This window comes from Pseudoalteromonas luteoviolacea S2607, assembly GCF_001625575.1.
GTDB lineage: Bacteria > Pseudomonadota > Gammaproteobacteria > Enterobacterales > Alteromonadaceae > Pseudoalteromonas > Pseudoalteromonas luteoviolacea_E.
In genome coordinates, this window is sequence record NZ_AUXV01000020.1 from 1 (window position 1) to 57,671 (window position 57,671).

Consider the following 57,671-nt stretch of genomic DNA (forward strand, 5'->3'; position numbering starts at 1 on the left):
TCTTTGCCAGTGCGCATAATCTACGTATTGAACCCGCAATTCTTGTAAAGGATTGCCGCCTCCTTTACGAAATGCGTCATAAAGAATAAAAAATTCTTTCGCCAACACTTCGATTGACCATCCATCTGACGCAATATGGTGCATACTAAAGACCAATACAGCTTTATTTTGATTAGACACAACATAACTCACTCTAATCATTAAATCATGCGCTAGATCAAACGCTTTGTTACGTTCAGCTATGATTGTGTTACTGATGGCTTGTTGTTTTTCCTCGTATTCACTGAGATCTTGAAATGTAATTTCAAAGTTAACCTCTGACATCGGCCGGATATACTGATTTACCTCTCCATCGTTTTCTACATAAACAGTTCGTAAAACTTCATGTCGCTTGATGATCGTATTGAACACCTGTTTCATTAAATCAATATCTAAGCCAGGTTTAATCTCATAAGCGACCGACATATTATACTCTGCAGAACCGCCATGTAGTTTATCAATAAACCATAGGCTCTGTTGGGTAAAAGATAAAGGATATAATCTTTCGGTATTGTTAGATCTATCAATTCTCTTAACCTTCTTGTCCACAGTTTTACTAGTTAGGTACTCGATTAGTTCTTCTTTATTATTCTTAATTAGCTGAATGGCATCTGGACAAATTTTTCCTTTTGGCGCTTTTGCTTTTAAAACTCCCTCCTCTAGGTATACTTTAACGCCCAACGCTGTAATCTTTGAATATACTTCTTTCACTTTGACCTCAAAATTTTTTATACCAACTTAGTGAAGCTTCATCTATCTGGTGATATGGGTCTATCACGCAAAATTATCGCTCATTTAGCTCAGCTCTACTTATTAGGAGGGAAATTTGAGTCCATGTTTTTACTTAGTGATTATTAAATTTCACTTCGTTTTTCTATTCACTAACTGGCAGATTTTCCAAAAAACATATCGCTTAAATACCATTGACTCATATTCCTTATAAGCACCCCATTAACTAAGCATCATATACAAACGAAAAACATCGAAAGTTAACTATCACCGTTCTTGGTAACCTCTAAAAAACTGCCACACTTATTTTCAACTTTATAAAAAATGAAATAATATCAACATCATTTTATATGATAACTAAGGACGGTCAACAAATTCCGATAAATTCAACAAATACAACAGAAATTGAATTCACCTTCCAAATTGATACATTACCATATTAAAACAATTTAATTTTAAATATAGCAACAATTAAAACACCTATCAATTTGCACCTTGATATGAAAACCCATAAAAACAAACCACAAACAACATTAAAGTTAAGTAAATCACAGTTGCTGCGCAATATTTTTATCGCGCAATTCGCAATAAAAAGCATTCTAAATCTCTAATAGATACTACTGCTATAATTACACCAATGTGAACATAGGTTAAACAATAAATAAAAACCCACTCCCTCCAAAAATTTCATAAAGATTATATTCAATATCGCGCACTCAAATTTTCCTGGCCTATGCACTCAAGTCATTAGGTACGTTTATTGGTTATTTAAATTGAACATAGTGCTCCACATGAAAGTAAAAATAAATCTCTGGTTGATTTCCTTTATTTAATAAAATATTCCTGAAGTAAGCATCAAATCCCTACTAGGGCTAGATAAAATAGAGTGCCTAAAAATAAATATTGGAGATATTTCTATAATTTAAAACAAAGCCCGCCCCTATGAAAATCAAGCCCATTGGCTGCATGCAAAGTTTTAACGAGTAGTGATTGTGCGACTCACTCATTTAAATACGCAAAATGAAAAGAAATGTTATGTGCTGGATGAATTGGATGCCAAAATAAATGAAAACTGAATCAAGCTATCACCTTCGACGATCACTAATTGGGGAGGCATTGCACATCTTGAGCGGTTAGTGCACCTGAACATTGAAGTACTCCGCTTGACAAGCAACAAGAGTAATTAAAACTTCTGTGTTTTTGTTCTGATTCGATAAATGCCAATATCAAGCCAAAACTTGCTTTTCAGAAATTAAAACACCATATACAAAAACTTATCTAATAACCATAATTGATGTTGAGCAACCCAATATTATCGAAAGACTAATCATTTGATCAATGTGCAAGCGTCTATAATATTTTCGAGCTGAGCCAGTACATTTTCACGATATTGATTAATGAAAAAATGACCACCTGGTATTTCCGCTTTTTTAAAGCCAATCGAAGTTAAATCTGCCCATTTATTAACCCCCTCGTCAGTAACACCTTTATCTTCTTTGCCATAAAGAGCAAGTATAGGAAAAGGCATTTTTATTTCATCAGCTACAAATGTACCTGCAATCGAAAAGTCAGCCCTCAATACTGGTAGCACTAACTCCATCAATTCAGCATTGGACAGCACTTCTTTAGGCACATTTTTTATTCCAACTATATTCGCTATGAAATCCCTGTCGCTGTATCTATCGATTGCTTTTCCATTTATGGGTAAATAAGCTGCTCGACTTGCAGAAGCCACCAGGTAATTAGGTAATTTCCTACCTTTGGCTTTAAAGCTACAACACAATGCAAACGCGACCCTACTGCCAAAACTATGCCCAAAGAGTATATAGGGTAACTCAGTAATAAAATCAGCATGCAAGTCAAGTTCAGCCATCATTGAAGCCATTGTTGTGTGTGGCTTCTCCTTTATTCTAGAACCCCTGCCTGGAAATTGGATTATAACCACCTCAACTTTCTCACTAAGAAGGTGAGGCCATGAAGTAAACGGTGTTACCGTCCCCCCTGCAAAAGTAAAGCAAAATAAGCGAATTTTAGGATTTTTTATAGGCTTTGGTATTACAAAAAGTTTATTTTTATCCAATATTATATTTCCGTGTTGTTATAAGCAGCCAAAACTTAATATTTATAATTTTACTGCTGCTCCAAGTACCCAGAAAGGGAATTGCGAGCGGCATTCTAACTCTGGATATACCATTTAACAACTATTGATATAAGTTGAAGTAAATTCGCAAATGCATACGACTAGGAACTTTATATTTCGGTCAGTGACATACCTTTTGATTGTCACCCTTTTCATTGCAGGGGTATCTCGTTAGCAGCATACCGAGTATGGATCTTCACAATAACCTTGTTGAGTGAGCGTTTCAACCTGTCAATTTGTTATACTCTTGTAGATTGGATATAACCTATTTTTACATTAAGTACGTCACTTTTTCCCTTGAGAAATCATTTGCTTTAAAATGTTCATAGATAAGGCGGAAACAATCGCGTTTTTATTAACTCTATCTATCGCACCTTTGTTACTTAAAAAATTGAATAAGCAATAAATTAAACAGCAAGGTCAGTTTACTTGATACAAATCTCTGGTGCCTCATAGTCCAAATTCATCAGGTCAAAGTAGTTTTGGCCAAGGGCAATATTGCGAAATGCGTTATTGTCTAAAAATTGGTTGATGTAACTTGTGAGCTCGACTTCTTTGGCATAGTGTTTAAAGCGTTTGGTATCAGTTGCTACAAAGTCGGATCCGGGCAGAATTCGGGTGGAGTATTGATTTAAAAAGGCCACATAGTGGTCACGTATTGCTTCGTGTTTAAAGTACTCGTCGTATAAAACACGCCATGAAATATCCAGCATCAGTTTAGGGTATTGATCAAGTAGTCGAGATAAAATCTCGGTATGGCGCTTAGGGTCAAGGTTGGTAAGCTCTCTTGATAGCCCCATATGCACCCAAACTATGGGGTTATCGGGGTATTGTTTTAGTACTGCTTCCATTAAATACAGGAACTTTTCAGGCTCTTTATTGGAACCGATATCAGCATGAATAGAAATAGGAATTGGCGTACTGCCTGGGCCCCGAGGGCTTCTTAGCTTGGCCATAAACTCATTCCACTTGGCAATGTTCTCAATCGCGGTCGTCCGATGGCGATTAATAAACAACGCCTGTTTGACCAAGTTTACCTCTCCCATCCACGTAAATGTATTTGGATATTCATGCTCCAGCAGATCCATTTTGTACGCGATATCTTGCGGTGCATTAAGGTCAGGAAAACTCATTGACAAGGTTAAATGAGTGCCTTGCGGTGCGTGTTCGTAATAGTTTGCGGCGTTGCTAAAGTCATTTTTAATACTGGGCTTTACCTGTGCGGTCGGGCAATTATAAAAGTAGTCACAGTCCAAAGGTACCATCTGACCAATACCAAACACGTTAACAAACAAAATGCCTAGACGCTCAAAGTAGGTATTTAGCTCGTTGATGGGCAGTGCATTCCCCCCAAACGGACGAAAGTGATTGTGGGCATCCACTACAAAAGTATGTGGCATCGTGGCACGGTTATAACACTGTGCACTGTCTTTTTTAAACATTTCCATGGTGCGTGCATTTTGTGTTTGCACACAGCCACTGAGTAACATTACTGCTGCACTTATTGCTCCCAGTTGCTTTATCACCGCTACCTCCGCGTACATCCTTGGGATTAAACTCATTAGATAATGACACGCTAAAAAGAAATCTAAAGAGAAACACGATAACTTGCATGCAGAGGAAGTGGCGCCCTTCGCCAATAGAAAAGCGCGGTTGTAAATCCCCTTTACGCCACTTGCACTTCCTGCGCTTTCCAGAGACTCGTATAATGTCCACCGAGCGACACCAAACAACGGTGACTGCCAGACTCTACGACTTTGCCTTGCTCAAGTACGATAATATTGTCGGCATCCACAATACTAGAAAGGCGGTGAGCAATGGTGATCACGGTGCGATTCTTTAACAGGTTCCCCATTGCATTGACCACCTCAGCCTGGGTGATGGGGTCAAGCGATGACGTTGCCTCGTCGAGCAGTACTATAGGTGCATCTTTCAATAAAGCTCTGGCAATGGCAATACGCTGTCTTTGCCCTCCAGACAACAATAATCCACTATCACCAACACGGGTATTCATTCCCTCTGGCAACTTGTTGATAAACTCTAAACAATTGGATAAGCGGCACGCATCCATTACTTCTTCGTCGCTGGCATCTGGTCGACCAATGCGAATATTTTCAACTATACTCGCATCCACCAGCTGTATATCCTGAAATACCATGCTAACCACTTGATGTATGCCATGAGAGCCAATGTCTCTGAGGTCTGACGCGCCTATTCTCACACAGCCTGAGCTCGGGTCAAAAAAACGGGCACACAAGTTTAACAGCGTCGATTTACCACTGCCTGACTCACCAACAATTGCGGTTGTTGTCCCTTGTTTAACTCGAAAGCTCACCCCATCAATGACCTTTTTATTGCCATACTTAAATGACACACGGTCGAGTTCAATATCAAAATACTCAGGCCGCTGCGGGTTATCCGGCTCCACCAACACAGGCTCATTTAGAATGGACTCGATTTTGTGTTCAGACTGCACAGCCAAGCGTAGTATTGTCAAATACTCCCCCACTTCATAAAGTGGCTCGAGTAGCTTCACCAGTAATAGAGCAAACAAAACTGTCGTAAAGTCTATGCCAGTAAAGCGATGTTCAGGTAAAGTCATCGCCAATATAATGACAAACACTGTGAGCACCATATTGAGCATCACTCGGTAGGTTAAAACCGGCCCAGCCCCCCACATCTCAACTTGCAAACTATGCTGTTTCGTGCGCTCTAACTGTTTAGCCACTCGCGTTAGCCAAGTCTCTGTTTGACCGTATAATTTGAGGGTTTTTAACGCCTCAACATAGTCTGTGATCATACTGCTACTTTGGCGATATGATTGCTGCTTGGCGCTGGCTACTTGTGCAAATTTTTGCTTTGACACCTGCATTATCCAAAATGCAAATGGCAGCGATATTAAAGCGCTTAGTGCATACAGAGGATTTACAAAAAGTAAAATCGCCATGCCAATCACAGGGGCCACCAACGCCGAAATCAAGTCAGGGGCAATATGCGAAAATATGCTTTCTATTTTTTTAATATCTTCTGTGAGCAACTCTAAAAATTCACTGCTGTGAGTGCGGCGCATGCGTCCAAGGGGCAGCTGCCTCACGTGGTTAATCAACTTTATTCGATAAGCATGTACAACTCGATAACTGCCCACAAAGCTCTGGTATTGGCCGATATAGGCACATACCAGTTGCATTAAAAAGAAGCCACCCAAAACCATCAAATAGTCCGTTGGCGTTGACAGCCATGGGGCACTTTGTGCCGTTGCCGAAAACTGTTGTTGCAACCAATAAAAACATAACAATAGCGGCGCAATCGCGACACAACGTTCCAATACACGAAAAGCGACGCCCGTATAAAAACTCCATTTTCCTGCGCCGGCATGGGCGATTATTCGACCAATACTCAATGATGCTTGTTTATCCATTTATATCTCGTAACTTATCTGTTGGAAATCTAGCGGATGCCCTTTGGTACTCGGTTGTGCACTGTCACTTTCTTGTAACTGCCAACATTCACGATAGTAGTCACATCGTGCAAGCAAAGCTTCATGAGTGCCTTGCGAGGCAATTTGGCCATCTTTTAAAACAAAGATCTGTCCGGTGTTTTCTAGCCCTAAATATTTATGGGTAATAATCAAAAATGTCGTATTCGGATAATGGCCTTGAATGGCCTGATAAAGCTTAGATTGCGTGACATTATCCATGGCAGCAGCAGGTTCATCTAAAATTACCAAGGGTGTTTCACTCACCAGCGCGCGAGCGATAGCGATACGCTGTTTTTCGCCACCCGATAAGTTTTGTCCTCGCACTTGCACAGGTGTGTCTAACCCGTCAGGTAATTGCGTGACCCATGGCTTTAACTGAGCTGCAACAATAGCGTGTTCGAGCACTTCAGAACTAACTCCACTACGGCCAAACAAAATATTCTCGCGCAGCGAGCCCTCAAACAAATAACACTCCTGTGTCACCACGCTCATAAACTGGGCACGTGCATTGTCGGTTAACATTGAAACATCTTGCCCATATATTTGGACTCGCCCCGACGAAGGAGAGAGCAAACCACATGCCAGCATCGCCAGCGTCGATTTACCGTTACCAGATGCCCCCACTATCACATTCAATGAGTTGGGTAACAGTTTAAAATGCACACTTTGCAAAATTTTATGAGACTGGTATGCGAAATCTACACTATAAAACTGCATCAGAGGATGCTTCTTTTCAGCTTGAATTTGCGTGTTATTGAGTGCTGGGCTTTGCGATAAGTAGATGGGCATGATGCGCTTAACACCTGCAAGTAACTCATTGGCATCCATAAAAAATCGACTGACTTTAATGATAGGGTTAAGCATACCCACCGCTAACAACATACTTAAAATAACCTGCTCAGTGCTGACAGACTGCGTACTGTGCAACCCAATTGCAGCGGGTAGTAAACAGACAAATGAAGCGCCTAACAGTGCAGTGTACAGCGTCCAGCCAGGTACGGTTTGGCCTGTGAGCTCTAAAACGAGCTTGTGGTAGCTACCTAATTTGCGGTTTAAAACAGCAAAGCGTTTGCTATCCAAGTTGTATAACTTCATCAGTGGAATGTTTTTAACGTAGTCACTTAACGTTGCGGTTAAATCCTCCGATACGCCGCTAAATCGTTCATATTGCGCTGCTGTTTTATGCATAAATAAGCCACTCGCTAAAAAAGCCAGCGGCACAACAGCAACAGCACTGAGCGCAAGTCGCCAGTCAATAAATGCAATCACCGTAAATACCACAATTGGTGTCAACAATGCGTTGAACAACTCCACACTTTGATGCGCGATAAAGTTTTCAATATGCTCAACATCTTGCAGAATATTTTGCTTAAGCACCGCTGGGTTTTGAGCAGTTAACCAAGTGAGTGGTAAGTTTGCCAACTGCGTAGCCAGTTTCATTCTAACGTCAGTTAAAGCGTTAAAGGCAACTTGGTGACTGAAGAAGTAGGCGCCCATAGAACACCCTGACTTAAGTATAATCGCACCACAAATACCAGCGGCTATCCACAATAACTGCTCAGCAGATGCGGTCAACGGGGTTAGCAACTCTTGAATAGCAAGAAACAATAAATATACCGGTAAAAGCTCAAAGACAGTAACAAACGCCATCAAGCTTAAAGCCATAAACATCTTGCCTTTATGAGGTGTACAGATCGCAAATATAATAGACCAAGGGCTTTGATTTTCCTCGGTTTCATGCGACTCAACACGCATATACCTACTCCTTTAAATGCGGTTAAAAATCGGCTGAATAAACCAACTCACATAGTTATTAAAATCGCCCAGCAATGCAAATATGACTCTGTCGACAACTCTGTTTGTTGACATATCATTGTTTTATATCAAACAAACGTCCCAGTTTTACCAACAAAATCAATTATAAAGGACTAGTTTAGACTACAATTTTATTCATTTTTATCAATGTAAAATTGCTCATTTTCACAACAAACCTGTAGCACACTTCCCTACCTAGGCCATCACCTCAAGCGCTTATCTGGTTTTTTCAGCAACTTTCACCACACAGTGATTTATCTAATCGCAATAAAAAATAGCCGCAAGCCTACTGGAGTAAACTTAATAGCTCTCCCCGCATCCGTTAACTAATCCCCAGATCGGAAATAAGTGTGGACCCCCTATAAACCTTGGCAAATTCCCCCGAAAAAATTACCGATAGGGGCATACAACAACTTTTAGGGGTGGGAACAAATTGCTCGAGCACCTATTTTTTGAGGCCGTGAAAACTTCATAAAAAAATAACACTCGCAGTTGTCGCTAACCAGAACACGCACCGCGATCGTGCCTCATAATCGGAGAACTATTGTGAAAACAACACCAGATACCCCAGTCCGGCCAAAGGCTGAGCAAGACCTATATATTGAAAAAAATATATGGCAACAACAAAGCCTTGGAACCCTCGTTTCAGATTGGCGCGCTCAATTTTCAGATAACGTCGCCTTAATTGAGGATGATACAACGCTCACTTACACGCAGTTTGAGCAGCATGTATTAGCGCGCAGTGCCGGATTTTACAATTTAGGATTAAAAGCAGGTGACCATGTGATGGTACAACTGCCAAATAGCTTAGATTTTGTGATTAGTTGTTTTGCTATGTTCCGCTTGGGCATCATTCCGATTTTAGCGATGCCCGCGCAGCGAGAGTCCGATATCGCAGCGCTTTGTGAACTGAGCAACCCTATTGCGTATATAGTACCTAACAGCTATTTAGGCCACGATTACATTGCCATGGCCGAGCGTATTGTGTCTGCATGTCCAACCATTCAACATGTTTTGGTATCTGGTATTGCCCCAAAAGCAGCTTTTACTTCTCTGTCTCAATTAGACAGCACTAACGCTATAACGGCTGCACATATAGATCCTGCCTCTACGGCATTAATGTTACTTTCTGGTGGCACCACAGGCACGCCCAAACTAATTCCACGTAGTCATAACGATTATCACTACAATGCCAAAGCCTCCGCTGAGCTATGTCGACTTGATCAACAGACCACGTATCTGGCTGTTTTACCCATCGCACACAATTTTCCTCTGGCTTGCCCGGGAATTATCGGCACACTGTCACAAGGCGGTAAAGTTGTGCTTTGCCCAGCACCGGGGCCAGACGAAGCCTTTCCATTGATTGAGCAACACCAAGTAACGCACACGGCCCTTGTACCCGCGTTAACCAAGCTTTGGCTTGAAGCAAAACAATGGGATGACACCGACATAAGTAGCCTACAACTCTTGCAAGTAGGTGGTGCGAAATTCTCATCTGAGCACGCCTTGCAAGTACCCGAAGTGCTTGGCTGTCAACTACAACAAGTGTTTGGGATGGCTGAGGGGTTGTTGTGTTTTACTCGTCTAGATGATCCACAAAATGAAGTGACGCATACCCAAGGACGCCCGCTTTGCAACCTAGACCAAATTCGAGTTGTTGACGAGCATGACAACCCTATTGCACAAGGTGAGATTGGTGAGCTACAAACCAAAGGCCCATACACCATTGCGGGTTACTACAAAGCGCAGGCACATAACCAAACAGCCTTCACCTCTGATGGGTTTTATCGCACGGGTGACTTGGTACGCATGGATCAGTCCGGCAATTTGATTGTTGAAGGACGAATAAAAGAGCAGATTAACCGAGCAGGCGAAAAAATCGCTGTTGCCGAAATAGAGCAGCGTTTACTTGCTCACCCCAATATCGATGAAGCCATCCTAGTACCCGTGCCAGATGCGCATTTGGGTGAGCGCAGTTGTGCATGTGTTATCTCAAACCAGCCCGTTTCTCTCAGTGATGTTCATACGCTGCTCAAAGAGCAGCAAGTTGCGCGCTTTAAGTATCCGGATCAAATAATCTCGCTCAGTTTTTGGCCACTCACCGCAGTCGGAAAAATCAATAAAACAGCACTGGCAAAACGTGCTGAGGAAGAATATGTAGAAACCACTATGAATCACGCACAGTCAACACCCTATTTTGAAAAAGTCATTTCAATTCAGTCTGCTCCAGCGCAGTTAGCCCCGACTGTTTCTGAGCTTAGCAACAACCCATTTAAAGCCGTATACGAGAGCAAGTCAGCGTGGTCAGTCGGTATTGGTAAAGTAGCTGAACTATACTCGAACGGTTGCGAAATTACGCTACAGCAAGGTGAAAAAACAACATCATTTAGTGGTGAGTCATTCCCTGAGTTGATGGCACAAGCGCTACAAAGTCTCGAATTCGAAAACTGGCGGTTATATGGCGTCGCCAAGTTTGAGCTGGCCAGTGTATTTCATGGGATCCAATCACGGACAGAGCATGACAAAGCACTCCAGTTATTTGTGCCAGCACAAGAGGTGCGCCTAGAAGCAAACCAAGCCACATTGCGCGCTTTAAATGAAGCCGACCTCAATCTCCTTGAAACCTTGGTTTTACAAGCAGATACATCATGCGTGCACGCTGAAAGTATCGCTGACTTTGAGCCTTTGCAAACCCCGCAGATCAACACCCAATACAAAGACGAATACAAAACATCTGTCGCCAAAGCCATTGAAGAGATCTGCAATAAGCAATATCAAAAGGTCATACTATCTCGTCGTATTCACGTACCTGACAGTGTATGCCTGAACAAGAGCTTCCGCTTTGGTCGCTTAAACAATTCGCCCGCACGCTCATTCTTATATCAATTAAATGACTTTTCAGTCGCCGGTTTTAGCCCAGAAACTTTGCTTGAGGCCAGCAACAAAGGCTATATCAGTACACAACCACTGGCTGGCACCCGTGCTTTAGGTAGTTCGCCACAAGAAGAGCAACAACTGCGTGAAGAACTGCTCAACGACACCAAAGAAATCGCAGAACACGCCGTATCGGTAAAACTCGCCCAAGAAGAGTTAGAACAGATCTGTGAGCCCAGCTCAATTTCAGTCAGTGAATTTATGGCTGTGCGTCGCCGTGGCAGTGTGCAACACCTTGCATCACGGGTGTGTGGCCAACTGAGTAAAAACAAAAACCCTTGGCACGCTTTTCAAGCGTTATTCCCTGCCGTTACAGCATCTGGTATCCCAAAACGCGAGGCCATTGAAGCCATATTACGCCTAGAACCAAACCGCAGAGATTGGTACAGCGGTTGTGTAATGATTGTTGATAGCGATGGGTTTATGGACTCTGCCTTGGTACTGCGTTCAATTTATCGTGCTAACAACCGTACTTGGTTGCAAGCGGGCGCTGGCGTAATTGACCAATCAAAACCTGAAAGAGAGTTAACTGAAACCATCGAAAAACTGAGCTGTATTGCCAACTACCTCATTGATGAAAAAGCGTTAGAAGAGGCGGAGAGCTAACCAATGGCATTGACAAAGAACACACCATTAAATCAACAGCAACTGTTAGAACATGTGCAAGCATTTGTGCAAGTGCCACTTGAAGACAAGCTTGATGCCAACCTTATCGAACTTGGTTTAGATTCAATGCACATGATGCGTTTGGTCAATCAATGGCGAAAACAAGGCGCAAAGGTGACCTTTTCCAAACTGATTGAGCAACCCGTACTCAGCCACTGGATAACCCTTTTGTGCTCGCAAGCAAGCGCTGTGGCTCAAATTACTCAAGCACCGCAACTGCCCAATATCGACCCATACGCCGAGTTTGAACTCACCGACGTGCAATACGCCTATTGGATTGGTCGTCAAGACGACCAAGAACTCGGTGGCGTCGGGTGTCATGCCTACTTAGAGGTAGATAATCTAGACATCGATCCACTCAAACTTGAGCAAGCTTGGCATGCCCTTTATCAGTATCATCCGATGCTACGTGCGCAGTTTACTGAATCAGGAACCCAGCAGGTGCACTCGCCACTGCCGACACCTGGGCTGGCAGTCAATGACTTTAGGTCGCTAACGCTTGATGAATCCACGCAAGCGGTAGAACAAGTTCGTAGCCGCTTGTCACACCGAAAATTGGGCATAGAGCATAGCCAAACCATGGGGTTGGAGCTGAGTTTGTTGCCAGAGGGAAGATGTCGAATTCACTTTGACGTAGACCTCCTAATAGCCGATGTACAGAGCTTAAACATCTTACTTAAAGATTTAGCCGTGCTTTATCATGGCGGTACACTTGAGACCGACCCAAATTGGAGCTTTGCCAAATACTTAGCCTATGAAAAAGCACAAAATAAAACCAAGCTCAAAGAAGACAAAGCCTACTGGCAAACCCGTTTAGCTACGCTGCCTTCTGGCCCACAGCTACCACTATGTTGCGATCCACAAACCGTGACAAAACCGATGTTTGCTCGTCGCTTACATACCTTAACGAAAACCCAGTGGCAAACACTTAAAAACACCGCGCAACAACACCAAGTCACGCCAGCCATGTTGCTTGTCACAAGTTATGCGTCTGTGCTTGCAAAATACAGCGCTGAGCAAAAGTTCACCCTGAACTTACCGCTGTTTGATCGTAAAACTCAGCATCCGGGCATTGAAAATGTGGTTGCGGATTTCACCAACTTATTACTATTGGATTGCGATTTTAGTGACGCAAAAAGCTTTATTGATCACGCAAAAGCAATACAAAACCAATTTCACCAAAATGTTGCCCACAGTGATTACTCTGCCGTTCAGATCCAACGCGATCTGGTCAAACACGGGTTTGCGCAGGGAGTGAGCGCACCGGTGGTCTTTGCGTGTAATTTGGGCACCCCGCTGCTGTCGCAACAGGACACCGTGCTGGGTCAATTTAACTATATGATTTCACAAACCCCACAGGTTTGGTTAGATCATCAAGTCTATGAAGTCGATGAAGGGTTAATGTTGGCATGGGATGCAGTAGACGAGATCTTCCCTGAGGCGTTGATTGATACCATGTTTGCAAGCTATGTCGCATTGCTTGAAAAACTGGCAGCACACAACGATGCATGGCACGCGCAGCACCTTGCTGAATTGCCTCACCATCAACAAACACAGCGAGCAGCCGTAAATGACACCGCAGCACCGTACACACCTCATACACTGCATGAAGCGTTCTTTAAAGCTGCGCAAACACACCCAGACAAAACCGCTTTAGTATTTAACAACCAGGCGCTGAGCTATCGCTCCGTTGCCGACAAAGCCTTGCGCGTGGCAGCCTATTTGCAACAACACGGATTACGCGAGTCAGAGCCCGTCGCCGTGACATTGCCCAGAGGCGCTGAGCAGATCATTGCTGTGCTCGGCGTACTGGCAGCCGGTGGCTGTTATGTGCCCATTGGCACCCACCAGCCTCAATCGAGGCGCGCGAAGATCCATCGCACTGCCGAGATCACACTGGTAATCGCAAAGCAGAACGACCCAGAACATGACCCTGCGGCTAAGTGCATTGACATTCAACAAGCACTGCAAGCCGAGCCACAGGCATCTGCTGTCATCACCAACCCAGCGAGCCCGGCATACATCATTTTTACCTCTGGATCGACCGGAGAACCTAAAGGGGTTGAAATGAGTCATCAGGCTACCGCCAATACGATTTACCAGCTCAATAAAGACTATCAAATCGGCCAAAATAGCTGCGCGCTGGCAGTATCCGCGTTGGACTTTGACTTATCTGTGTATGATATTTTTGGCTTGCTGGGTGCTGGCGGGAAATTGGTGCTTGTTGATGAGCACAAGCGCCGTGACGCACAGGCGTGGCTAGAGCTGGTGCATCAGCACAATGTCACTGTATGGAATACCGTACCGGTATTGCTAGATATGCTTTTGACCGCCGCAGAGCAAGACAGTCGCCCATTAAACTTTGAACAGGTAATGTTATCTGGCGATTGGATAGGCCTAGATCTACCCCCTCGATTACAGCATATCAGCGCTTCCAATCCGCCTATCATTGCGATGGGCGGCGCAACCGAGGCCGCCATTTGGTCAAACTACTGTGAAGTGCGAGCGCCACTGCCACTACATTGGCATTCAATCCCTTATGGTAAACCACTGCCAAACCAAAAGTACCGAGTTGTTGATAATCATGGCCATGACTGTCCAGATTGGGTGCCGGGAGAGCTGTGGATTGGTGGCATAGGTTTGGCGACTTGCTATCGTGGTGACCTTGCACAAACCACCGCGCGTTTTGTTGAGCAAGATGGCGAGCGCTGGTACCGCACTGGCGATCAAGGTCGATACTGGCCTGACGGCAATCTGGAGTTTTTAGGGCGCATCGATCATCAAGTGAAGGTACGCGGGCATCGTATTGAGCTGGGTGAAATTGATACCGCACTAGCTAACATCGAAGGTGTTCAGCGCGCCGTAACAGTTACCATTGGCGAACCCAAAAGCCTCGCGAGTGTTGTGGTCTTGGCACCTCAAAGTGCGCTAGACAGCATGGCAATTCAACGTCAATTACATACCCTACTGCCAGATTATATGGTGCCAAACCATATTGAGTTTGCACAACAGATACCACTTAGTGCCAATGGTAAAGTAGACCGAAAAGCACTGACCAATCAGCTAGCAGCCACACAGCAACAATCAGCTGAGCGCTTAACTGCCCCGCAAACAGACAACGAAAAACGCCTCGCTAAAATCTGGCAATCATTACTGGGAATTGAGCAAATTGGTCAGCAAAGCCACTTCTTTGAACTAGGTGGAGACAGCTTGATCGCCACTCAGCTTATCGCAAAGCTCAAGCAACAAGGTTTGGCCTCTCCCAAACCACTGCGCGACCTATTCTCAGCTCCGCAATTAAGTGCTTATGCCGCGCGCTTAGACAGCATCGTGTCGACCCCCAAACTTGAAGTTGTACCAGATCTAGATAATCGTTTTGCACCTTTCCCACTCACCGAAGTGCAGCGCGCGTATTGGATGGGCCAAACACCGGGCTTGCCGCTCAACTGTAGCACCTTGTATTTACTTGAGTTAGAGGGTGAAAACGTCGATCTGCAACGCATGGCAAAGGCTTGGGATCAACTCGTTGAGCATCACGAGATGCTGCGCGCCGTGATCACCCCTGAGGGTCAACAACAACTACTCTCACATCTACCTGCGATGTCTATTGCACAAGTAAGTTTGAATTCAGAAACAAACAATCATAGTGATGCGGCACGAGATCATCTCCATCAATTTTGGCGTAAGATCTGCCAACAAGCACAGCAAAGTCACGACCAAAGTGAGTCGGTGACGTTACCTAATCATCGTATTTGTGCAGTGCATTATGGGGGGAATAAGACCCGTTTAGGGATCATTTTTGACTATCTAACACTCGATGGATTTAGTATTAAATTGCTGTTAGATCAGCTTGCAAACCTGTATAACGATCCCGCTTATTACCTACCTGAGATCAATGTTTCGTTTAGAGACTACGTGCTCCAAGTGCAACACGATGATGCTGAGTATGCAGCCGCGCAAGCATACTGGCGTGAACAGATAAAAACCCTCCCACCTGCGCCACAATTACCTTTGGCACAAGACCCACAAAGTATTACCACGCCTGAATTTGTGCGCCGTGAAGCCCAACTAGATGCCGATACTTGGCAAGCTCTCAAGCATAAAGCACGCTCTTATGGCATCACGCCCTCAGTTTTATTATTAACGGCCTATAGCAATGTACTGAGACGTTGGAGCGAAGACGACCACACGCTCAATTTAACCTTGTTCGATCGCCAAGACGTTCATAACGATATCAACAAAGTATTTGGTGACTTTACCACATTGGCACCCATTGCATTTCGTGCCAATGCGGGCAACTCGATACTGGCGCAAGCGCAAGAAGCCCAACTTCAAATCGCACAGGCCATTGAGCACAAAGCGATTTCATCGATTTGGATCCAGCGTGAACAAGCACGCCATGGCACCCTCACATCGGCGGCGCTACCCGTCGTATTTACCAGTACCTTGGGTCTTGGCGGTGGTTTGTTTGAAAATTCCACCGGCAATTTCCCTCAGATTGTACCTGGCGGTTTGTCGCAAACACCACAGGTTTGGTTAGACCACCAATTGTATGAATTTGACGGGGCACTGATTTTATCTTGGGATGCAGTGGATGCACTCTTCCCTACGGATATGATTGATGACATGTTCATCAGCTATGTGAGCGCACTCAATGCGCTGTGCCACAGCAGCTGGGAGCAAGCACTGTCTTTACCGTTACCTAATGCACAAGCACATACCCGCATAGCAGTAAATAACACCGAACGTCCACAAACACCGCGCACTTTGCATCATGCTATTTTTGCCCACGCTCAACAGCACCCTGACGATACTGCATTGATATTTGAAAACACGGCTGTCAATTATGCACAGTTATGTGAGCAGGCATTAAGCATCGCAGCCCTATTACAGCAACACCAGCTCAAGTTGGCTGAACCGGTTGCTGTTACTTTGCCACGCGGCATTAATCAAATTGCAGCCGTATTGGGCGTCATGGCTGCGGGTGGTTGTTATGTACCAATCGGGATACATCAGCCAGCCAACCGTCAAGCAAAAATTCATCGTACAGCAGGGATTCGACTCGCTCTGACCAACAGCGAGCACTTGGACGTCGAATCCATCGACTCGGTGACAAGACTGGATATTGCTACTGCGCGTGCGCCGCTTTGCAAGCCTGTGGAGGTGTCTCCTGATCAACCTGCGTATATCATTTTTACTTCGGGTTCTACTGGTGAGCCTAAAGGCGTAGAAATGTGCCATCAAGCAACCGTAAACACCATAGATCAGCTCAATCAAGCCTATAACATTGACAATCACAGCTGCGTGTTAGCGGTGTCGGCATTGGATTTCGACTTGTCTGTATACGACATTTTTGGCTTACTCGGAGCGGGTGGGCAGGTTGTGTTGCTGAGCGATGAAAACCGCCGCGATGCCAGCGCGTGGTTACAGCTCGTTCACCAGCACAATGTCAATGTCTGGAACTCTGTCCCTGTCCTGCTCGACATGTTGCTTGTTGTTGCAGAGCAAGATGACAGGCAGCTGCCTTTCAATCAAGTTATGCTGTCGGGTGATTGGATTGGCCTAGATATCCCGCCGCGTTTACAGGCCAAAAGCAAAGCTGGCATCCCCCTTATAGCCATGGGCGGCGCAACAGAAGCGGCCATTTGGTCCAATTTCTGTGAAGTACGAGGTGATATTCCTGCCCATTGGAACTCTATTCCCTACGGTAAACCACTGCCAAACCAAACTTACCGCGTGGCCGATGCACAAGGGCGCGATTGCCCAGACTGGGTTGCCGGTGAGCTATGGATAGGCGGCGTTGGTCTTGCCAGCGCTTATCGCGGCGATGACAAACTCACCGCTGAGCGTTTTGTCCATTATGAGGGCAAACGCTGGTATCGTACTGGCGACCGAGGTCGATACTGGCCAGATGGCAACCTCGAGTTTTTAGGGCGAATTGACCACCAAGTAAAGGTGCGCGGTCACCGTATTGAACTGGGAGAAATTGATACCGCTTTGGGCCGCATTGAGGGCATTGCTCGTGGTGTTGCCTTAACTCTCGGTGAGCCAAAAATGTTGGTGGCGGCCTTAGTCATGGACGAAAACATGGCGCTAGACACTGATGCGGTGCACAGCGCTCTTAACCTTGCCTTACCGGATTATATGGTTCCGAGTCATTTACTGGCTGTGGATGTACTGCCACTGAGCGCCAATGGGAAGGTAGATAGAAAACAACTTGCCGCGCAGTTTGACGGTCAGCTTAGTGCCGTTGATGTGGCTATAACGCCACCGCAAACAGATAACGAAATGCAAGTCGCCCAGCTTTGGACTGACTTGCTGGGCGTGACGGAAATGGGTCTAGAAAGCAGCTTTTTTGCGCTCGGTGGCGACTCTCTGCTTGCGACTCAATTTCTAACTCAGCTCGCCCAGCAAGGGTTGTCGACTAAGCAGCCTTTGCGTACTTTGTTTGCCAACCCAACTTTAGGCGCATTTGCAGCCACGCTAGAGGCGCATCAAGCCGCTCACAGCCAACAAATTGTGGCCAAACCCGAACAACAGTTTGAACCATTCGCGCTCACTGAAGTACAAAGTGCATATTGGTTAGGACAAACACCAGGCTTCCCGCTTAATTGTGGCACCCACTACTTGCTCGAACTCGATAGCTTAACGCTTGATATCGAGAAAATGATGAACGCGTGGCAAACACTATACGCGCGTCACGACATGTTGCGCGCTCAAGTGAGCGACGATAATCAACAGGTTGTGTTACAGCAAAGCCTAGTGCCAAAACTGGATATCGACTCGTCGACTTACACCAGTTTGGACCAAGCGCGCGCGCAAATTAACATTTGGTGGCAAGCCCAAAATAGCCAGCATGTACATGATGCAATAACAATGAAGGTTGCCCGTTATCAAACCGAAGGCACTGAACGTTCGCGCCTTGCGTTAATGTTTAACTACATGACTTTAGACGGCTATAGCATCATGTTGCTATTGCGCGAATTTGCGGCTTTATACCAAGTGCCAGATACAGAGCTGCCACCACTTTCTTTGACCTTTAGAGACTATGTCACGCAAGTGCAAGACAGTCAGCAAGCAATCGATGAAGCACAAGCATACTGGCAAGAACGTTTAGCGACGCTGCCAGATGCCGCAGCGCTGCCATTGGCACAAGATCCATTGCATATTGAACACAGTGAATTCTCACGTCGCAGCGCTCGGTTACCAAAAGCTAAGTGGCAAGCCATTAAGCAAGCGGCTCGTTCGCATAACGTGACCCCGAGTATATTAGTCCTGAGCGCCTATGCGGAAGTACTGAGTCAGTACAGTGGTGGCCATGCGCATACGTTAAATTTGACCCTATTTGACCGCCAAAATGTACACCCAGAAGTGGGCAGTATTGTGGGCGACTTTACCTCGCTAGCGCCACTGGCCTATTACCCTGATGAGCAAAATTCCATTGCGCATCAGGCAAAGCAGCTGCAAAACCAGCTTGCGGATGTACTTGAGCATCGTGCGGTTTCCTCTGTGTGGGTGCAAAGAGAGCGTAGCCGAACCATGGGACGCACCGCAGCCGCACTACCCATTGTCTTTACCAGTACTTTAGGGATGGCTGACGATTTACTTGCAGATTCATTCAATGAAGACTTACCACAATTTACCGATGGCGGGTTATCGGCAACACCGCAGGTTTGGCTAGACCATCAAATGTATGAGTTCAGAGGCGAGTTAATATTGTCTTGGGATGCCGTAGACGCCCTATTCCCAGCTGACTTGCTAGACAATATGTTTGCTCGCTTTTTAACCCTACTTGACGAGTTAGCGGTATCAACGGACGCACCATTTAGTCATGCATTACCAAAAGCTCAGCAAGTGGTACGAGACCGTGTAAACAACACCGACGTGGAACAAACGCCTCGTACACTACATCAGGCTATGTTTGACTATGCCCGTCAGCACCCAGACGCCGTAGCACTGATTACAGATACGCAAACAGTCACCTATGGCCAATTGGCAGATAAAGCACTGCGCATCGCTCACTTACTGACTCAACACGCATTATTGCTGGGAGAGCCAGTGGCCGTAAGCTTGCCAAGAGGAGTCGAACAGGTAGCAGCCGTATTTGGCATTATGGCTGCGAGAGGCTGCTATGTGCCAATTGGTGTACACCAACCCACCAGCCGCCAAGCGAAAATTCATCGCACCGCGGGAATTCGTTGGGTACTGACGGATGAGGCACACATCAACCAAGATGTTGAACAGGGTGTGACTCGCATTAATGTGGCAGATGCTGCGGACTTATCGCCACTGGCAACCCCCTTGACAGTGGCCAGCGATGCACCTGCCTATGTGATCTTCACCTCTGGCTCAACCGGTGAGCCAAAAGGGGTAGAAATGTGTCATCAAGCGACAGCTAACACCATTGACCAGCTAAATCAGCACTACGCCATTGACAGTAGCAGCCGAGTACTCGCCGTGTCGGCACTCGACTTTGACCTGTCTGTTTACGATTTATTTGGCTTGCTTAGTGTCGGTGGCAGTGTGGTGTTGCTCAATGAGGAAAACCGCAGAGATGCGACCACTTGGCTCGAACTGGTACACAAGCATCGCGTCACAATCTGGAACTCAGTACCAGTGTTGCTCGACATGTTATTGGTAGTCGCCGAAAACGATACACGTTCGCTGCCATTCGAAAAAGTGATGTTATCGGGTGATTGGATTGGTCTAGATTTACCACCCAGATTACAGGCCAAAACGTACTCAGAGATCCCATTAATTGCCATGGGCGGCGCCACAGAAGCGGCAATTTGGTCAAACAGCTGTGAAGTCAAAGGTGATCTTCCTGCCCATTGGGCATCGATCCCTTATGGCAAGCCTCTGCCCAATCAAACGTATCGTGTGGTAGACCCATTTGGCCGTGATTGCCCAGACTGGGTGGCGGGTGAACTCTGGATTGGCGGTGTTGGCCTTGCCAGTGCCTATCGAGGCGATGAAACACTCACCGCACAGCGGTTTGTCATGGCAAACGGCAAGCGCTGGTACCGCACAGGTGACCTTGGCCGCTACTGGCCGGATGGCAACCTCGAGTTTTTGGGTCGAATTGATCATCAAGTCAAGGTGCGCGGGCACCGAATTGAGCTAGGTGAAATTGATGCGGCTATGGCTCAGGTTGAAGGTTTAAGCCGTGGTGTGGCCCTGACAATTGGCGAGCCGAAAAAGCTTGTTGCCGCTTTTGTTAAAACACCCCATGCCATACTGGATGCACAGACAATTACCGCACAGCTTGAGCAGCAATTGCCTGAATACATGGTGCCTAGCCATTTATTAGAACTCACAGCATTGCCACTTAGCGCCAACGGTAAAATAGACCGCAAGCAGTTGGCCAATGAATTTATTGAATTAGAGCTGGAGCAAGCCCAGTTTGAAGCGCCAGAAGGCGAACTTGAGCAACAACTTGCCGAGATCTGGCAAACACTATTAAAACGCGACCAGATCTCACGCCATGACGACTTTTTTGCCATTGGTGGTGACAGTTTAAGCGCAACACAGCTAATCCAAACACTGCAACAACAACACATTATTCCTACATCTTTGTCACTCACAACGCTATTTAGCGCCCCAAGCATTGCCAGCTTGGCTACCGCCATAACACACGCGTGGCGCGAGCTCGGTGGCACAACTTGTGACACGGATGAATTATTTGAAGAGGGTACAATATGACCATCGCCAGTATTATCGCTGATTTTGAAAGTCGCGGCGTTTACCTATGGGCCGAGCAAGGTAACTTAAAATTTAAGGCCCCTGCTGGGGTCATGACGCCAGCACTTAAAACACAATTAAAAGACAACAAGGCGGCGCTTATCGACTATTTAAGCGACCCAGTTATGGCGGCCATCGAACCGAATCACGCCGATCGCCATCAGCCGTTTCCGTTGACAGATTTACAGGTCGCTTACTTAGTTGGCCGCAATAATGCCGTCGAGTACGGTGGCGTTGGCTGTCACAGTTACATTGAATTGGACCTGCCGAATATTGATGCAAAACGTCTGCAAACAGCATGGCACAAGTTGGTTGAACGCCATGATATGCTGCGCGCCATCATCAACCTTGATGGCACCCAGCAAATTGTCGCACAGGTGACACCAAAGGCTATCCGTATCCATGAGTTTGCAGAGTGTGACCCACAGACTCGCCAAGATAAGCTCTTAGATCTTCGCGAACAACTGGCGCACCGCCACTATCAACCGGATAAATGGCCACAGTATGACTTACACCTGAGCCAAACTGGTGAAGGGTCTATACTGCATTTTTCTATCGATTTGCTTATTGCTGACTTTGCCAGCATTCAAATTATGCTCGCCGAACTCGGTGAGTTATACAACCATCCAGAGCGCACACTTGCGCCTCTGGGTGTGTCTTACCGCGACATTGTGATCGCACGCAAAGCCCTGTTAGAACACCCAAAAACAGCACAGCGCTATGAGCAGCACAAAGCCTATTGGTTAGAGCGTATTAAAACACTACCTGCACCACCCGAGTTACCGCGTGCAAAGAACACGGGTAATGACGAAAACGTGTCATTTTCTCGCTTGCATTTTAATCTAGCGTCTGACCTGTGGCAGCGCCTTAGTGAGCGCGCAAAAAGTCATAAATTAACGCCTTCTAGCCTTGTGCTGGCGGCATTTACAGAGGTGATTGGCCGCTGGTCACGTCGCCCAGATTTTTGTTTGAACCTCACCATGCTTAACCGTGCCAATGTGCACCCTGATGTGCGTGGTGTGGTCGGTGACTTTATTGCTGTTAATGTGTTGGGTGTGTCGCCTGATCCACAAGCAGGCTTTGCGCAGCGCGCAAGTCAGTTGCAGCAGCAACTTTGGCGCGACTTAGAACACAGCGACTTTACAGGCGTTGAAGTACTGCGTGCGATGAACCAAAACCAGCAAAGCAACACCATAGTGCCGATTGTTTACACCAGTACCCTAGGTTTATCTGGTGATGAACTAGATAGCAACCAATTTATGCACGACGCGCAGCTTCGCTACGGTATAACTCAAACACCTCAAGTGTGGTTAGATTGCCAAGCAACAGAGCGTGCTGGTGAACTGGTTGTGGACTGGGACATCCGCCAAGGCATTTTCCAAGATGGTGTTATAGAGCAAGCACATCAAGCATTTTGTGAGCTACTGCGTGCACTGGCGAATAACGATGCCCTGTGGCAGTCCACTAGCCCAGTGAGTTTGCCAGCGCAAACACAAGCGCATATTGCAGCGCTAAACGATACCAAGACAGAGCAGGCTAAAGGGTATTTGCATTCTGGCTTTGCTCAGCATGCTCTACATTCTCCAGACCAAGTCGCGGTAGTGGATCAAAATGGTGGCATGAGTTACCAACAACTTGCAGAGTTAGCACTGCAGATCCGACACACCTTTGTCGACGCTGTTAAACCAGGCGACCATATCGCCATCGTATCTGACAAAAGTACTCAGCAAATTGCAGCGGTGTTGGCTGTCTTGTTTGCCGATTGTGTATATGTGCCCATTGAAGCGCAGCACCCTCTGGCACGTCAGCAATCGATTATCGCTAACTCTGGTGCGAAGGTCGTGCTGACGGAATCAGTTTATTTAGGCCAAGACTTTGGCCCAGATGTTTCTGTTATACCATTTGATCAGGTGCTACCGACTATGCCTGCTCACGATTGTAAACAGTTACTGGATGCATTTGGTCAGCGCAGACAGCAACAAACGTTTGTCGATACTCCGGCTTATGTGATTTATACCTCGGGGACGACAGGTCAGCCCAAAGGCGTTCAGCTGTCGCACGGTGCGGCATTGAATACCGTGCTAGAGGTTAACCGCTTGTACGATGTCAGTCCTCAAGACAAAACCTTAGGTTTGGTAAGCTACGGGTTTGACCTTTCAGTTTGGGATATCTTCGGAACGCTCTCGGCGGGCGCAACACTGGTATTGCCAGATCAAGATTTGCGAGGCGATCCAAACCATTGGCATCAAGTGATTGCCAAGCATAAAGTGAGCCTTTGGAACTCGGTCCCCGCACAAATGCAGATGCTGATTACCAGCTTACCGTGGGCGGAAGATCAAAACCTCAGCACACTCAGGTTAGCCATGCTCTCTGGCGATTGGATCCCCGTCCAACTCGCACAACAAGTAGTCCAACAGCTACCACACATTCGATTAATCAGCCAAGGCGGTCCAACAGAAACCGCAATTTGGTGCGTACAACACACCGTAACAGAAGTTGCTTCTGATGCCGTCTCGGTGCCCTATGGCAAGCCCTTAGCGAACCATCAGATCCACATTTTAAATGACCGTTTCGAGCCCTGCCCCACTTGGGTTACTGGTGAGATGTATATTGCCGGTGATGGCTTGGCAATAGGGTATTTAAACGATGCACAAAAGACAGCAGAGCTATTCATTATGCACCCACAGACAGGTGAAAGACTCTATCGCTCCGGCGATTTGGGCTGCATCATGGACGATGGCATTATTGCCATTCAAGGTCGCGAAGATGGTCAGATCAAAATAAATGGCCACCGCATAGAGCTCGGAGAGATTGAATCAACTATTGCAACCCATCCAGCCGTTAAGAGTGTTGCAGTGGTCAATCTATCTCGCGATGGCAACTTGGCAGCGGCACTGGTGCTCGAAGGCGCGGCTGACACCGAAATGGCGATCAGTGATTTAGGTAACTTACTCAATGAAAAGCTGCCTAAATATATGCTGCCTGCACATTACTTTGCTTTAGACTCATTACCTCTGAGCCAAAACAGTAAGGTTGATAGAAAGCAACTTAAGGTACAGCTCGCGCAATTACAGCAACAGCTGACTACCCAATTTGAAGCACCGCTCGACAATCATGTTGAGCAAACCGTTGCCCAAATCTGGTGTGATTTGCTCGGAGTGAGTGACGTATCTCGTCATGATGACTTTTTCCAGCTTGGCGGCACCAGTTTAAATGCCATCAACCTGTTAAGCGCATTTTTAGCGGCAGGCTTTGACGCGGATATTGACCTCATTTTTAACCATGCCGTATTCAGTGAAATGTCCGATGCACTGGCCAAGGCAAACGAGGCAAAACAAGCGTGGCTAGATAGCATTGATTTAAACGATATGGCCACCAAGGCGTTAAGCGGCCTTGCAGACGCCCTACCATATACGCCAAATTCTGAACCAAAAACCGTGCTTTTAACTGGCAGCACAGGTTATTTGGGCAGCTATGTACTGCGCGAGATGTTAGATAATAGTGATTATCACATCGTATGCTTGATGCGCTGCGATGATGTGCAACATGGCTTTTCGCGCTTAACACAGGCCGCAGCAGAAAAAGGCTTACCGACCGATATTCCGCAGGAGCGTATTAAGGTGATAAGCGGCAGTATGTCCGATGTCAACTTTGGACTCAGTGACGCTGAATATCAAGCCCTCAGCGCACAAGTCGATGTGATAGTGCACAACGCGTCAATCATTAACTTGATGGACCCACTGTCAGCGCTCTACCCGACTAACGTGGAGGGGGCGCGCGAAATCATCCGTTTGGCAAGTTCACACCAAGTGAAACCGGTGCATTATATTTCGACTATTGGTGTGCACCATGCGCTGCCTGCCGATGTACCACAACCTGTGATTGAGCAAACCCAGGTCGTGCCATGGCGAGAAGTGGACTTGACTTACGAGCAGTCAAAAATCATGGCCGAGACGTTGTTCACAGAAGCGAGAAGACACGGCGTGCCAGTAAATATTTTGCGCCCGGGCACCATCACATGGGCAACCACAGAGGCCCCCTTTATTAACGACGATGCGTTCTTAAAGTTTTATCGTGCCTGTTTGAATATTCACGCCTACCCAGCGTCTGAATTAGCCGTCAATATTGTGCCTGTTGACTATGTGGCAACCTGTATCACAGCCATTGTCAAAGGTGCCACAGGACAAGATAGTAACTTCCACTTAGTGTCAGACCAAAGTACCGATGTTGTCCAGATCTACAATTGGTTCAACGAGCTTGGCTGTGATATTCAACCCCTTGATTTTACGGACTGGAAAGACACACTGAACGACAGCTTTGTTCGCAGTTTTGTAGAGTTGTATTTCAAACAAGGAATGGATTCTGGAGGCCACCACCAATACGCCACAGACAATCTCAAAGCCATACTAGCCCAGTTCGACCTACCAAACTTTGCAGTCGACCGAAATTACCTAAAACCGCTTACGGAGAAATACAATAATGCTTAATGCTCCACAGACCAACAATGGCGCGTGTTACCGAATTTTCAAAGCACGTCCGAATGCCACTAAGCGTTTGATTATTTTGCCTCATGCGGGCGGTTCTGCGAGCTACTTTCGCCAGTGGGCCAATATGGCAGACCCTGACTTGGAAGTTGTGGTTGTACAATATCCCGGTCGCGAAAATCGCATAGCAGAGCCCTTAGTGCCAGACATGAATCGGCTTGTTAGCACCTTGACTACTGGCTTGAAGCCTCTACTCAATAAACCCTATATTTTGTTTGGTCACAGCATGGGCGGCGGTATTGCTTACGAATTGGCCATGCGTATTCAAGCTTACCGCTATCGGGCACCGACCCAACTGGTGGTTTCCGCGGTTGAAGGTCCAAGTTGCCACCATGCAACTGACGTGCATAAAGCCAGTGATGAGGTGATGCTGGGTGAACTCAAGCGCCTCAACGGGACAGGCGTCGATCTCAATGCCTTTCCGGAGCTACTAGAGATGATGCTGCCGCTGCTGCGCAATGACTATCAGTTGATAGAAACCTATCAGCCGAATATCAACGCGCCAAAGTTACAACATCCACTCACGGTGATGCTCGGCTCAACCGATACCGAGCTGACCTACGAAGAGGCCGAAGCTTGGCAGCAAGTGAGTACTCAGCCCATCAACATTGAGACTTTCCAAGGTGGTCATTTCTACTTGGCCGACCATATTGAGGCTATCCTGTCCCACTTAAACACGCTGTTCCCAGCACCAAAAGCTTGGGTATGCGCGCCATAGCCCCAGCCACCTACCACAATTAATATTTATCCATACTAGGAGCTGTCGTTGCAGCTCCTTTTTCTCATCCACCTTATAAAATTTATCTCTTATGGGGAAAAGAAACCCGATATGGGTAGTGTTTAATAAATAGCCACTGCAAAATAAGCCAATTTACTTCCATAAATTTTCGCAAGGAATCGCTAATGCGCCGCTTTATTCTGCTGTTTTGTGTGCTTTTCTTCACATGGTTATCTCACAGCGCTAATGCCCAATTCCCCGTCACAGTGAAAGATGACCGCAACAAGCTGGTCACCATTAAATCCGCGCCTAACAAGGTTGCTGCGGTTTCAGTATTTGGTGCTGACTTACTCAATGCTCTCGGTATGCAAGCCGCTGGGATTTCTACACTGAATCACCAGCTGTCACCTTATCTTGGTAATCAGACCAAACACATGGTCGACCTTGGAGAAATTCACGAAACAAATTTAGAAGTACTCACCGCACTCAAACCCGATCTTACCATCGGGCTACGTACTTATACCGAGCCCTTTGCCACAAAATTTGAAGAAATCGGGCATTTTTTGGCATACGATTTAGTCACCAAAGCAGATTCTGACCGCGCGATACGCTCTGCCGCAAAAGCCTTGGGTAAACCAGCACAAGGAGTGGAACTAAATCAGGCATTTAATGGCCTGCTAAAACGCTATTCGTCGGCACCGCTCAAACAACAGTCAGTGGTGTTTTTATGGCATTGGTCAGATGTACCCTATGCCTTTTTTGACCACCATTTCACGATTGAGATGATGCATGTCCTAAACGCTAAAAATAGTGTCGGTATCTCACCACAACCAAATTTAAAGAAGTTTGATTCAGCGCCTATTTCGATGGAATCTTTACTAAAGCTCAACCCTGATGTGATCATTTCCTTTAAAGGTGAACCGGGGCCATTCAAAGCGCACCCTGTTTGGCAGCAATTAAAAGCCGTTAAAACTGGCCGCGCCTATCGTGTTGCCGATCATTACGTTATGCCGCATGGTCCTGTTGCGCGGCGTTTAGTATTGCAAGAATTGGCGCACCTATTCCACCCCAATAAATTTGCAGCGCCTCACGCTTTAGTAAAAGAAGCGCGGGCTACAACAATGCAATTTGGTGATTTATAACGCTGACGTAGACTCACTATGACAAATTTTGTTGTTTCACGCTCAGCCATTTCACCGATTGGATTGTCTTTAGTTGGCTTAGGGATTTTATTGCTCAGCCTGCTTTTTTCGGTGTCCATCGGCGACTATCAAGTCTCATTAAGCGAAGTCTGGTCGGTGCTGATCGCGCCATCAGACTCCCTAGCTAGTTTCGTCGTTTGGGAGTTGAGAATGCCACGCTTGATTTTGGCAGTCCTTGCTGGCGCAACACTTGGGACGTCCGGCGCCATTATTCAAGCTGTAACCCAAAATGAACTTGCTTCGCCAAGTTTGGTCGGGGTTTCGTCCGGTGCTGCGCTGGCGATTGTCATGGTCATCGTGTTCACTGATTTGAGCACACGCTATCACTTTCTTGCCGGTATCCTAGGCGGTGCAACCGCTATGGCAATCACACTGTGGCTTTCGTGGAAGCAAACACTGGAGCCAGTCAACCTTATATTATCTGGTTTGTGCATTTCACTATTTTGCGCAGCGGCTACGACGTTGCTGTTGATTTCAGTGAGCACCGATACGCGGGGCTTGTTTTATTGGCTACTGGGTAGTGTCGCCAACCGAACTTGGCAGCATGTGGTGTTATTGGCTCCTATCGCCTTAATCGGCTTTGCGTTTTGTGTTTTTTTAGCAAGGCCTTTGACCGTGTTGCAGCTTGATTCTGCGGTGGTAAAAAGCATCGGCGGGCAAGTAAAGCGTTGGCGTATTCAAGCCTTGGTAATTGCGGTTGTACTCACTTCAGCCACAGTTTCGGTCACAGGCCCAATTGCCTTTGTTGGATTGGTTGCGCCGCACCTATGTCGAATGTTGCTACCAAAGCATCTTGCTTATGATTATCGCTGTGTTTTATTTGGTAGTGCAATGAGTGGCGCGGTGCTTGTGAGTGTCTCTGACTTATTGGCAAACTATCAAGAGATCCCTGTCGGCATTCTGTGCGTGCTGTTTGGTGGTCCAAGTCTCGTCTGCTTGATACGTTCTCGATTTCAAAAGGCATCATTATGAATCAAGCATTTGCAACACATACACCACTGACTGCAAAAGCTTGGCCTTTTTACGGCCTAACCATGGCTTTAACAGTGCTGCTTATCAGCCTATTTATTGCGGCTCTGTGCATTGGGTCAGTTCCGCTTTCATTAAATGACGTGTGGCAATCACTTAATACCTCAGCCGCCCTTACTAGTGAATCCGAAATACTCTGGCAGTTACGATTACCACGCTCTGTGCTGGCAATGGTTGTCGGTGTTCATTTTGCACTCGCGGGGCTAGTTTTACAGGCCGTTATTCGCAATCCACTGGCAGATCCAAGCATTTTAGGGGTAAATGGCGGAGCTAGCTTAGCCATTGTATTGTGCTTGCTGGCAGTTGATTATATACAGCTGCATTTGCTCAATTTAGCTAACGCACACTTTGACTTTGTGTGGCTACCCACCATTGCCCTACTCGGCGGTGTTTTGGCAACTGGTTTGGTATTAAAGCTCAGCTGGCGGCAGCAACTACAACCCAATCAACTTGCACTCAACGGCGTAGCGATTGGCGCAGTGCTTAATGCACTCGTTATGTGGGCAATTTTAGCCTGGGGAGGCAACCGCACAGAGACCAGCCTTATATGGTTAGCAGGCAGTTTATATGGCAGAGACTTTAGCCAATTGTTTTTGCTCTTACCTTGGACATTTATTGGCGTGGTTGGGTGCTTTTTGCTGTTAAAACATCTCGCAATACTGCAACTTGATAGCGAGGCTGCTCAAACCTTAGGGCTCAATGTAAAACGCTGGCGATTAGTGAGTTTATTTGTCGCAGTCGCACTGGCTGCAAGCGCCACGGCTGTCACGGGGCCACTCGGATTCGTAGGCTTGATAGTACCTCATTTTGCCAAGGCACTACTGGTCCGCTTTGGTCTCGGTGCAAGCCTACCGCATCTTATGACAATGTGTATTTTATCCGGTGCAGCGCTTACACTCGCAGCCGACATCGCCAGTCGCACACTCATCTCGCCTTTGGAGATCCCAACAGGCACGCTCACTACCTTGATGGGCATCCCCATCTTGCTCCTGTTGATCCGCCGTCAAAGTTAGGGTACGCCATGCTACAAGCAGATAAACTTTCCTTAAATTATCAACATAAACCTATCATACAAGATTTATCGGTCACCATTGCACATCATCAAATCACTGCAATAGTTGGCCCCAATGGCAGTGGTAAATCAACACTGTTAAAGTTGCTTGGCGGTCTCTCTAAACCAAGTGAAGGCGCTGTCACGCTAGAGCAAAAGCCGCTACATAAATGGCGTCCAAAAGCCTTAGCCAAAAAGCTCGCATTGCTTGGCCAAAATCCACAAGCGCCCGGTGGTATGCTTGTCAGGCAACTCGTGGGACATGGCCGATTTCCATACTTAGGGTTGTTCAACACATTATCGCACATCGATCAGCATGCAATCACATGGGCACTGCGCAAAACACAGCTTGAACACTTGCAAAATCAGCCGCTGGAGCACCTTTCTGGTGGCGAACGACAGCGTGCTTGGTTAGCCATGGCACTGGCACAACAATCAGAAATTTTACTCTTAGACGAGCCCACAACTTATCTCGATTTGGGGCACCAATTTCAACTCTTGGACCTGTTAAAGCAGCTTCAAATACATGAGCGAAAAACCATCGTGATGGTGCTGCATGACATTAACCAGGCCAGTCAGTTTAGTGACCGCATTATCGCGCTTAAAAATGGCGAAATTGTAGCTGACGGTTCACCGCATCAAGTGGTCACAGAGCAAATCATCAAACAGTTGTTCAATATTGACGTCTCCATCGTGCCTCAACGTTACGGTAGAACAACGAAGCCGCTGTGTTTACCAATTGACAGCCACAACCAGATAACCCCTAACTCAGCGGTGCCATTGCGCAGCGCAGCAATCTAAAATCAACAACAGAAGCTAGTGAGATGGAATTAGAAATTCGCGACGTATCAAAAACATATTCAAATGGTGTACATGCACTGAAAGCCGTCAATCTAACCATAGGTAAAGGCATGTTTGGCCTACTTGGTCCAAACGGCGCAGGTAAAAGCAGCATAATGCGCACCATAGCAACACTGCAAACGCCGGATAGTGGCGAAATACGCTTTGATGGGCAAAACATCTTTGCAAACCCAACTGAGTTTCGCCGCCAATTAGGTTACTTGCCTCAAGACTTTGGCGTTTATGCAAATGCATCTGCTACAGATATGTTGGATTACTTTGCCCGTTTAAAAGGCATAAAAAACACCAAAGCGCGAAACAACAGAATAAGTGAACTGTTAGAGCTCGTAAACCTCACAGAGCACAGTCATAAAGCGGTAGACACCTACTCTGGCGGGATGCGCCAGCGCTTTGGCATCGCGCAAGTATTGCTCTCAAACCCAAAAGTGATAATTGTTGATGAACCGACCGCAGGCTTAGACCCTGCTGAGCGCAATCGCTTTTACAGTATTTTGCATCAACTGACTGACAGCGCCATTGTGATCCTATCAACACATATTGTTGGCGACGTAACGAACCTGTGCAGCGACATGGGCATTCTCAACCGAGGAAGTATACTTGCACGTGGTAAACCAGATGAACTCGTCGCATCTATTGAGCGGCAAATTTGGCACAAGTCAGTCTCCCGCGAAGAGTTGACTCAGCTTAGACTCAACCACAAAGTGATTTCAACACGTATTGTTAAAGGTGATATACAAGCCACGATTCAAAGTGAGACTGCACCCGCAGCAAGCTTTACACAAAGCACTCCTGATCTAGAAGACTTTTACTTCAGCTACGTCCCTGAGCTGGCGGTTTAAGGAGCGCACATGTTTTTAACTAGTTTTTTATTTGAGCTGAAATATCGAATGCGCTCCGTCGCCACATGGGGTTGTTTAATCGCGATGGTCATCATGGGATACCGTGAAATGCTTGGTGGTGAATGGGACGCGCTGATGCAAAGTGGCCGAGTTGCCCGTAACTCCCCATATGCTATTTACTATTTGTTTATGTATTACACGTTTTGGGCAGCCACCGTAGGCAGCGCTTTGGTGATCCCCACACTACTGAGAGATCTGAACTCAAAAACCGCGGATTACTTGTATAGTTTTGACATTAATAGCAAGCACTACTTCATAGGTAAATATTTGGCTTGCTTGGTAATTGTGCTCATGGTGATGAGTTCAGTTGCCATCGCGATGGTGACGCTACCCATCGTATCAAACCTTTTTGGGCTTTACCCTACCAGTGATTTCATTGCCACTTCATGGCCACATATAACGCATGCCATGCTGTTGTGGGTAGTGCCCGCATGTATCGTTTATACAGCTATTCCGTTTGCCCTCACCGCACTCACAGGACGTGCAACGCCAGCATATGCCTCAATGATGATGGCGGTTGGTATGTTCGTATTGATCACCGCCTTGTTTGGCGACGGTGCGCCACAGGCTCCTTGGCTACAAATTGTTGACCCTTTGGGTAAGGTCACCGTTGAAGGGCAAATATTTTACTGGACGGCAGAGCAAAGAATGAGCCAGTTTTTGAGCTTAGATGGTGCGCTGCTTTACAATCGCCTGCTCTATTTAGGAGTAGCATTGGCGCTATTGGCATTCGCCTGGTGGCGCTTCGATTTAGCCACATTCAGGACGAACAACAGTCAAAAAACAGCGACTAAACAGCGTGCCCAAATACAATCGCAAAATCCAAGTAAAGGGAAACTAAGCATGACTCCCTTAGCATTGGTTGCTGGCGATGCAATCTCCTATTGGATAAAATTCAGTGCGCACGCAGGCTATCAACAAGCACGGCAAATTATCACTAATAAAGCGTTTTATTTTTCGATGCTCACGCTATCTCTGATGTTAATAATCGCTGGATTAAGCTACCGATTACCTGGTATTGAAGGCAGTGCGGCCATCCTGCCAAAAACTCATACACTCTTGCCGGTCTTAATTTACCCAAGTTTAATCTTCACTATGCTCGCCGCTTCGTTTTTTGTGGTTGACCAATGCCACAAGGATCATCAGCTCAATACTGCTCAACTCGTCGCTGTTTGTCCTGCACCTGACTGGCAAGCACCGTTAAGCCATATTTTTGGTGCTGTGCTCGTAGCAAGCGTACTCACTCTGGTTCCGGTGTCAGGGTTACTGGGCTCACAACTCCTACAAGGCTATATAGATCCTGACTGGCAAAGTTTGCTGCACTTAAGCTTTTTGGTCTTGCTGCCTTTGATGCTCGCATATGTGTTTATTGCCATTATCAGTTACGGGTTGGTGCAATCAAAAATAGCAGCACAGGTAATCGCGGTCATGCTATGTATTTCGCCAGCCATTTTTAATGAAACTCACGCAGTTGAAAACTTCATGTTTTTATGGGCTTGGCCATCAATAGCACAGTTGTCAGAACTCGCATCAACTGAGCAGTTTGTCATAAGAGATTTAAACATCATGGTTTATTGGCTCAGTTTTTACTGTGTGTTGTTAGTACTGGTCAGTTGGCTGTGGCCAAGAGGTATGATCGCACCATTTATGGAGAGGGTGAGGTCATTACCGCAAAAAGTCGCGCCGCGCTCAATGTCTATTATGGCTCTAGCGAGCTTGGTATTTACCTATCAGGCATACTCAGTTTACAACGAGATGATTGTACATGGTCAGTTTAAAACCAAGGCACAAGGGTATGTGCAACAAACAAACTATGAAAATCTGTATCGCCAATATGAGACACAACCACAGCCAAAAATTAAGCATGCGGACATAACCCTATCACTCAACCCAGATACACGCGCGCTAAATTACACCGCACATTTGTCTCTCACAAATCCGTATCAGTCTGACATCCAACACCTATTCATTAACACCGATGAGTCCGTATTTATTGATGGCGTCAGTGCCAACGGGCACACTTTAACCCCTTTGATTAACGACCACACACATCAGGTCGCAATATGGTCACTGGGTGCACCTCAAGCCCCCAACCAACAAAGTGAAATTACACTGTCGGCATCGGTGAAGTATCGCGGCTACCAAAATGTAGCCACGCAATACCAAGGAAACATAACGAGCAATGCAAGCTACATCAACACAGATTTCTGGCCCACAATAGGTTTTGAACGCAACAAAATAATCAAAGACAATGCGCTGCGAGAAAAATACCAGCTGCCTATATTAGCAGATGATTATTTCAGCCAATCCAGTACACCCGACGTTTATCAGAGCAATGATGCAGATCTGATAACTTATAAACTGGCGATAGATGCGCCTGTTGATCAGGTGGTTGTAGCGCCGGGAGAGTTAATAAGCCATGAAGTAAACGATACTCATCACACTTTTAAATACGAAATGAATACAGCCAGTCATTGGCAACCCGCCATTGTCAGTGCGCAGTACAAGACTAAACAAGCCAAATGGATTAGCACACAGCATAACAAAGAAGTTACGATAGAACTGTTCTATGTAACTGCTGAAGACACCGTGCTCGACACTATGCTGCAAAGTGCAAAGCATGCGCTTGAACAAGGCGAAGCGGTTTTTGGCGCTTACCCTTATGACAGTCTAAAAGTAGCCGCAATACCACAAGGTATGGGGGAGCAAACGGTCAATGCAAACTTAATTCTCATTCCTGAAATGTCGGCTTGGCAACACAACTATCAATCTTTACCTAAAGTTGATTGGTTAGGGTACAGTCTGCACCGTTCAGTAGCGAAAGTTTGGTGGCAAGCTATCGCAATAGCCAATGAAGAGGGTTACCCGTTGCTTAGCGAGGGAATTCCAACTTGGTTTGCGCTGACAAAAGCGCAGCTCAGCAGCGATGCAAAGCAACAACTACTGTCCGCCATCACTGATGAGTATTTGCTTGAACGCACCAAAGAATCCAGCACGGAGAAAAGTGCGCTGGCTTTAACTCAGCAACCCTATGCCATCAGCAAGTCTCAGCTTGCGGTGTTCGCAGCATCTCAACTCATCGGTGATCCGCAATTTCGTCAGGCGATTAAAACGGTGTTAGCGCAATACGAAGCAAATAGAGGCCTGACATTTGTTTCAGCTTCACATCTGTTCAATCAATTGATGCTCTTAGTTCAAAATGATCGACATAAAGCCCAATTACAGGCTCTATATCAGCAAGTGGTGCTACATGATTTCACCGTTCATAGCGTCCAAGTTGAAAAGCTTGATGACGATTACTATAGCTTGGTTGCGAACCTCAAAGCAGTAAGGATTGAACAAGGGGAGGCAGGGGCACTTCGCGTTCCCTATTCTGGAGCGGCAACAATCAACTTGCATTTTGAATCAAGCCATAACAAACCAACGCATGTGCGCGAAGTGTATTTTAATAATGGACAAGCTGAGTTGAAAATGCTGTTACCGACGCTTCCTAAAAAGCTTTTCATTAACGAAAATGGGGCATTTGTAGACATCGCGTACAGTGATAACGTGCGACAACTGTAACCCCCCTTTACAAAATGGCTACTGATAAAAATACTGAGTCCAGTAGCCTTTTCTCAACCTCTAACTTCCCCTTAAAAAAACTCGCTTAGAGGGGGTAATGACCCTTTTCGGGTAGTGACCAAATACCCATGCTCACACAATAACGGGCAATAAAAATAGGGCCAGTCGATAGGCTGCTGTATAGGCAGAAACCATACACGTCTGATGCCGTAATACATAACGCCCAACTACTCTACTACTCGTTGTTATTAGGAGCTCACTGAATATGTCTCGCAATAAGCTGATACCTGCTGCCAATTCTGGTCACTCGCTTTCAACACTTAGCCGCCACGTTTCACGTGCGATACTCGCACTGAGCTTAGGAGCAACCTCTTCTGTTTATGCAGATGAGCAAGCTGAACAAATCGACCTAGAGCGTATCGAAGTCACCTCTGAAAAGCGCACCGCTAACATCATGGAAGTGGCTTCAAGTGTTACCGCAATTTTTGGTCAAGAGTTAGCAGACTCCGAAGTCTATTCAATTACAGAACTCGGCCATGAAATTCCGAGCCTACATGTATATAGCTGGGGCGGCAGAAGAGACAGTAATGTCTTTATCCGTGGTATTGGTCCCGGACTATTTACTGAGCCCACGATCGGTTTCTATGTTGATGGCGTAAATTACAGCAGTAACAGTATATTTGATTTGGACCTTGTAGACATAGAGCGTGTTGAAGTCTTAAGGGGCCCACAAGGTACGCTTTACGGTGGCAACTCCCTCGCTGGTGTTATCAATATAATCACCAAACAACCTGATGAAGTACAAGAGTTTAAGGGCACGTTTTCAGCAGACAACTTAGGCTCTAAACGCGTTCGCTTGGGCGTCAATACCCCACTCAATGACGATGACTTATTCCTTGGCGTATCTGTTTCTGCACATAACGCCGATGGCCACATCGAAAATACACACCTTAACAAAGACTTTGGCGCACGTGATGACGTCAGTGCAAGAACCAAATTACGTTGGGTGGCCTCTGACAACCTTGAAGCTAACTTTGTGGTGGACTACGAGCGCTTTCGCGGAGATTCCTATGCAATGGGTCTTATCGAGAAAATCAAAGCAAACCCAGACCAAGTAGAACACGATTTTGAAGGGGTGGATGACCGAGATGCGCTGGGCGCGTCAGTTACGCTTGATTACGCAGGCGAAAACATGGACTTTATCTCAATCACAAGCTGGCGTGATTGGGACAATTTCAACACAGCCGATCAAGATACGGGGCATAACGCAGGATATCAGTTCCATAGTAACTCTACCGAAAAGTTTGACCAGCTTTCGCATGAAATGCGCTGGAGCTCAAAAAATACCGAAGATTATCATTGGTTAGTCGGCGTATATGCCTACAAGGCAAACACCCACAATACAACCAGAAATGACTTAAATTTTGCCGCGATGTATCCGGGCAGTGGTCCTATGGTTGACCGCTCAATTACGATTAAAGACGATCAAGCATGGGCTGCATTTGGACAGGTTGATTACGCAATCACCGAAGACATCACCGTTATCGCAGGCCTGCGTTATCACAAAGAGCAGCGTGAAGCTGACATCAACATAAATTCTCAGTCTACTGGTGTGACAGCTCAGTATGATGGAGAAAAAGACTTTAGTGAAGTACTGCCAAAGCTTGCGCTCTCCTATCAAACAGGCAGTGATGACCTCATTTATGCCTCTTGGAGTAAAGGCTATCGAGCGGGTGGGTTTGATACTTTGTATCCAAACTTAAGTAAACCAAGCTTTGAACCCGAATACAGTAATAACTACGAAATCGCCTATAAAGCTTTGGCGCTAGATAGTCAGTTGAGTTTCTCAGTGACGGCATTTTACATCTCTTTAGACGATCAGCAAGTCCAGCAGATGTTAGAGAATACGACAGTGATCACCGACAATGCAGGTAAAAGTGCCAGTCGAGGTATCGAATTTGAGTCTCGTTACCAACCTCACCCAGACTGGACTGTGGGCTTCTCCAGTAGCTATGTAGATGCGACGTACAGTGAATACAAAAGTTTGAATTTCGCAACCGGCGTAGTAGAGGATTACTCTGATAATAGACTGCCGAATACACCAAAGCTCAGCGCAAACCTATCAATTAGTAACCGTACTGAATTGAACAGCGACTATACCCTATTCACACAACTAGAAAACATTTACATGGGAGAGCATTACTTCGATGCGGGCAACCAAATGAAGCAATCAGCCTATCACCTGCTGAACGCCAAAGTGGGCCTTGAAACCGACAATTGGTACGCGCATTTGTGGGTAAAAAATGCCCTCGATGAATATTACTCCAAAGTTGAATTTAACTTTGGGTTTGGTGTGACCGCTGAAGCTGGTAACCCAAGAAGTATCGGCCTGACTGTTGGCACCAATTTCTAAATCGAAAAACGGTAATCAGTGGTGCACAAAGTTTGCGCCACTTTTTACGTCAGACAACACAATATCAATGCGTTGATACGCTTAATAAGGGAGTTACCATGCAATCTCAATCCGTGTTATTGCTCGGTGGTACTGGTCAAGTAGGCTTAAAAGCAGCAGAATACCTGCTCCAGCATACCGAAGCAACGCTCACATTCGCCTCGCGTAGAAAAGCCTCATTGCCCAGTGCAATTTTGCAATATCAAGACCGAATACACACCATACAGCTTGACGCTCAAAATACTGAAGAATTAAAGGCCCATCTCAAAGGCATAGACTTGGTCGTCGCGTGCGTAGGTCCGTCAGGTATCATCGGTGACCAGATAGTACTCGCGTGTAAAGAGTTAAATGTCCCCATCATCGACGCCGGTGGCTATGATCCAGTTTATGAGTCGTTGCACGCACATGAGAGACGCAAAACCAGTACAGTGCCATTGATTATCAATGTCGGCTTACTGCCTGGCCTTTCTGGTGTATTCCCCGCCTATCTCATTCAACAAAAAAGTGGGGGGAAATCCTTAAAGTCTTTAGATGTACAATATGTCGGCCGCGACGCATGGAGTTACAACTCTGCCTGGGACATTATTCATGGACTCGGTGACTTTGGTCACGAACGTGGATTTTGTTATTTAGAAAATAACCAAATTAAATCTGAAAAGTTCTCCAAGGCTGGAACCAAAGCCTACTTTCCAGAACCCATTGGAACAGCGTCCACCATGCTTATCTACGCTGAAGAAATTGTACAGCTGGCCAATGAAAAAGGCATTAATACAGCCAAGGTCTTCGGTGCCAATTTAGGCCCTCGCGCAATGTTCGTTTGTATGGTTGCCAAAATATTCAAGATGTACAAAAACCATAAAAGCATCGCGCGTGCTGCTCGCTGGTTAACCAAGGCATCCGCTAAAGATATGCGAAAGCTGGCTCCTGTTTATGGTGTTGACGCGCAAATAGAATGTGCTAATGGCGACATTCACCGCGGCCAAATCATCCTCGAAGATACGTACCAAGCTACCGGTTTCATTATTGGTATTACTGCCAAGCAATTACTGAACAAGCAGATCGATAAAATAGGTCCCATGATGTTACATGAAGCAGTTGACCCAAATGATTTTATCCACGATTTAGAGCAGGCAGGTGTCGTCGCTGGCCTAACGCTCACTACAGCAAACAAAACAGCGAAGTCGGAGGCCGCATGAATAAGAAAATCATTGTATTAGGAGGTACTGGAGAGTCTGGTAGGCGTATTATTCATCTACTCACTTCACGTCATCCTGAACTCAAAATTAGCTGTGGCGCAAGACGTGCACCTAAAGATGGGATTTTGCCAAAAAATATTGAATATGTGCCGTTCGACATTAACGACCAGTCTCACAGTGTAAAAACGCTCGCACAGTATGATTTAGCCGTCATTGCACTCGGACCAATGGACAAGTTTGCAATGCTCGCACACCAGTTATGCTTGGATGCCAATATAGATGCGGTAGATATTAACGATAGTTTACACGGTGCCGATCAAATACTAACTCTGCACAAAAATGCCGAATCTAAGCAACGCCTTTTGCTCACTGGAATGGGGTTTTCTCCTGGTATTTCCACTCTGCTACTGACAGAGCTGGCACATCAAAAAGCATCACCGAATGGTCATTACCAATGTCGCTTGTACATGGGCGCGGCGTATGGGGGGGGTGAAACAAGTCCGCAAGCTATTTTAGCCAGCTTCACTAACCAACTCACCTGTTGGCGGGCGGGAACACGCCAGCAAATTGATACGCCGTGGCAAGATGCCCATCACCAATTTACTTTTCCAGCACAGAAGAAGCCGGTAGATTTAATTCCATTCGCTACACCTGAGGTAGCAGGGCTTGGTAGTGTCCATGTTGCCGATGATCTAGACATAAAACAACTTGATAGTCGATATCATATCCAGCACCTCACCCTTGGATTTGCAAAGTTTATGAGCAAATATCGCCTTGGTGAGCGCAAGAACGCGTTTTTCTCAAACATGTTTTTCAACAATGGTCAAAAGCTCAAAACCAAAAAAGACTCAGATCCTGATACCTGTCTTTGGGTATATCCAGATAACAACCCTCAAGCTGGGTTAATGTTGCATGGCGTCGTTTCTTCTTATGAATTGACTGCAAAAATGGCTTGTGTAGCGGTTGAAAGCTGGCTAAATAACGTATTTGCAACCAGTTATGGTGTAAAAGCAGTAGAACACCTCCCCTATGAAACACGTCAGATTTTACTCCAAACCCTCGCACAGTATGGCGTAACAGCCAGACCTGCTAACGAGCAAAACTTCCACCAAGCAGATCAAGAGTTTGGTTGGGTAGACAGTGTGTCTTCAGAACCATCCAGCCTAAGAAACTTAGGGTTCAACTGGTACACGGTTGCCAACCAACATCCCAAAATGGCGAAAAGACAGCAGGAGTATCTTTATAAATCAGATATTTGGCACGCACTCAAAGAAGCGACGAATACCTTTAGCTTTACTAAATTTGTGATCTCTACACTTTTTGCTTGGAGCCGAGATGGCAAGCGGTTACAAAGCTGGCGAGATAAAAATCAAGGTGAACACAGCGAAGTGTGGAAATCCATTACCAAAGATATGAGTATGTTTACCTCTGGGTATGGCAATGCCAGAGCACTCCTAGGTAAAGAAAAAGCCTATCAGTTGTATCGAGCCATGTTTTTAGAGACTGGCAAAATGGAAATGCGTTGGTTATGGCCCAACCCTGAATCATTCACTCTGTTTGATGATCAAGAAGCTGCAATTTTACAGTACTGGCTTGCTTGGCTACGCAATTACGCAAAACTTGGTCTATTTACGCTAAAAGAGCATCAGGAAGGTACTCAGAAGCATGTAATTTCAATCTCTGATTGTGCATACGCAGCCATGTTTGAAGAGCTAGATTGCCCTGAGCTTGCCGATATGGTCAGGGAAATGGAACAAGAAGCGCTGACCTTTTTAGCAAGTCAAAGTAACTTGGAAATCACTTTTAACATCAGAGGGCATGGTAACGCGGACATAACCCTCACCAAATCGCCGACACTTCAAGCGGTTGGTTAAGGTTTATATACAACGAGTGCGGGGCGCCCGCACTCAATTCAATTGCGACTCGATGCACTCACCGCTTTGTGACATCAAGTGAAATTGCAATTATATTAGTTGCCAACAATAGTGGGCGCTAAATTAAGCCGAGCTTCCTTTGGCAGTACACCAAATTGCTTCCTGAATGCCACACTAAAATGGCTCACATTGCTATAACCCAAAGAAATGGCTGTTTCCGTGACATTATTGTCTTTAAGCAAGTTCATCGCTTTATGCATTCTTTCCTCTTGAAAGCAACCGTATACCGTGTTGTTAAACAATGCCTTAAAGCCTTTTTTCAGTTTGCATTGATTCAACCCAACAGCTTTAGCAACATCTGAAATGGTTGGCGGACTGCTCAAATCAGACAATAAAAAATCTCTCGCTGCAATAAGCTGTTTTCTCTCTCTAAGTGGGATCTGATTGCCAGTATCTACGGACTTCAATGCAGTCAAGTGCCAATACAAGTAGTCTAGCGTGGCAGAGTGAAGTAATAATGGTTTTGTTTCTTGCTCTCTAATCAACTTTTGAATGCGGTTTGCACAAGCACTGACTTTACGGCTTGGGCCGCTTTGTTTAACAAAAAAAGACATACTTTTGCCAATGTCTATGCCACTGAGTTCTTCACCAGCTAACTCTGTTAGTACTTCTGGTTTGATCATGATTTCTAGGTTACTAAAATCATTACTATGATAAGCACAAAAGTTTTCACCACCAGAAAACCCAATATTGAAGTCTCCACAACCACATTGTAAAAGTTGGTTGCCCACAGTCGCTTCAAACTTTCCAGCAAGAACACTATTTAGATGAATATATTGGTCGTCACCAGGAAAGACATGTTTAGTATCGGCAGCCCCCATATCTTGTGCTGTTGACAAACTAACAGAAAGGCCAGGCATTAATTGTACAAAGTTATGGCCAACCGTGCTTTGAGTTTGCTGTTGTTCACTTGCTATGTTTATTTCAATGTCACTGCAAAAAGTCATTTTAAAACCTTATCTATCCTTCGCCGTATCACCCTGACATATCTGTTTTAAACACCTTCGAAAACCAGCCAAAAACAACCTTTCGAAGAATATTTATATTACCCAGAACCACTACACGCGATACTATATCACAACACTCATATCAATGATAATAATTTTCATTTACATTAAAGTGTGTGATAATTGTTCATATTTATAGCGCTCGAATATGCTACGTTTGCTGAGTGTTAGTAACAAATTACGTTTAAATTATTCATCACATCGCAACTTTAGAGTCAACTCCCTACGCCCACCGCCATAATTGATACAATATAACATCATATAAATTCAACTGCTTCAAGACGAATTTATATCTAAACAAGTTTAGTTGTGGAATAAATTAAAAAGCTGCCGAAAACGCAATTATGCAATCAGAAGAATGGCTTATATTATGAATTTTTTTATGGTGTGTTAAAAAGGAGGTTTTTACATCTGGTTTATTTGAAAAGGTCCCTTGTTATTTTGGCTACCTGATGTAGCCAAAATAACCGCGCCTTTTGAACCAGTATCACTGGCCCTAACTGACGTTTCGACTTGTTCCAAATACATAACCCAACAAGGCGGTTAAAGTTGGAAATAGCACATTGAGTAATATCAGCTGTAAAGTATCAAACCAAAATGCTCTAAACTCGCTTCTCTGCTGCGCGATTTCAGTAAACAAGCTCACTGTTTTATCTGCTTCATAGCCCCCATGTTTGATTTCTTGCATGGACATGAAAAACTGGTATTCACCCCAGATAAAGATACTTAAAATTACCAGCAAAAAACCGATCAGGATACAGATGATACCCCAAGTCAAATTGACTCCCGCTTTCTCTTTTCCTGTTAAAGGTTCTGAAACGGGCGCTTCTTGAGGAGTGGAATCTTGCGCTGAAGCTAAATCTATATCTTGCCAAGGTTCGCTTGCTGCGTTTTGCATTGATTCTGAAAGTGTGCTGTCCTGTGCACGCAATGACATGGTCTTTTACTCTTTGTTCTTCTTAATTATTCTGAAAGATATTTTTAGATATTTGGCTTGGAAATGTTATTAAGCTCCGGCATTACAAGTCTATGAATATCTTTGCCTTGCTTGTTCGCAGACAAAATCGTTCTGTCATGTATTACTTCATCCGATGCCCAATCTAGCAAAGTTAAGGCTACTTTCGTTAAGTCACTGGATTTTTTTAATCCCAGTCTACTTTGTAGTGCAGCTAAATAATCCGCATCAACCGAAAATCTTACCTCTGTCTTCTTTGCATCAGCCATAATCTCTCCAAAAAATATCCAAGTTTTATCCGATTATATTGGAGGTTTTTAGGATGTGCAAATTAAAAAGCGCTTGAAGTGTAGAGGGCACTTAAATAAATTATGATAGTCGGTCGAAACTTCTTGATTTTACCAGTGCCTTTATAGAAGAGTCGACGCCGTTTAATGTATCAACGAGTTGATCTGCCAGTCCAAAGTCAGACTGTACACGGCTTTGAGCTTCATATTCCTCAATACCGTATAAAAGCTCACTCCAGTTCATCAAAAAGCCACTATTGCATTTACTACCTATGCCTTTAAGTGCTACACAAACCAAAACAACACCATGCTCATGCACTTTGTTCATTGCCCAAGAAGACAAGACTGGATGTAGCTGTTGTCTCAATTCATTAAGCCTACGGATCTCGTATTCGCCAATTTGCGCGTAAACCACCCAAACCGGTGGCCGTTTATTATATAGAGCTTGATACTTTACTATTGGATAGCCTACGGAAACTGGCATGGTCACTAATTCAGATTTCACCTGATTCTGAAAGCGTTGTTCAATATTTAACTTAAACTTAATTGTCAATTTAATATCATGTTCTATCCTTGTCATTTACTTCCCCTCCATATATAGTATTTACATGCGTTAACATTTTTATAATAAATGCTTAAACATCAAAAAATCTTTAGATTAGTAAACATTTTGACTTTTAGGGAAAGACATTGAATAAAATTGTTAGGCAACATGATGAGCAAAGCTTAAGTGATCTAAAAGTGATGCGACTTGCTGCAAACAAGACTCAAAGGGAAATGGCCGAAGTGCTAGGCACTAGTGAGGCAACAATCATAAATTATGAAAACGGCGTGAGTGATATCAAGTACAAAGACTACTTAAAATGGTCGTTAGCATGTCGATTCGACCTCAGCGCAATTGAAGAACAGCTTCAAACACTACGTACACTAGTCGTCGAAAACAATCTGCACCGCTATCGTAAAGTGAACAAATTAAAACATCAAAAGTAATGCAGGCACTGAGATTTATGGCCGATCAAGCCTATAAACTCAACAATCATAGCAAGTAAAAGGAGTCAGTTGTGAGTAACTCATCAAAATTAACTACATTACCACCGGACATCTGCCGTTATATCGCAGCAGGATATAAAACGAAACGGCCTACTTCTGAGCCCTCGCAACAAACGCAACCTGATTATAAGGCTAGCTGAGTCTATTTATTATGAGCATATTTCGTATCGCCTGTGTTTTATGCCTGATACTCACGCTCATTTTCGTATACTCCTATGATTGGGTGGTGATATCATTTATCACCATTTTATCTTGCTGTGGTGTACTTATTTATAGAAAAGACAATATCAACGCAGTTTCAGTTACGATGTTGATATTAACGATGTCCCTGCTAGAGCTACTCGCATTTAACTATATTATTCCGCTCGAATCAGAAACATTACCGATGATTTGGCTGGGTTCTATAGTATACGGGGCTCAATTGATTCTATTTGCCTGCACTTGCCTACTCATTTTGATGCGCATTCGGTTACTGCAAAAGCTTTTTCGTCGCAATAACACAATCGCCCCGACGTATACGGAAGGCTTAATAGCCTTATCGCTCTTCTTATCCTGCATTTTAATGGGGCTGATGTTCTTAGAGAATATTATTAGAAATGCGGTAGATCTTGGCTTTCAAGGCGCTTTTTTTGGCACATTGACCAAGCTAACTCTTGTTTACGACAGCTATGAAATCTTGGCGTTTTCTATTCGCTCAATTACTTGTGCATTGATCGTCTCCATGTTTTTTGTGGTAGAGATAGATACTGACAAACTCAAAGCACACCGAGCTCGCTAGAAGTCACAGCGCCAGAAGAGCCATAATTAAACTTGTTCGGTTTACGCAGCACTAATCCCGATTTTATAAATAATCTCATTTTATTGCCAAAGTTCGCTTAATCGAGATAATTTTGATGACAAGCTTGCTCGTATTTGAGAGAATCCGCAGCCTCTAAAACGCCATTAGTCAGTATTTACTTACTGCAAGAAGTAAAAATTTAAACACCTAAAAAATGCGTTACATAATCACTACTTTCTGTTTGCTGTTTTCCGCTTTTAACGCCTCAGCGTTAGAATCTCATGAAAGCTCAGCGTACTATACAAAAAAACAAAATGTTAACATTGGCGATGTTTATACCTTCCAAGAGCATGGCTCTTGGCAAACTTTAAAGGTCCTTGATACGCACAGCGACGAAGTCAATTCCACAACAGTACATGTACTGATATATCGACCCAGAGCAGAAAAGCCAACACTAAAATCTTTACGTACTATGTCAATTATGACGTATCACGCCCCGCTGTCTCATGAACTGTTTACCTCAGACTGGCTATACATTGGTAATTCAACCCCTCTTAGCACCGAATTAAAGCCATATATTAACTACCTAAAACACAACAACTTCAAGAAGTATGCAGCGGCTACGGGTCAAAAAGTGGACGACTTAATTTTTAGAGCCAACACGCAGTACACAAAGGGTTACGCGCTCAGTCAAGCCGCTCAATATGAACAGGCCATAGAAGCATATACACAAGCTATAAAAATATTTCCATTATATTATGAAGCCATTGATAACATTGGCTTTGCCTACATGGATATGGGTGAGTTTGAAAAGGCCATTGAGTATTTCGACCGCTCACTTAGTGTGTATCCTCAAGGCGTTACCGCGCTCTATTATAAAGGTATGAGCTATATCAATTTAGAAGATATCAACAATGCAATTGAGACTTTTAAGCTGGGTATAGAAACTTTTCCTAAGCAAAGGCAAGCCTTTGAAGAGATGTACCACTCACTTGTTGAACTTACTCACTAAATACTAAAAAAGGAGATGAGCAAAGCCGCTCGTCTCTAGTGCCAAATCAAGTTCAATGTATAGCAGATTTACCGTACAATGAATGACATACCAACGTTTACAAAAGCAGGTTATTCAAAGCACGTTTAAAAGCTTACTAAACATACCCCATTTCTAAATAACTATATTGCCTGGTAAGCCTTTAAGTTGGTCGATAAGAATGCGTCAAGCACCTGATAGTCAAGCCGAGTATGATTAAACTACCTCTTTAATTCTGCTCAGTTTAACCTGACAGACGCGCACTATAACTTTAATAACAAGGAGCAAGGAATTGTTTGAAAGCATCGCTTTACTGAGTGGATTTATATCTCTAGTTTGGATAACAATCGGCGTCATCGTGGCCGCAAAGTTTTACCCAAACTACTGTCATTATAATCAATTTTGCAGCGAACTTGGCGCAGCTGCTAGCCCCACAGAAAAGTTATCCCCACTTATCAATAACTACCCATTGGGCGCGTTGTTTTGTTTATTCGGTTGGTCCATTACTCAACAGTTTGATGACAGCATACTGTTTTCAGTGGTAGGCTGGTTAATCATTGTTCATGGTGTGGGCACATGGGTAGCTGGTTTTTTCCCCATGGACAGAGATCCTTACACTAAAACCCCCAGCGTGCACTGCCAAATTCATTCATGGGCAGGATTTATCATGTTGATATCATTATTAATTGCCCCACTATTAGTGGCATTCAGTCATTTACCCTTTGAATTTCGCATTTTTTCAATTGCCTGTGCCGTTATTGCAGTTTATTTCTTAGTAAAAATGGCGAAATCCTTTAAGCAACGACAAAACGTTGGTTTATATCAACGGCTATCCTATTGGGCTAAATTAGTGTGGCTTGCAGGTTTGTCCTTGTTACTTTGGAGTACATAAACTAGGTCAATACAGGACAAGCCACCAGCCCTGTTCATGGGTAAAATGCTATCGACTAAGGGCCTGTAAGTGCTTGCGTCATACGCCCTGCACGAACTGGCTCTGCTCTATCAAAGTGTAACTCACGGATCATTTCCATGTCTTGCCATAGCAATTTGTAGCCAGGTGTGAAACGTAACTTGCTCACGCGTCTATGCCACCTTGCTTTTTCCGTTTCAGTTGCTTTACGTAACACACCAGCCCTACCATACAATCGAATAGCAGGATAGGTACAAAAACCACCTCGACACAAGGACTTTATCCAATACCAAGGGCTGGAGTTAACAGCCAACACACAAATACGCTCATGCTCTTTAATATTGCGCGGAAGCTGCTGAGTGAACTTTTCAAAATAATACCCTTGCCCCGTTCCACACAGAATGACTGAACCTATAGGTGTCAAATGCGGCTCACCGTCTGCCGATATACTGGCAATTGAATAATGAAATGAAGAACGAAATGCTTGCTTAAATAATTGTTTTATTTGCGGCCAATCGGTTTCAATATCCATTTTTGTTCCTAATTTTGAACGCTTAGCCCTATTCTTGACGGAATTGGTAGGTTGAGTCAAGTATGAATTTATTTATATAAAGCTAATTATCGTGCTTTTTTTGCAGTAAATTGGCAGCATAAAATAAAGTGTCCATATAGGGGTCTTTGATAGCGTAGTATGCGTCCACATCCTCTTCAAAGCGCTGTGCCAGCTCAGTTTTTATTTGCCCATAAGCCTGTTTTATTAGCTCATTATCACGTAAAAAATCTCTAAATAGCAGCGGGTAGATCTGGTTTACTCTACCAATTTCTCGAACATGTATGTGCGCTGTACGCGTGCCAGTAGGCTCCCTAAAATAAAGTTTAGATAATTCACTGTCGTCAGGTTTATAGCCAACCAAGTTATCTCGATTTATGTCTTCCTTAAACTCATAACCTGCCTCCACTAATAGTTCAATAACTTTAGGGTCGTCAAGGGCCTTTACACTTACCTGAATATCGATAATGTCTTTAGCAGCCAACCCGTGAACAGCAGTAGACCCTATATGATCTATCTGCACCGCTAAAGCGCCTAAAGTGGTTGTCAGCTGTGACTTGATTGCCTGAAACTCATTAGGCCAATTTGACTGATAATCTACTAATTCAATTTTTGTCACATCACGCTCTCAAATTGCTTGAAATTCGCAGCTGTGCATAATGCACTTCTCTTTTGCTGCCTATTTTTACTGCCAATTACATTGTGATACCTTGCCAAACCAGTTGCTTTGAAAGTCTTGGGGAGATAACAATTTTGGACTTTGAGGTTCAACCCCTAAAATGGGCGCAAGGTGTATATCCACAAGTTGTTTAACTTTACTACTTTCTAACTGTGCATACGAAGCTTCGAGCTGCGCGAATTGGTTCTTTGACAGTAATGATCCCTGTTTTACCCGATAAGCCGCATAAATCCATGCTAGCAACGCTTTTTTAGATTGGTTTGGAAAGGCGTCAGTCAATGTTGAGATTGGTCCATACAATCTTTGAAAGTTAATCAGCTCTCCTTTGAGTACAAATATAAAAAGTAGATTTATGCCAGCAGTTATGTGACCTGATCGCTTGGCAACATTTTGATAGCCCATAAGCGCTAATCTAAATTGTGCTTCCGCTAAATTATAGTCACCTATATCAAGTGCAATCGCTCCAAGGTTGTTGTTGATTGTCGCCAACATCGATTGGTCTTGTAGTTTAAGTGCAATTTCTTCAGCTTGTTTGTAGAGCTTTGTGGCTTGTTCATGCTTGCCTAAATGACGAGCCACAAGTGCACGACTATTAATCAACAATAAACGCTGCTTTTCGCCTTGTGCATACTTTAAGGCGCATTTAAGGCTGATATCCGATTCTTTAAAGTGACCTTTTCGTCTTAGCCATATACCAAGTGCGCTTAAGATTGTTGGCAGCCTTTCATTAAAGTATGGGTGCGAATCATAACTAAAAAGTTGCCCTAGTGACTGTTCAACCAGACCTAACTGATTCGTTGTCACTGATGCACGGACTCTAATAATGTGCCAGCGTATTTTTAATGCGGTGGGCAATTTATCTCTCGACTCCATTGAATCAAGTATCAATAAAGTATGCGATGGTTTTACAGATAAGTAATCTTGTGCTTCTTTGAGCAAATCCATTTGCTGCTCAATAGACTTTGCAGCCATTGTCACAGAAGAATATAACAGCAGAAATAAGAGTGAGGTGACAAATCTTTGCAAAGCCAAGTGCTCGATAATTTCTATATCATTTCACTATAGAGGGCATTGTAAAAATAGCCAAAATAGGCACTGCCGATGTGTAAGTAATATCTCATGCCTATTTATATCTTACGATCTTAATTAAGTCGCAAATCCATCGGGCATCGTAACTTCTCCGTCATTAACGGCTAACCGCTCAATGACTTCAGACATGCTGCTATATTGCGCTTTGAGTAAGTCATGATCGGCAGCTTCAAAGCAGTCACCCGTGAACCCAGGGGCCATTGTGCAACCGAATATCGCATATTCGCCACTTTGTACAATTTCTCCGGCTTGCCAAACGCCTGCAGGTATAAGGTATTGAAGGTGTTGACCAGCAACAAAGTCGGCTCCCATAACAACGGTTTCAACTTGGCCATCTGGATACAACAAGTACAAGTTAAATGCGTCACCTGCGTAAAAATGCCACACTTCATCATGGCTCAAGCGATGGAAACAAGACACACTTCTTAGCGCGTGGCAGTACATACCAATCATGGCAGTACCTACCGGTTTGTGACTACTTAATTCAGTTGATGCTCGCCATGTGCTCTTGTAAAGCGTGCCTTCCACAGGCAGTCTTGAAAATCGATAATGCGCTAGCACATCCAGTAAGCGATCACTCAAATCCTGATGGGTAAAATGTTGATATTCCAACATATCCACGATGGCATTGGTGTTTAGCTTTCCGTATATGTGAGGAAACAGATTATCATCGTCTATAGACTCTGAGGGCGCTTCGTATTTTATTTCCGCGGTGACCAACCTTGCGTCTATCACGGCAACACGAACTTGGCTGTGCGACGAAAAGAATTGTTGGTATACAACACCCACTTGTGAAGCGCAACAAGCATGAATGTAGCCTTCACTCTCTAGTGAAAGGGCACTGTAGTGCGGTAGGTTGAGATCTATTTCACTCTCTGTGCAAAGTATAAATATAGCGTTAGAGTGCATTCAATAGCTCCTTAGGAATGGGAAACAGTAAAACTTAGTCATGTTTATTAATCGGCTACTCATGCTTATTTGCGCACTCGCAGCAAGTATTACCCTAACCAATTTCAAAAGATGCAACCCCAAATGTTCTATTCAGTGGCAAACTCGGCATTTCTTTTGTGTACATCCTTGCTGTTTCGAATACAACCGTCATTCCTAGAGACTCTGCCAAATCGACAGCGTTCTGATTGCACTCAGGTACATCTAAGTAAACTTTTTCACATCCATCATCAGCAATAATTTCAGCTATAAGCGCTGTTACTAATGCTTTGGCACACTGGGTATCTTCGGCATAAAGGGGGCCAATTTTGTAGCCGCTTTGGCAAGCCCGAATGACGCCGTAGCCCTTTATTTTATTTTCTGAGCTTATTGTTAGTGCATGCGCATTAGCTTGCATCCGCCATTGGCTGTTAAAGCCATCCCTGTTCGCGGGGAAATACGGCCGCTCGAAGTCTTGAATATGCTGTAAATCAAACTCTGACGATATCAGCATTGATGAGGGCATCGCTTCCAAACAATCAGATGCAGCGAACTGCCCTTCATATCTAATATTTCTATACGCTAACTCAAAGCCTGACTTACGATAATTATCTTGTTGGTCAACCACCCCATCCAAGCCCACATTACAGCTATTCAAGTATGCCATTGCAGCTTGCCAAAGGGCGTAGCCATATCCTTTACCTCGAAATTCAGGCTTCACAATGTAAAAGCCGATAAAACCAAACGCTGCACTGTATTTAATTGCTGAAATCACGGCGACAGGCTCTTCATCGATCAACCCTATAAAGAATCCATTGGGGTCCGCAAGATAATAACTCTGAGCATCATAGGTACCAGGGTTCCACCCTTCACTCGCAGCCCAGCTCACTGCGAGTTCAACTTCATCTTTTTTCATCGTTCTAATTCGATAGTTTTCCTTGCTCATAGGTCAGGTTCCTGTATTAAAATTACTGACACTGTAACCTATCTTGCCAATGAGTTTAAACTAAACAATCAGATATATGGGCGTGGGCTTATTTCGCTTAAAACAGCCTTGATTGTTAGCAGTAAGCACGCTTACTGCTCGCCAAGATACACTATTCACACGCCGCTTCAGGGAATGTATCCACTTGCTCCTGAATGTGTTGATAATAGTGATTGTTATTAATTGGTGTGGTGCCATAATGGCCGGCATCGCTGCCGATAGTGAAGCTATTTTGTGCGCCCAGCCCTGCTCTAATAAAGGCTTCAGCGTCAGTTTTGGCATTACCATATGCTCTAACAATATCTAGTCCTTGAGCTTGTAGGTAAGTAATCTCACCGATTTTATATTCCGCGGTGCGAAATAGACTGGTTTCATTGCTCAACGACGTTCTCAAAAACCCTTTTGGCAGTCCCATCCAATCCAGCCATTCACGTGTGCCTTTTGCATACCAATATACTCTCGCGGTGAGATAGACTGGTTGGTAACCTAAGTCTAGGTAGCGACGCACAAGAGCGTATGCGCCCTCTTTTTGATCGGCTCTATCGATGCCTGTGTAGTCACCGATTTGCTCTGCATCTGACTCGGTCAAAGTCCCATCAATATCAAATAGCACTGCGGGCGTATTCGGCTGTACGACTGTGATGTAACCCTCTGCGCCAGTACCATCTGCTGGAACACCTGCATAGATTCGATACTGTCCTGCATTAAGCCCTGGCAACGACAGTGTAGCTTTTCCATCACTGTTCGTTACTGCATTGGTTAAAAATCTCCAATCGCTGTCTTGCTGGCCTCGAATGTAAAACTTTACCGTTTCAAATTCGAGATCTTTATGCGCCACCGCTCCATAATCGAACTTTGCAGTTACTTGGAATGATGCGCCCTCAGCAATGATTTGATCATGTACCATATGAAACTCTGGTAACCATGTAATGAGCTTATTGAATCGATTGCGATAATCCATATGTGGCATGCTTGGTGCCGCTACCTTTGTTTCTAACCACGCGAGATCAGGACACGCTGGCAGCGCACTCGCTGTGCCAGTAAAGCTCGCTGCTAACGCCATATAACCAAGTAGTTTCATTCTTATCCCCTTATTAAAAATTTTCAGAGAGAGTAAATACACTAGATTACAAAATTATTAACAAATATTTTTCTTTTACAAAATTTTTAAGAAAATTTTTTTAAACCTTGCAATGCAAATGTGTCTCTTTAACTGGAGGATAATGGCAGTATTATCTTGAGATAAACGTTGATTAGGCGTGTTTAAAGCACTATTGCGCGTATTGCATATGGCTATTTACGCGCAATGACCTCTAATTTGCTTTCGGATTCTGGGTATTTCAAATAGCGCCTATGGCCTTCATACTCTGACGCAATCCAACCGTATTGAGCATGGGAGCGGAATAAATACTCACCACTCAATGTCTTAAAGCGACCAGATACCGAAAGACCTGACAATTTTAGCTCCAATACCCTACGCTGGCTCTTATCATCATGCAAATAGCCAAAAAGGGCTAAGTTGCCAAGCTTTTCTTTGCGCACACCACTTACCGAAATAATGTAGCTACGTTGAAGTTGAGGTACATAGAAGGCAATCACATCATGCTTCTTTAACTGCTTAATACGCCTAATATCAAACTCGATGTAAGATTGGCTAATGTATTGATGGTTTTTTATAAGGGCTTTTTTCGCATTCGTCGATGCTTTGTTAATTGCGAGGTAGTTTTCTTTAGGTGTTTCAAGTAGCTGTTCTAGTTGCGATTTAGGTAACAAAACATCAGGCGATGCCGTGCTCATAGCATAGTATTTCAATCCATTGGCGCATACATCACTAAAGGCACCCCAAATGAGGCATCCTATCAGCAATAATACTGCACTGGCTATTCCCTTATACATATCACTATTTTAACAATTATAGAATATTTAGGTACAATAAATGGTGTGCTCAAGTTATTCAAGTTATTAGTGCCATTTTATAATCACAAAATATTCACATTGATAGTGTGACTTCCGCTTGACTTATGCAACTCAATAACTTGAATAAAAATTTATTCTTTACGTTTGTTTACAAACTAGCATGCTGTGGAGAGGTCACTGTACGGGATGAGTAAAATATTGATCTTTATATGGCTCATTTAACAGCGTGAAATGCCACCACTCCTCTGTAAGTCCCATGAACCCAGCACTGCTCATGACTTTCGCAAGCAACATACGATTCGCTCGTTGGTGAGCTGAAATGGCTTGGTAGCTCGGCCACGACACAGGTGAAAAATAATCCCATCCAGAGCCCATATCTAACTCTTCTTTGGTTGCTAAATCGATTACAGTAACATCTAACGTGCTGCCTCTAGAGTGTCCAGACCGTGCGGCAATATAGCCTCTTTGGAATAACTCACTCTTGGGTACGTCGGGATAAAACTTTGCTTTATGTTTTGTATCTTCTAATACTTTAGCCCAACGCACAAAGTGATCGACTGCCGACTGAGGTCGATAGCAGTCAAATACTTTTAACCCAAGACCAAACTCACCCAATGCCTGCTGGGCTTTTGCGACACCCATTGCAGCAGCAGGGCTAAGTAAGCATTTAGGTGCCAAATACCCATCAATACGCCCACCAACAAAGTTGTCGCCTCCGAAGTACCTTATCTCCGTCTCTATACTTGGTACCTGCGACTTGATATCAATGAACACCGAAGTTGTTGCGTGTACAGAACATGCGCTTATTGCCGCAATGAAACCGAGTACCTTCTTCATAACCACACCCAAAATCAATTCGCATAAAGAAACTTAGTCTGAGGCTAAATTATGGAATAAGTATGGATGCTTGCAATGCCAATTAGGCCGTTGCAATGTAAGCAGAGCGCTATCATACCCTGAGTTCTTCCTTAAACTGTATTATACTTAAAATAAGCAAGTACTCGCTTACACTTTTTAACCAGTTCTGTACACTCTTTGACAATATTTTGAATATTATGACATAGACTTTTAAATAGACACCTTTGGGATGGAAACATGCTATATGCATATCTTATTCAAGGACGATGCCTTTTTCTCACCGGCATACCTTGACTCTGATACAGAGCCGCGGCAATAACTGCAAAAATGATACTAATGAGTGACAAAGCAATAAGATGGAAGAAAATACTATATCCCTGCCCTAACCCGACAATTGAAAGCCCAAGTTGGGATAAGTGATAACTGGGTAATATCCAAGCAAACTGCTGCAAAAACTCTGGCATTAAAAAAATAGGTACCCAAAGGCCTGACAACATTGCCATGGGTAAAAAAACCAAATTAGTTATTGCCATTGCCCCTTTTGCACTAAATTTAAGCCCGATGGCTAAACCCAAAAAGCAAAATGGAAAAGTACCAGCTAGCCCCAATGCAAGTAACTTTGCCCACGCAAGTAATGATATATGCACTGCACCAGCTAGCCATGCTGTAGAAAAGAGTAACACGGCAATCAATAAGGTAAATATCAGCGCGCTCAGGCATTTCGCAAACAGGTAGTACAATGGTGGCAGAGGCGATATTAACTTAAGCTCTAACCAGCCACTTTCTCTTTCCTGCGCCACATTGGCACCAAAACTAAACAATGCAGGTGCCATCAAACCAAAAACGAGGTAGTTAACTAAAGTGTAAATACTTACCTCATCGTTACCCTGTTGTTTTCCGTGCATCATAAAAACCCCAAAAAACAAATACAACAGCACCGGAAATACAAGTGTAGGCACAGCAAAGCTAGGCGTTCTCAACCCACAAAGCAGATCTAGTTTTGCTTCTATAAATAGCGAATTGAACTCTGTTTTCATGGCAACTTCCCTCTTGTGATATCGATAAAGGCTTGAGTTAAAGACAGTGGAGTTACCGATAAGTCATGCATTGCCACACTGTGTTGTCGCAACAATGAAATCACTTTTGGGGCATCGTCGGTTGCGATATAAATTTTTTGACCTTCTTTGTGAACCATAAAATTAGGTAACAAAGATTTTATTTTTACCTCGGACTTGTCACTGAAGAAGCGCAGCTCACTGCGTTGTAAGTGAGACTTAAGCTGACTAGGCGTACCTTGCGCAACAATCTCTCCGTCTCGCAACACCAACACTTGATCGGTTACTGATTCAACCTCCTGTAAATTATGCGTCGTCAGTATCACAGTGGTCCCACGCTCTTTTAATTGAACCACCTTTTGCCAGAGGCGCTGTCGCATATGTACGTCCATTGCTAATGTCGGCTCATCTAAAAAAACTAACTTTGGTTGGCCGATTAAGGCCAACGACAACAGCAAGCGTTGCTTTTCTCCCCCTGATAATTGACCAAAAAAAGTCGTTTTCTGTTTCTCTAATTCAGCAAATTGTAAAGCCCCTTGCCAACTCATTGGGCTATCGTAATAACTTTGAAATAGGTGAATATATTCAATCACACGAATATTGCTCGGTAATGCTCCAACTTGAAGCATAGCCCCAACACAGCCTTTTACTGCCTGCGAACCTGGTTTATGGCCTAGTATTGATATTTGCCCTGATAGCGGGCTCAACCGACCCAATAATAATTTTATAAGGGTTGTTTTCCCCGCACCATTCTCACCCAGTAACGTGTAAATATTGCTTAGTGCCAGCTGGCATGACAGATCTTTAATGACCTCTTTATCCCCATAAGAGAAGTTAATTTTGTCTAAACTGACTGCCCATTCCATTTAACTCTCACCGCCCTTTTAATAAGTAACCACTGCATTGAAAGATTTAAAGTATGTAACAAGGAAAGTGTGTTATTGAGTGAGTTATGTCACAAAAAGATATGACTATTGTCAGTAAATTCGAGTGCGAGCCAAAGTAGTTTATTGCTGGTGTGCACACAGCTGACAGCATAAACTACCCAAATTGGCGCTAAGACGGAGATTATTGATTGTTTGATCACATTAAAGTGCCTTAAGGCACCTGAGGTTGTTCAAAGCGGCTAAATAGCTCGGCGACATCAACATGCGCTTCAAGTCTTGCCGCTATTAAATACAATCCTGCAAGTTTGCGATGAATGAACAGCGCATCAATCGGGGGAGTATGCCACTCACCTTCTCTTGTGCTCAAAGACATGCCCTTATCTCTGATCCGCATAGCGATGTCACTTGTGGCAAAATCATACGGCTGCTTGGCTCTCAGGGGCTCCGTTGCCATAAGAAATATATCGAGTACTAACTCTTGATATACTGCATCTATCTCTTCATCAAAGTAACCAATTTGCTGCACAGCTTTAACCATTAGTGCACGGTCGTTGTCTAAACCCGCCTTTAACAGCAGCCAATATCCTGAAGCTAATGATTTTTCAATACTGCGAGACGCGCCGAAATCTAACAACACCAATTTATTCTGCTGATCGTCATACAGGTAGTTAGCCAAATTAGGGTCACTTTGAATCGTTTGCAACTCAAACATTTCGATGAAGAATAGTAAAATTAAGTCACTTGCAATACCGCACCTTAATTCAACACTGCTGTTGGCAAAATCCTCGAGAGGTTGACCATCAACAAACTCCATAGCAAGAATATTATCTGTCGAATACTCCGGAATAAACTGGGGCACTTTGAACTGAGGGTGTGTCCTTAGCCCATCAGCAAACTCTATCAGCCTTTGCCCTTCAATTTGGTAGTTTGTCTCGACCAACAACTGCTTTTTAGCTTCAATCATCAGAGGCTCGAGTGCGACCTGTTTAGGCATGAGTCCCGATAACTTGATCAGCATAGCAACATTGTCCACGTCGCTATCGATGCTATTGGCAACACCAGGATATTGAACTTTAAGTGCCAACTTTTGACCAGATTCAGTTGTGGCTTTATGCACTTGCCCAATTGACGCACGCGCAAAGCTGCGTAACTCAATATGACTGAATTTATCCAACCAGTTGTGTCCCCAATTACTTTCTAGCAACTCTATCAATTGTCTATGAGGCATTGGTTGAGCATCTGCGCGAAGCTTTTCCAATAAGCTAGAGAGTTCTTTAGGCAGCAGGTCGCCTGCATCCATTGAGAGCAATTGACCAAGTTTCATCGCAGCCCCCCTCAAGTGGGCTAACTTATCAGCCACTGCATGAATATTCTTTGGTTGCAGAAGTAACCCTTTACGCGTAACGGGCTGGCCTGATAAAACTTGCTTAGCACCACTAAACATAATATTGGACGCAACTTTACCGGCTAATCCGCCTAAATGCGCTAGTCTAGATACTCGTGACGAGGGCACTTTTTTACTTTTTTCTGCCATACATTCCTCAAAGCATACTGATAAAGATAAGAATAGAATTGGTTAAAGGTACTCATTTTTTGTCGCTATGGATCATTCAAAAGTAACTGTGATACACCTCAATACAAAAACCTAAACAGTATACCAAACTCTCTGTTCGCGTCTGCTTCTATGGGCACAAATAAGCAGACGACTTTTCTTA

At 44.6% G+C, this 57,671-nt stretch carries 37 protein-coding genes; 17 read left to right on the forward strand and 20 right to left on the reverse strand.

Going from position 1 to position 57,671, the window contains the following annotated elements; translation table 11 throughout:
* The 5 genes from N480_RS12170 to N480_RS12190 all read right to left on the reverse strand — a co-directional run.
* The coding region (locus N480_RS12170) for a condensation domain-containing protein (protein WP_231102259.1) at window positions 1-750 on the reverse strand (750 nt) is incomplete at its 3' end.
* A 1,345-nt stretch (window positions 751-2,095) separates the two neighbouring features.
* Complete coding sequence (locus tag N480_RS12175; RefSeq protein ID WP_063372784.1) at window positions 2,096-2,848, reverse strand: thioesterase II family protein; 753 nt, start codon at window positions 2,846-2,848, stop codon at window positions 2,096-2,098.
* A gap of 485 nt (window positions 2,849-3,333) precedes the next feature.
* On the reverse strand, window positions 3,334-4,434 hold the full coding sequence (locus N480_RS12180; RefSeq protein WP_231102260.1) for an amidohydrolase: 1,101 nt from the start codon (window positions 4,432-4,434) through the stop codon (window positions 3,334-3,336).
* A 140-nt stretch (window positions 4,435-4,574) separates the two neighbouring features.
* Window positions 4,575-6,326 (reverse strand): ABC transporter ATP-binding protein, encoded by a 1,752-nt coding sequence (locus N480_RS12185; protein WP_063372786.1) that lies wholly within the window; start codon window positions 6,324-6,326, stop codon window positions 4,575-4,577.
* Window positions 6,327-8,141, reverse strand: coding sequence for an ABC transporter ATP-binding protein (locus N480_RS12190; RefSeq protein ID WP_081231856.1), 1,815 nt, complete (start codon window positions 8,139-8,141; stop codon window positions 6,327-6,329).
* 606 nt (window positions 8,142-8,747) lie between these two features.
* Here N480_RS12190 and N480_RS12195 point away from each other — a divergent pair.
* From N480_RS12195 to N480_RS12255, 13 genes are all read left to right on the forward strand, one after another.
* A complete protein-coding gene (locus tag N480_RS12195; RefSeq protein ID WP_063372787.1) occupies window positions 8,748-11,741 on the forward strand; it encodes a salicylate synthase in 2,994 nt (997 codons plus the stop codon).
* A 3-nt stretch (window positions 11,742-11,744) separates the two neighbouring features.
* Window positions 11,745-21,503 carry a non-ribosomal peptide synthetase gene (locus N480_RS12200; RefSeq protein ID WP_081231857.1) on the forward strand — a complete coding sequence of 3,253 codons (9,759 nt, stop codon included), beginning with the start codon at window positions 11,745-11,747 and terminating at the stop codon, window positions 21,501-21,503.
* Complete coding sequence (locus tag N480_RS12205) at window positions 21,500-26,029, forward strand: non-ribosomal peptide synthetase (RefSeq protein ID WP_063372788.1); 4,530 nt, start codon at window positions 21,500-21,502, stop codon at window positions 26,027-26,029. Before N480_RS12200 ends, N480_RS12205 begins: the two co-directional genes overlap by 4 nt.
* On the forward strand, window positions 26,022-26,804 hold the full coding sequence (locus N480_RS12210) for a thioesterase II family protein (protein WP_063372789.1): 783 nt from the start codon (window positions 26,022-26,024) through the stop codon (window positions 26,802-26,804). The genes N480_RS12205 and N480_RS12210 overlap by 8 nt, the downstream gene beginning before the upstream one ends.
* 185 nt (window positions 26,805-26,989) lie before the next feature.
* Window positions 26,990-27,946, forward strand: a complete 957-nt coding sequence (locus tag N480_RS12215; protein ID WP_063372790.1) for an ABC transporter substrate-binding protein — start codon at window positions 26,990-26,992, stop codon at window positions 27,944-27,946.
* 18 nt (window positions 27,947-27,964) lie between these two features.
* Window positions 27,965-28,978 carry a FecCD family ABC transporter permease gene (locus N480_RS12220; protein WP_081231858.1) on the forward strand — a complete coding sequence of 338 codons (1,014 nt, stop codon included), beginning with the start codon at window positions 27,965-27,967 and terminating at the stop codon, window positions 28,976-28,978.
* A complete protein-coding gene (locus N480_RS12225; protein WP_063372791.1) occupies window positions 28,975-30,048 on the forward strand; it encodes a FecCD family ABC transporter permease in 1,074 nt (357 codons plus the stop codon). The genes N480_RS12220 and N480_RS12225 overlap by 4 nt, the downstream gene beginning before the upstream one ends.
* An 8-nt stretch (window positions 30,049-30,056) precedes the next feature.
* Window positions 30,057-30,887: an ABC transporter ATP-binding protein gene (locus N480_RS12230; RefSeq protein WP_063372792.1), complete on the forward strand. Its 831-nt coding sequence runs from the start codon at window positions 30,057-30,059 to the stop codon at window positions 30,885-30,887.
* Window positions 30,888-30,910: 23 nt separating this feature from the next.
* Window positions 30,911-31,786: an ABC transporter ATP-binding protein gene (locus tag N480_RS12235; RefSeq protein WP_063372793.1), complete on the forward strand. Its 876-nt coding sequence runs from the start codon at window positions 30,911-30,913 to the stop codon at window positions 31,784-31,786.
* Between the two features lie 9 nt (window positions 31,787-31,795).
* Window positions 31,796-35,410 carry a hypothetical protein gene (locus tag N480_RS12240; RefSeq protein ID WP_063372794.1) on the forward strand — a complete coding sequence of 1,205 codons (3,615 nt, stop codon included), beginning with the start codon at window positions 31,796-31,798 and terminating at the stop codon, window positions 35,408-35,410.
* 265 nt (window positions 35,411-35,675) lie between these two features.
* Window positions 35,676-37,823 (forward strand): TonB-dependent receptor, encoded by a 2,148-nt coding sequence (locus N480_RS12245; RefSeq protein ID WP_063372795.1) that lies wholly within the window; start codon window positions 35,676-35,678, stop codon window positions 37,821-37,823.
* Window positions 37,824-37,921: 98 nt separating this feature from the next.
* The gene (locus N480_RS12250; protein ID WP_063372796.1) at window positions 37,922-39,058 is read left to right on the forward strand and encodes a saccharopine dehydrogenase NADP-binding domain-containing protein; all 1,137 of its coding nucleotides are present in this window, start codon (window positions 37,922-37,924) and stop codon (window positions 39,056-39,058) included.
* Window positions 39,055-40,932, forward strand: coding sequence for a hypothetical protein (locus N480_RS12255; RefSeq protein WP_063372797.1), 1,878 nt, complete (start codon window positions 39,055-39,057; stop codon window positions 40,930-40,932). The genes N480_RS12250 and N480_RS12255 overlap by 4 nt, the downstream gene beginning before the upstream one ends.
* Window positions 40,933-41,027: 95 nt before the next feature.
* Here N480_RS12255 and N480_RS12260 read toward each other — a convergent pair whose 3' ends face one another.
* From N480_RS12260 to N480_RS12275, 4 genes are all read right to left on the reverse strand, one after another.
* Window positions 41,028-41,939 (reverse strand): helix-turn-helix transcriptional regulator, encoded by a 912-nt coding sequence (locus N480_RS12260; RefSeq protein WP_063372798.1) that lies wholly within the window; start codon window positions 41,937-41,939, stop codon window positions 41,028-41,030.
* Window positions 41,940-42,495: 556 nt separating this feature from the next.
* Complete coding sequence (locus N480_RS12265; RefSeq protein ID WP_063372799.1) at window positions 42,496-42,936, reverse strand: hypothetical protein; 441 nt, start codon at window positions 42,934-42,936, stop codon at window positions 42,496-42,498.
* A gap of 44 nt (window positions 42,937-42,980) precedes the next feature.
* Window positions 42,981-43,223: a hypothetical protein gene (locus N480_RS12270; protein ID WP_063357403.1), complete on the reverse strand. Its 243-nt coding sequence runs from the start codon at window positions 43,221-43,223 to the stop codon at window positions 42,981-42,983.
* A 100-nt stretch (window positions 43,224-43,323) separates the two neighbouring features.
* On the reverse strand, window positions 43,324-43,821 hold the full coding sequence (locus tag N480_RS12275; protein ID WP_063372800.1) for a hypothetical protein: 498 nt from the start codon (window positions 43,819-43,821) through the stop codon (window positions 43,324-43,326).
* Between the two features lie 110 nt (window positions 43,822-43,931).
* Between N480_RS12275 and N480_RS12280 the strand changes: the two genes are divergently transcribed.
* The 4 genes from N480_RS12280 (at window position 43,932) to N480_RS12295 (ending at window position 46,991) form a co-directional block, all read left to right on the forward strand.
* Window positions 43,932-44,231, forward strand: a complete 300-nt coding sequence (locus tag N480_RS12280) for a helix-turn-helix domain-containing protein (protein ID WP_063372801.1) — start codon at window positions 43,932-43,934, stop codon at window positions 44,229-44,231.
* Window positions 44,232-44,517: 286 nt separating this feature from the next.
* Window positions 44,518-45,069 carry a hypothetical protein gene (locus N480_RS12285; RefSeq protein ID WP_155732837.1) on the forward strand — a complete coding sequence of 184 codons (552 nt, stop codon included), beginning with the start codon at window positions 44,518-44,520 and terminating at the stop codon, window positions 45,067-45,069.
* 214 nt (window positions 45,070-45,283) lie between these two features.
* Window positions 45,284-46,081: a tetratricopeptide repeat protein gene (locus N480_RS12290; RefSeq protein ID WP_063372803.1), complete on the forward strand. Its 798-nt coding sequence runs from the start codon at window positions 45,284-45,286 to the stop codon at window positions 46,079-46,081.
* 310 nt (window positions 46,082-46,391) lie between these two features.
* Window positions 46,392-46,991, forward strand: coding sequence for a DUF998 domain-containing protein (locus tag N480_RS12295; RefSeq protein WP_063372804.1), 600 nt, complete (start codon window positions 46,392-46,394; stop codon window positions 46,989-46,991).
* Window positions 46,992-47,046: 55 nt separating this feature from the next.
* Here the strand turns inward: N480_RS12295 and N480_RS12300 are convergent, their stop codons facing one another.
* The 11 genes from N480_RS12300 to N480_RS12350 form a co-directional block, all read right to left on the reverse strand.
* Window positions 47,047-47,541: a pyridoxamine 5'-phosphate oxidase family protein gene (locus N480_RS12300; protein ID WP_063372805.1), complete on the reverse strand. Its 495-nt coding sequence runs from the start codon at window positions 47,539-47,541 to the stop codon at window positions 47,047-47,049.
* Window positions 47,542-47,623: 82 nt separating this feature from the next.
* Complete coding sequence (locus N480_RS12305) at window positions 47,624-48,178, reverse strand: GrpB family protein (protein WP_063372806.1); 555 nt, start codon at window positions 48,176-48,178, stop codon at window positions 47,624-47,626.
* Between the two features lie 66 nt (window positions 48,179-48,244).
* Window positions 48,245-49,264, reverse strand: a complete 1,020-nt coding sequence (locus N480_RS12310; RefSeq protein WP_231102261.1) for a tetratricopeptide repeat protein — start codon at window positions 49,262-49,264, stop codon at window positions 48,245-48,247.
* A 120-nt stretch (window positions 49,265-49,384) separates the two neighbouring features.
* Entirely contained in the window at window positions 49,385-50,236 is an 852-nt protein-coding gene (locus N480_RS12315; protein WP_081231860.1) for a cupin domain-containing protein, read from the reverse strand.
* Between the two features lie 94 nt (window positions 50,237-50,330).
* Window positions 50,331-51,200 (reverse strand): GNAT family N-acetyltransferase, encoded by an 870-nt coding sequence (locus tag N480_RS12320; RefSeq protein ID WP_063372807.1) that lies wholly within the window; start codon window positions 51,198-51,200, stop codon window positions 50,331-50,333.
* Between the two features lie 151 nt (window positions 51,201-51,351).
* A complete protein-coding gene (locus N480_RS12325) occupies window positions 51,352-52,320 on the reverse strand; it encodes a phosphatidylinositol transfer protein (RefSeq protein WP_155732838.1) in 969 nt (322 codons plus the stop codon).
* Between the two features lie 212 nt (window positions 52,321-52,532).
* Window positions 52,533-53,135 (reverse strand): hypothetical protein, encoded by a 603-nt coding sequence (locus N480_RS12330; RefSeq protein ID WP_155732839.1) that lies wholly within the window; start codon window positions 53,133-53,135, stop codon window positions 52,533-52,535.
* A 195-nt stretch (window positions 53,136-53,330) separates the two neighbouring features.
* Window positions 53,331-53,993 carry a M15 family metallopeptidase gene (locus tag N480_RS12335; RefSeq protein ID WP_081231861.1) on the reverse strand — a complete coding sequence of 221 codons (663 nt, stop codon included), beginning with the start codon at window positions 53,991-53,993 and terminating at the stop codon, window positions 53,331-53,333.
* A gap of 278 nt (window positions 53,994-54,271) precedes the next feature.
* Window positions 54,272-55,051, reverse strand: coding sequence for an ABC transporter permease (locus tag N480_RS12340; RefSeq protein WP_063372809.1), 780 nt, complete (start codon window positions 55,049-55,051; stop codon window positions 54,272-54,274).
* Window positions 55,048-55,935, reverse strand: coding sequence for an ABC transporter ATP-binding protein (locus tag N480_RS12345; RefSeq protein WP_081231862.1), 888 nt, complete (start codon window positions 55,933-55,935; stop codon window positions 55,048-55,050). Before N480_RS12345 ends, N480_RS12340 begins: the two co-directional genes overlap by 4 nt.
* Window positions 55,936-56,167: 232 nt before the next feature.
* On the reverse strand, window positions 56,168-57,490 hold the full coding sequence (locus N480_RS12350) for an ABC1 kinase family protein (protein ID WP_063372810.1): 1,323 nt from the start codon (window positions 57,488-57,490) through the stop codon (window positions 56,168-56,170).
* Between the last annotated feature and the right edge of the window lie 181 nt (window positions 57,491-57,671).

Bases quoted from the DNA above. Each gene is read 5' to 3' on its own strand.
- N480_RS12245 (WP_063372795.1), top strand. From the start codon at position 35,676: ATGTCTCGCAATAAGCTGATACCTGCTGCCAATTCTGGTCACTCGCTT.
- N480_RS12200 (WP_081231857.1), top strand. From the start codon at position 11,745: ATGGCATTGACAAAGAACACACCATTAAATCAACAGCAACTGTTAGAA.
- N480_RS12240 (WP_063372794.1), top strand. From the start codon at position 31,796: ATGTTTTTAACTAGTTTTTTATTTGAGCTGAAATATCGAATGCGCTCC.
- N480_RS12335 (WP_081231861.1), bottom strand. From the start codon at position 53,993: ATGAAGAAGGTACTCGGTTTCATTGCGGCAATAAGCGCATGTTCTGTA.
- N480_RS12255 (WP_063372797.1), top strand. From the start codon at position 39,055: ATGAATAAGAAAATCATTGTATTAGGAGGTACTGGAGAGTCTGGTAGG.
- N480_RS12275 (WP_063372800.1), bottom strand. From the start codon at position 43,821: ATGACAAGGATAGAACATGATATTAAATTGACAATTAAGTTTAAGTTA.
- N480_RS12225 (WP_063372791.1), top strand. From the start codon at position 28,975: ATGAATCAAGCATTTGCAACACATACACCACTGACTGCAAAAGCTTGG.
- N480_RS12315 (WP_081231860.1), bottom strand. From the start codon at position 50,236: ATGCACTCTAACGCTATATTTATACTTTGCACAGAGAGTGAAATAGAT.
- N480_RS12265 (WP_063372799.1), bottom strand. From the start codon at position 42,936: ATGTCATTGCGTGCACAGGACAGCACACTTTCAGAATCAATGCAAAAC.
- N480_RS12300 (WP_063372805.1), bottom strand. From the start codon at position 47,541: ATGGATATTGAAACCGATTGGCCGCAAATAAAACAATTATTTAAGCAA.
- N480_RS12205 (WP_063372788.1), top strand. From the start codon at position 21,500: ATGACCATCGCCAGTATTATCGCTGATTTTGAAAGTCGCGGCGTTTAC.
- N480_RS12350 (WP_063372810.1), bottom strand. From the start codon at position 57,490: ATGGCAGAAAAAAGTAAAAAAGTGCCCTCGTCACGAGTATCTAGACTA.
- N480_RS12340 (WP_063372809.1), bottom strand. From the start codon at position 55,051: ATGAAAACAGAGTTCAATTCGCTATTTATAGAAGCAAAACTAGATCTG.
- N480_RS12230 (WP_063372792.1), top strand. From the start codon at position 30,057: ATGCTACAAGCAGATAAACTTTCCTTAAATTATCAACATAAACCTATC.
- N480_RS12325 (WP_155732838.1), bottom strand. From the start codon at position 52,320: ATGAAACTACTTGGTTATATGGCGTTAGCAGCGAGCTTTACTGGCACA.
- N480_RS12320 (WP_063372807.1), bottom strand. From the start codon at position 51,200: ATGAGCAAGGAAAACTATCGAATTAGAACGATGAAAAAAGATGAAGTT.
- N480_RS12330 (WP_155732839.1), bottom strand. From the start codon at position 53,135: ATGTATAAGGGAATAGCCAGTGCAGTATTATTGCTGATAGGATGCCTC.
- N480_RS12270 (WP_063357403.1), bottom strand. From the start codon at position 43,223: ATGGCTGATGCAAAGAAGACAGAGGTAAGATTTTCGGTTGATGCGGAT.
- N480_RS12345 (WP_081231862.1), bottom strand. From the start codon at position 55,935: ATGGAATGGGCAGTCAGTTTAGACAAAATTAACTTCTCTTATGGGGAT.
- N480_RS12290 (WP_063372803.1), top strand. From the start codon at position 45,284: ATGCGTTACATAATCACTACTTTCTGTTTGCTGTTTTCCGCTTTTAAC.
- N480_RS12210 (WP_063372789.1), top strand. From the start codon at position 26,022: ATGCTTAATGCTCCACAGACCAACAATGGCGCGTGTTACCGAATTTTC.
- N480_RS12260 (WP_063372798.1), bottom strand. From the start codon at position 41,939: ATGACTTTTTGCAGTGACATTGAAATAAACATAGCAAGTGAACAACAG.
- N480_RS12250 (WP_063372796.1), top strand. From the start codon at position 37,922: ATGCAATCTCAATCCGTGTTATTGCTCGGTGGTACTGGTCAAGTAGGC.
- N480_RS12190 (WP_081231856.1), bottom strand. From the start codon at position 8,141: ATGCGTGTTGAGTCGCATGAAACCGAGGAAAATCAAAGCCCTTGGTCT.
- N480_RS12235 (WP_063372793.1), top strand. From the start codon at position 30,911: ATGGAATTAGAAATTCGCGACGTATCAAAAACATATTCAAATGGTGTA.
- N480_RS12185 (WP_063372786.1), bottom strand. From the start codon at position 6,326: ATGGATAAACAAGCATCATTGAGTATTGGTCGAATAATCGCCCATGCC.
- N480_RS12220 (WP_081231858.1), top strand. From the start codon at position 27,965: ATGACAAATTTTGTTGTTTCACGCTCAGCCATTTCACCGATTGGATTG.
- N480_RS12215 (WP_063372790.1), top strand. From the start codon at position 26,990: ATGCGCCGCTTTATTCTGCTGTTTTGTGTGCTTTTCTTCACATGGTTA.